This window comes from Thalassospira sp. GB04J01, assembly GCF_000751115.1.
In the GTDB taxonomy this organism is placed as follows: domain Bacteria; phylum Pseudomonadota; class Alphaproteobacteria; order Rhodospirillales; family Thalassospiraceae; genus Thalassospira; species Thalassospira lucentensis.
This window is the reverse complement of the sequence record NZ_CCDX020000012.1, coordinates 115,343-173,013: the sequence shown is the minus strand read 5'-3', so window position 1 is coordinate 173,013 and position 57,671 is coordinate 115,343. Positions and strand designations below refer to the sequence as shown.

Here is a 57,671-nt window from a genome sequence, read left to right as displayed (position 1 = left end):
CAGACATCGGATTGATCGGCTTTCACGGATGTTGGGCACATGGCATAGGACAGCACCCATGCCGTTGGAAGGCCAATGGCCATGATGGTTCCGATGGCGCTGACCACGGGAACAGAACTGCTGGCGAGCAGGCCAAAGGCCAAAATGCTGCTGATCAGCGATAAAAACACGGCAAACCGGGTTGCATCCTGCTGGCCGTGCTTTTGGCTTTCGGAAAAGAAGATCACGTAATCGGCCCCGATGGCAAACACCAGAAACAGTGCCATGATGGTAAAGAAATTGATTGTGATCCCGATTGCAGCCGCCCCGCCAAGTGCAACAAGCATCGCCCCCGCAGGCGTTCCCAAAACACATAGCCCGCGGATCATACCATAGCGTCCCATGGCAAGACCCCCGGCAATCAACAAGGCAATCGCCAATCCCGCCGTTGCCCAGTTGCGATAATGGGCGAACTGGTCGGTGATGGTGGCGCGCGGGTTGATCAAACGGGCGGCGTCGATGTTGGCAATTGCCGTGGCAACGGTATTGGCATCGGTCACGGCGTTTAACCGGACGATATCGGTCGTGCCATCACGCAGGTTTGCCAGTTCCGGGAACTGGGCAAAGGCGTCTTCGTCGGCGTGTAAATAGGGAGCGCCTGGATAGGGCGTTTGAATGTTGATCGGAATCAGGGGTGCCAGTTTTGGTGCGTAGATTTCAAAGAGCTGATCTTTGATCAGGGTACGGTTTTCGTCCTGCCGTTTGATCGACGGGATCATGTCCGACAAGCCAAAGGCAGACCCGACAGTGCCGTCTTTGATCAGGGGACGCAGCGCGTTTTGTACGGCCTCGCCCGTTTGAAGGCGGGATTGGCTGTCTGCGCCATCAATCCGGATAAAGACGGGGTTTCCGCCCATGCCCATGGTATCCCCGATCAGGCGCGCCTGCGTTGTCAGGGTGTCGTTGCCATGCCCGAGATGGCGGATGTCATCATCGGTTGGTATGAACAAAATACAGATCGCAAATCCACCAAGGATGGCAAGTGCAGCCATCCCCCGGACCAACCGGGGCAGACGCAGACGGCGCAAGGTATCATCAAGTTTCTGATACACACGCGGGATGAGCGACCGGTGTTTGACGCTCCGCGCGGGCAAAAGCGGGAGGACGAAAAGCACGGTGACATAGGCTGCGATAAGCCCGGCGATGGAATAAATCGCGATTTGGGCAAGAAGGATGGCCGGGCTGATGGCCAAAACCGCAAAGCCGCAGACCGAGGTCAAAAGGCCAAGGCTTAGGCCGGAACGAATGGTCGCAATCCGGGCGGTTGGTGATTTTTCATCAGCGGGTAGCACCAGATAATGCAGCGCATAATCGACCGATATCCCGATCAGACTGGCCCCGAAGACCAGCGCAATGGCATGAATGCCATCGAAAATCAGGGTGACGGTAGCAATCCCGGCGATCAAGCCGCTGCCGACCGTGATCAAGGTGCCGATCAGGGGGAGTGGGGAGAAAAACACACTGAGCACCATGGCAAAAATGCCAAGGGTCGCAATGATGGCGATGCGCTGGACATCGGCTTTTGCAGCAGTTGCCTCGGCCACAGCGAAGAAGACTTGCCCGGTTTTAGCGATGGTGAGTCCGTCAGATTGATTGGTATTGTTCTGGGCGTTGGTGATGACGTCATTGACCTTGCCCACCCATGCGCTGCCCTGCCCGTTACGCCGAAGGTCCGGGGTCAGAATTATAAGGATCGGGGTATAGAAATTGTTGTCTCTTTGCACGATCCCGGAAGGACCAAGTTTGTTGCCCAGTTCGGCCAGAAAGTTGGGGAGCAGGGAGAACGGATCGGCGCGAAGCGATGCTGCACTGACCATTGAAGCAGGTGCATACAGCGTTTTTACCGCGTTTTGATAAACCGGTTCCCCGTTGCCGTCGCGCAAAAGTGCCCGGTCCCTGTCCGACAGCAGGCTTTGCGCATGGGGCAGGTAAAAATCTGAAAGCCGCGCAAGGTTTCCCGAGTCATATCCCGGCATAGAAACCGACTTTGTGCCCGGAATGTTTGCGATGTCAGAAGCAAGGGCGCGGGTTGCCGTTTCAAGCATATCTTGCTGGTTGGCCGACACCATGATGATGGCCTGATTGGCATCATTTGCCAGTAAGTCGCGCACGGTTTCGATATCGGATTTTCGGGCGGTGTCGTCGGTTTTTTCCAACCCGATCAGGGACAGGACATCACCATCAATCCGGGCGCTGCCCGATGTGACCTGCCAGATTGCAGAGGTCACCATGATCAACAGAAAAATGCCCCATATGCCCCCGCGCACTGCCATCAATCAAAGTTTCCCGAAAGCAGTTTGGCAAGATCAGTCGGGAGTGGTAGGTCGTGGCGTTTTTGATCGTTTAGCGTGATTTCGTCGCGGTCGCCCGATGGTTTGTTCAATGTGACGTGGGTGACAAATTCATCGCCCTTAACAATGATCTGACTGACCAGGTTGGATAGTCCGTTGCTGTTTTTCGGGGCGAGTGTGACTTGCCAGTTCGGTGCTGTGGCGGTTTTGGCGGGTGTGATGGTGAATTGATCAGACAGTGGGTCCCAGTTTCCGGCAAGGACGGCGGAAATCAGCGCGATGAACTGATGAAACCGCGCACCTGATGCAATGGTTTCAAATGTGCCGTCATCATGTTTGCGGGTAATCCCGTGATCGTTCATCACGGTGGTATCGGGAAACGGTTTCAGGTTTTGCCAAATCAGACCTTTGCTGGGTGACAGGGTAAATTCACCGGTCGAGGTAAGTGGTGCGTCAAAGCCGTCAAGATGGCGGTCAAGGGCAAAGGTGCCGGTTAGATATTGCTGATCGCTGATCGGGGTAGGCATGGCGGCGGACGGCAAATCTGCCTTGGGCGCGGTTCCGTCGGCGCGTGTTGGAATTACCGACAGCATTGCGACTAGGAACAGGGTCAAGGCGGATACTGCCAATGGTACAGACCAGCGGTGGGTCATTGCGTCATGGCCTCCAGCCTCTCAATCAGGAAGTCGGGACTGCGAAACAGCATTTCGCCGGTGTCTTTTTCAACTGCGACCTGAATGGTAAAGCCCTTGGTCAGTTTGGTGCCGGTTTTTGCATCCGTGATCAGATAATCAATTTTCAGGCGATTTTCGAATTCGCGTAAGGTTGCTGTGATGGTGATTTTTTGCCCAAAGGTACACGGGCCAACATATTTGACCCGCATGTCAACAATCGGCCAAGCATAGCCCGATGCATCCATTTGCGGATAGTTGTAGTCAATCTTTTCCAAAAGCGCACAGCGCGCATTTTCAAAGAACTGCACGTAGTTGCCATGCCAGACGACATTCATCGGATCAAGATGATAAAACTGGATCGTTTCGGTGACAGATGCACTGATCATGATGCGATTTCTTCATCATAGAGCGCCCAGTGGCGGTTCTGAATGCGTGACACCAAAAGACGCAAGGTGCCTTCAAGCGGTTGGTCTTCGGCGATGAAAGGGATGTCTTCCTTTAAGCTGTCAACAAAGGCCGAAACCTTGGGGCCGAGTTGTTCCTTGGTTAATTCACCAGATTTTTCGCGCAACGCGATGGCCTGACCAACAGCCAAAAGGTTTGCCGCCACGACCTGTTCGGTCAGTTGCAGGACGCGCAGGCAATCGCGTGCGGCAATCGTGCCCATGCTGACCTTGTCCTGATTATGACATTCGGTAGAACGCGAAAAGACGCTGGCGGGCATGGTTTGTTTCAAAGCTTCCGCCGTCCAGGCAGACGCGCCGATTTGCACGGCCTTAAGCCCGTGATTAATCGATGCGCGGTCGGGATCTGCCCCCGACAGGTTCGATGCCAGACCATGGTTGAATTTGGTATCAACCAGAAGGGCCATCTGGCGATCCATCAAGTCGGCCAGATTGGCGACCAGTGTTTTCATACCGTCGGCGACAAAGGCGACATGTCCGCCATAGAAATGCCCGCCATGCAGGATGGTGTTTTCCGTGATATCCAAAAGCGGGTTGTCATTGGCACTGTTAAGTTCTGTTTCGAGGGTCCGCCGGAAGGTTGGCATCATATCGGCCAGCACCCCGATAACATGCGGGGCACAGCGCAGCGAATAGCGGTCCTGAAGACGGGCCGGTTCATAGGTGCTACCCAGCGATGACAAATCATCTTCGATCCATGCCGCAATTTGCGCCTGCCCAGGGTGGGGTTTGGCGGCAAAAAGACGCTTGTCGAAATGGGCGGGATTGCCAAGTAATCCCATGCTGGCAAGGGCGGTAATACGCGATGTCAGTTTGCACAGATAATTGGCGCGCACAAAGGCCTGACACATGAGGGCAGTCATCACGGCCGTGCCGTTCATGATGGCAAGGGCCTCTTTGGGGCGCAAGGTCAGCGGGGTTAATCCGGCGGTTGCCAAGGCGTCTTGGGCGGATGTTTTCTGACCGCGATAAAGAACGTCACGTTCGCCGATCAAAGCCGCGGCAACATAAGAAAGCGGGGTTAGATCGCCACTGGCACCGACCGATCCTTCTTCGGGGATCAGCGGGGTAATGTCATGGGCCAGCAAGCTCGTCAGTTGGTTGAGCAAATCAACACTGACACCGGAATAACCCGTGCAAAGGGATGCCAGACGTACGGTCAGAACCGCGCGTGCCTGTTCGGGGGCGAGAATATCGCCCAGCCCGCAGCCGTGAAAGCGACTAAGATGAAGCGGCAGTTCTGCAACCAGTTCTGGGGGCACACGGCGTGAAACAGAATCACCATAGCCGGTGGTCACACCATAAATATGACCCTTGTCGCGCAGTTGCTGATCAAGGAAATCAGCACCCTTTTGAATGCGGGCACGAAAATCGCGATCCCCCGACAGCACGGGTTGGGCACGTTGTTCGGACAGGGCAATGACATCTTCGACCGTAAGATCGTTTTCGCCAAAGATTACATTGATGCGGTTATTGGTCATCACCGTCCTTTTTCTTTGCCCAGAAATCATGGAAATTGAACCATTGCAGCGGCTCCATAACAACTATCTTTTCAAGCCATTGCGCATATTGGGTGGCGTAGCCTGTGATGGCCTCGGTCCGGTGCTTACGTGGCAAGGTCATTGTGTCGGCCAGTTTCTGCCACTCGATTTTAAATCGTTTTCCCGAGCGCCAGGCGGCTGCCATATAAACCGGGCATTGTAGCAGATACGCCAGAACAAATGGTCCTTGCGGGAAATTGGCATCTTGACCAAGGAAGGGAACCGCGACGGATTTATCGCGGGCACCAATCGCAACCCGGTCTGCGGCAATGACAATCCATTCCCCACGTTCAACCCGTTCGCGCAGCATGATGGCGGTATCAGGGCCGATGTCGGTGACTTCGATCAGGTCGACCTGACTTTCCGGGGCCAGTTTTTGCAGCACGCGGCCAAACCGGGCCGCATTTTTTTGATGCAGCAAGACATTAACGCGGAAATCGCGATCCCGGCTGGCGATGGCACGCACCAGTTCCATATTGCCAAAATGCGATACCAGCAAAACGGCGGCCTGATCACGCGGCATATAGGCAAACAGATTGTCGGCATCATCAGGCAATTCGAGATCATCTATTTTTAGCTCACCACACCACGCGGCGATTTTATCAAGTGCACTTTCGCCAAAGCGCAGAAAATGACGGAAACTGTTCCAGCGGGTGGGGGCAACGGGTGCACCATTTTGGTGTGCGCGGGTCAGAAAGTCATGCGATGCGCGCCGTGCAATGCCGCCGGTCAGATAAAAATAGACGATGACGGGCAGCATGATTGCAAGACAGGCGCGCCGTCCGGCAACGCGGTAAACCCAGCCAAGAAACCGCATGCCAAAATACATGCCGCGCTCGTCGATTTCCGCCCAGTGGGCGGACGCATCCTTGCTATCCTGTCCGCGATCAGCCGTTTGATCCTGGGCAAATTTTCCGCCGCGCCAAATGTAACCGGGCAGTCGGCCAAGCATGCCAAACACCAGCCTCGTATGCATCCAGCTAATCAAAAGGTTGTCCTTCCACATGCGGAAGTTTGAGGTGTTGTTTTCGGGGTATGTGACCTCGGTCGGGACATGGTGGACGGGGACACCGCGCCAGTAAAGGCGCACCATCAATTCGGTATCGAAATCCATTTTGTGGCCGCAGCCTTCTTCGCGCCAGACCGCGAGGCTTTCGGAAACCGGGTACACGCGAAAGCCGCACATGCTGTCGCGGATATGGGTCGATAATGTTTCGATCCAGACCCATACATGGGATACCCAGCGTCCAATGCGGCGTTTTTGCGGGATGCTGTCATCATAGACCGGAAGGCCGGTGATCAGCGCGGTTGGGTCTTCGTGCGCGATGCGGATCATTTCGGTAAGGCGGTCAAGATTGTGCTGCCCGTCGGCATCGACCTGGATCGCGTGGGTGAAACCGGCGCGTTCGGCCATGGCAAGGCCCGCCATCACCGCGACACCCTTGCCACCATTTTCGGCCAGATGCTGACAGGTGACGCCGTTTTCGGGGTCATGCAGGGCGGCGACAACATCGTGTGTCGGCGTGTTTGATCCGTCATCAATGATGATCACCGGCAGGTCATATTCACGCACACGCGCCACCACATCGCCAAGCACGTCATGATGGTTATAGGTCGGGATGACGGCACAGATTTTCATGTGGAAGCCTCGCGCCATTTCAGAATGCCGGAACTGTGGTCGCCTTCCGCGTCGGAATGGTAGCGGAATTTGACTTTCCTGTTGTCCCGATCGCAATCAAGTTCAAGCATCAGTGTTGATCCCGGTGCAATCGGTTTGCGGTATTTAAGTTGCGTCACTTCACTGATGGTAACCGGGACACCAAAAAGCGTTGCGGCCTGATGGATCGCCCAGTGCAGTTGCACGACACCGGGCAGGATCGGCATGCCAGGAAAGTGGCCACGGAAATAAAGCAGATCGGCCGGCAGGCGCAGCGACAGGTTGATCCGGTCATCATCGCGATTTTGTATAACGATTTCAGGTGTTAAAGGTTCCATATCGGTAAAAAGAGAACGCAATAAATGAAGCGGGCGTTTGCCTTGACTGTCAGACGGCAGTTGATCGACAAAGCGCCAGCGTTGCGGTAGGGCAGCGTCATCTTCGAATTTGGCGATTTCACGCCGGAGTTTCCGCCCCATGCGAAACCGTCCGATATCGGCCAGCATATCGCGGCCTGCGGGCGACAGGATAGCCACCACGCCAAGGCGGCGGTCACTTTCCTCGGGGATCAGCGCAATGGCGTCTTCGACCAGACTGCTTTGGCGCAAATGGCGTTCAACAGCGCCGAGCGAAATGCGTTTGCCTTCGATCTTGACCACCCGGTCGGCCCGGCCATGCAGGGTGAAGGTTGCGCCATCGATCTTTGCGATGTCTTCGGTCTGATACCAGTCATCGCCTGCGATGTGGGCGGCGCGCACGCGCAGGCATCCGGCGTCATTCAGCGCCACCTCAACCCCCGGTAGGGGATGCCAGACGCTTTGGGCGTCAAGTTGGCGGCGATGGGCGATGCCCCCGGTTTCGGTGCTGCCGAAAATTTCGGTCGGGCAGGTGCCGAGCATCGCGGTGGTTTCACTTGCAGCGGCAACATCAAGAGGACCACCCGATGAAAAGATCAGGGATGGGCGCGGAACGTTTGCCAGATCGGGATGCAGGTTTTTAAGATGGGCCGGGCTTGTGATCAAGATATCGCCGGTCACGATATCGCCCTGCATCATTTCCCAATAGGGGGCGGAATCGGCGGTAAAGATGCGCCCGGTCATCACCGGCCAGACGATGCGGAAAATCAGGCCATAGATATGCTGATGGGATACCAGTCCGACAATGCGCGCGCCCGCAGGAATTTGAGGCCGCCAAAGTTGTTCCTGCACGGTGATTTCTGCCTCGATTAGGGCGAGGGTCTTGGCGACCGGTTTAACATCCCCGGTCGAGCCGGAAGTAAAGAACACTGCGCGGCAATTGGATGCGGCGGGCAGCGTCATGTTGCTGGTGTTTGTGGTGGTGGCGGCCGCGGCGAGCCTTTCGCGGATTGCTGCGTCATCAAGATACAGATCGAATTGGTCGCTAATGCCGTCGAGATAGGCCGAGCGGTCGGTTGCCGGAAAAATTACGGTCGCACCCGCACGCCACGCGGCGGTGATTGCAATTAGGAACAGGCGGGCCGACTGGCAATGGATGGCGATGCGTGAAGACGCGGACAGGGCAGGGCAAAGACGGTCGATATCGGAACGCAGATCGCCCGTGCTAAACACCCGGTCACCTTCGATGCAAAGGGCGACGGTGGCGTTTTTCGGATTATGCAGATTTTCGATAAATCCGATCATGGGGTTTCCGTGCCGTTTCGGGTTTTGCGGTCATGACGGGCGCGCAGAATGCGACGGACCGGCCATTCGCCAACGAACAATAGGCCCATCACGATGTAGGAAATAAGGCCGTTATACAGCGTCCAGATTTCCATGCTGGCATATTGTGCCGTCCAGCCGGCGATGATTGCATTGGCGGCAAAGAACCCGATCCAGACCTTGGTCAGTTTGCGGGTATAGGCAATCGAATAATCGTCAAGATCGGGTATCTTGATCCGGGCGAGGCGTTCGACCATCGGTCTTTCGGTAAAAAGCGTGACGGTAAAGACCGATCCCATCGTCAGGCTGACGATTACCGGATAGAAACGAATGGCAAGAAGTTCGCTTGCAATCCCGCCGATGGCAACAATGACGGCAACTAGAACAGCAAGACCGGCGGCGGCATAGCGTTTTGCGAAAACAAATGTCACGGCGCGCAAAAGCACCACGATCAGAAGCCCGATCAGGATGACCTGCGGGGAAAATACCGACAGCCCGAAATAGACCAGAACCGGATAGGCAACACCCAGTGCGGCAAGCAGAAAGGTTGCGACCCGTTTAGGAACTGACCAGGACATGGATCTTCTCGACGACATCGTCGACGGTGCGGACAGACCTGAATTCCATCGCCGGGATTTTCTTGCCGGTGATTTCCTGGAATTTGACGATCAGGTCGACGGCATCGATGCTGTCGAGGTCAAGGTCTTCGAACAGGCGGGCATCGGGGGTGATATCCTCGGCGGGGACTTCGAAAAGTTCGACCAGATAATCGTGAAGCTGCTGATAAACGTCTTGGCGGCTGTGCATGATTATCCCTCCTTTCCCGAAGCCTGAATGAATTTCGCCAGATTATGCACCGATGCGAAATGGGTTTTCACATCTTCGTCTTTGGCATCAATCCGGACATCATATTTTTTCTGGATCGCGACGCCAAGTTCAAGTGCATCAATGGAATCAAGACCCAGACCGTCGACAAACAGGGCTTCTTCGCTGTCGATATCGTTTACATCGACATCCTCAAGATTGAGCGTGTCGATGATGAAAGCTTTAAGTTCGGTTTCCAGCGAAGTCATCTTTAAGTCTGTCCAGAATGTAATCTTTGATGAACCGGGTCAACGCACGTGCTTGTTTGGCGCGCGGCAAGTCCAGATCGTTAATATCGTCAAATAATAGCGGATGATCGACTTCCAGTCGGTAACGAATTTTCGACGGTGGAATGCGATACCACGGTATCCCCTTTTTCAAGGTATCGTGATTACAGTGCACAACCACAGGAATCAAGTCGGCTTGTGTATCTATCGCGATGTTTGCGACGCCGCGTTGCAGTTTTCCAAGTTTTTTCTGGCTGGGGGTGCGAGTGCCTTCGGGGAAGATCAGGATATTGGCCCCCGATTGCAGATGATGTCGGGCCTGCATGATCAGGTTTTCCGGGTTGTCGTCATTGCGAATAAATCCGGCGGCGCGCACAACCCCAAACAGGAACGGATTGCGAAACAGTTCGTGTTTGACCACACATTGGCAGCGATCAAGCTGCGACAGGATCATCACCACATCAAGCAAGGTCGGGTGATTGGCAATAATCAGCGAGCCTGTGGCATCGCGCAACCGTTCGAGGTGGTGTGTTTCCACCTCGGCAACGCCGGAATGATCAAGCATCCAGACAAACAGGCGAAAGCCACGGCAAATCACCAGTTGGGCATATTTACGCCGTTTGGCACGGTTGCGTAAAATCACCATCAGGGCCGGAAAAATCGTCAGCGCCATGAACAGGCCGCCAAGCCCGAAGATGGAAAACGCCAACCCGGTGCCAACAAGTCGCCAGTACCAGTTCAGGTTCCTGCGGGTGCTTTGTACTGTTTCGGCGCAGGCAGGTTTAGTCATGACGCGAAACGGTCCATGCGGTGGTGGTGCTGCCAAGGGTTAGTGGGGGGGCAGAGGGTGATTCAAAAAAGGCAGTCAGGTTTTTGACCTGATCATATGATGATGCGGCGATGGTCTGTGCCCGGTCTGATCCGCAGGATGAGAAAGCAAGGGCTTTACCTGTCGCCGGCATCTCAGGGGTGGTGTCGTCATCGGGCTCAAGGCGCATGGCAAAGGCAATCGCCGTCTGGGGTTCGGCGACAGTATCAGTATAGACATCTGGCAACGGTAAATCGACATAGCACAGGATGACGGGGCTTTGTGTTGCCATCATTTGACAGACGGCTTCGGTCAGTCCGGCGATCAGGCTGTCATTGCCCGCGGCAATGGCCGTGTGGCTCTGGGTGATCGACCAGTTGATCGAGGCAATACCGACAAAGGCATTATGGACCGACATGCTGAAATCCGCCGGGGAAAGGGCCTCGTTCGTCGCGACCTGATGGAGAAGCTTGACCGTGCGGTTAATGTTGCCGTGCCGGGAACAGAAAACAATATGCGGGTTGTCGACGGGTGTAAGCATCTGGGTAAGCGTTTCGGCGGCGGCGCGACCAAACAGGTCAAGCCGCCGCCGCCAACCGGGTTTAATGCTGCGCGCCAGATCGTTCTGGACCGATGGTTGGGATACCGCCGATGTGTTTTCGGGTGTGTGCAAGGTCAGGCTGGCCCGACCATTGGTATCTTCCCACAAAGCCCAACGTGACAGTCGGGCGCACAGCAAAGTCATCTGGTGTCCTAGTTGGCAAGTGCCGCACGGGCCGAAACCGCGCGCAGGATGTCCTGTCTCAGGTTGTTGACCCACCGGTTATAGTTACGGTGAATCGTTGTACCATTATATTGTAGGTTACTACTATCAACGTAAATGATTGAGTACTGTTTCTGATTAAACGAGATGGCAACTTTTGCGCTGTGCGAACGCGGGGCATAGGTTGCGGTCAATTGACCTTCGCCTTCGCGCTGAACAATCCATTCACGTGTCGAAGCGGTTTCAATGATGGTTTCTTCAATCTCGGCCATGCTGAGTTTGGCGACATCGGCGGGGAAGGGCTGATTGGAGAAGTTCTGAACAGTCGCCGAGCAGGCAGCAAGCACTGCGACAACGACAAAAACAGAAGCAAGTTTCAAACTACGCATTTTGATCTGCCTTGATTAATGGGTGGAAAACTGACTCAATCATGTCGGTTTGGGTCAAGTTGCCCCGTGACCGGTGCGGGGGCGTCCAAACTATCGCCCAAAAGCCGTTCTTGGAACGATTTTACCGACGATGCAGGGCGCGTGATTGTAATTCAGCAATAATGGATTGTGCAGGTGGCGGCAAGTACCACTCTTGGGAAGTCTAACTCATCGGACGCAAGGCGTTTTTTCCACTTTGATGGCAGGGTTGTTTCGGCCATCCACAAACTTGAAGATGCGACGTTGAAACGAAGTGCAGCGCGCCAAGCGTCGTCGTTGTTGGCGTGGGATATGCTGTGCGACCTTGTTGCCGATGTCGCAAAGGGGAACGATGCAACATGCCTTAAGGACGAGGACGATCGTCCTTGGGCGGAAATTGCCGGTCATCGCCACGGCGTAAGCATTAGCCATAGTCGTGGTTGGGTGGTGGTTGCGGTTGCGGTTGATCCGGGGCTTTTGATCGGAATTGATCTTGAATATCGCGATGAAGGCCGCTCTATTCCCCAAATGGCAGAACAGCTTGGTTTGCCAAGAGCGACGTCCGTCTCTGACTTTTACGATGCCTGGTGCCGGTATGAGGCGATCTTTAAGGCGACGGGGGAAAGTGACCCCGTTGTTCAGCTTGATTTATCCCCGGTCGTGCTGCCCGTGCCAGCGGATTTTTCCAGCAGTTTGGTCATGGTAGACGCTAGTTAGAAGCTAGGGAAAAGTCGCATCAAGACTCGATTAATAGGTTGGGTTAAACCCGCATCGTCTTGCAAATTCTCAGTGTCCCTGTGTGTCGCCGTGAGTGATCAGCGGAACTTGGGCGCTAGACAGCTGATTTCACAAAAAGTTTACATTACATTCGTCTGACTTTTGCCTGTCGGCGGTGGTTTTTGGCGCGTGCCAATTGATGTGATCTATCTGTCTGTAACTAAATAATAAAACAAAAAATCGGATTTTTTGGGCGTGCTGAATTCCCGGCCAACTGACCGACAATTCAGCTATGATGGGCGCGGTGCGGCAAGTTATTTTCGCCGTCTGACTTGCGGTGGCGCAAATTCGCAACATTTTCTGTTTAATCGAGATCAATTTCGGCGTAATGCTTTCATATATTATTGACCATCGGTCACTATTGTTGCGCGCATACGAAGCATGGTATTCATGTTGAGCGATAATTCAAACCATGCCGGGTGCGATGTGATGTCAGGTGATGATCAGGGTTCCATCAACGTAAAGACTGCGGTTGATACGGATGACAAGGAAGCCGGCTTGGTGGATCAGGAAGGCAAGAATACGTCTGGGAATACACAGTTGTCTGAAGTCGGATTGGATCAGAATATGGACGCCAACTATTGTTTTGCAGATATCTATGTACGTAACGCACCCGTTTATTTAAAGGGCTTTACCGGCGAGCCGGATGGTTCTGTGCAGGCGGAGTTGCGTGACAGCAACAAGGGTCTTCTTGCGTTCGAGCAGGGGGTGTGTGAAATCACCGCAAGCTCGTCTTTCCTGACGGTTGCCATGTCGGCGTCTGACAACGCCGGACTTGACCAGATCCGCGATTATTTTGAACAGACTTTGCGCAAGATGTCGGCTGAAAATGCCATTGAATTTGATTGGCGCAAAAAGTGACCAATAGTCATCTGATTAAGTGAGTTTTTGCTGTCGCCCTAACGTAGCAGCGACCGCTTGATAAAAGATGCGACACAAAAACAGGCGCAAGGAATGATGTCCTTGCGCCTGTTTTTGCATGCTGTCAGGCGACAATAAACCGATCACGCGCCGCACGCACAACACGGGTAAGATGTTCGGCAACGGCGGCAACACTTCTGGTGTCTTTGGTGTCGGGATGTTGCAGCATCCAGTAATTGCGGGTGAACCGGATTTCAGGCAGCAAACGGATCAGGTCAGGGATGCCCTGGGTGGCGTAATCATGCAGGATGCCGATGCCGTGACCGTTGCGCACGGCCTCCATCTGGGCGACCACACTGCCGCATTCAAAGCGACGGCGCATCAGTTTGCCAAGGCGCGCAGCGTAATCAAGTGCGCGGCTGTAAATCAAATCTTCGATATGTGTGACAAACAGGCGGTCGGTCAGGTCAGCCTCGGTTTTGACGGTGCCGAACTGATCGACATAGGCCTGTGTGGCATAGACGCTGAGGGTGTAATCGGTCAGTTTCTTGATCACCAGACGGCCCTGTTTGGGGCGGTCAAGGGTAATGGCGATGTCAGCTTCGCGTTGGGACAGGGAAAAGGTGCGCGGCAGCGGCACAAGCTGAATGACAAGGTCGGCATGCTGGGCGGCAAATGCCGCCATCTCGCTTGCGAGGAAATAGTTCCCCAACCCGTCAGGGACGCCAACACGGACCGTGCCGCTGATGGTTTCGGTCTGGTTCGACACTGCCGTGCCAGCACGTAAAAACGCAGATTCAGCTGTCTCCGCCGCGATCATCAGTTCCCGCCCGGCCGTGGTCAGCTCCGACCCGGTGGTGCGCCGCTCAATCAGCTTCGTGCCAAGGTCATGTTCAAGCGCGGTCAACTGCCGCCCGACGGTGGCATGGTTGAGGCCAAGCTGACGGGCAGCGGCAAGGATTTGTCCCTGCCGGGCAACGGCCAGAAAAATGCGAAAGCGATCCCAATCCACGATCAAATCCTTATGAGAACTGATGACTTTAAAAATTGCACATCGAATTTGCATAAATGATAATTGATGTGCATCGGTGTGCATACCCATAATGTCGCCACTTTGCCGGTCATACGATCAGGCAATCGAAAAATCAGGTTTATCGGGAGGAACCCCCATGTCCAACCAGCTTACCCATTACATTGGCGGCAAACGCGTTGCCGGAACATCTGGCCGTACGGCGGCTGTTTTCAATCCGGCCACCGGTGCGCAAAGCGGCACCGTCGATCTTGCGTCAAAATCCGAAGTCCGGGCGGCGGTTGAGTCGGCGACGGCTGTGCGTGCGGAGTGGGCGAATACAACCCCGCTGCGTCGGGCGCGTATTCTCAATAAATTCCTTGGCATTCTCGAAGACCGGTCCGAAGAACTGGCCGCAGCCATCACCGCCGAACACGGCAAGGTTTTGTCCGATGCGCTGGGCGAAGTCACCCGCGGGATCGAGGTTGTTGAGTTCGCTACCGGCGCACCGCAGCTTTTAAAAGGTGAATTTACCGAAAACGTCGGTACCAAGGTCGACAGCCATTCTGTGCGTCAGCCGTTGGGTATCGTTGCCGGTATCACCCCGTTCAACTTCCCGGCGATGGTGCCGATGTGGATGTTCCCGGTGGCCCTTGCGTGCGGTAACTGCTTTATCCTCAAACCCTCTGAACGTGATCCGTCTGCGTCGCTTTTGATGGCAGAATGGCTGACCGAGGCCGGTTTGCCGGACGGCGTGTTCAACGTTGTTCAGGGCGACAAGGAAGCGGTTGATGCGTTGCTGTTTGATGCAGACGTCACCGCGATCAGCTTTGTCGGGTCGACCCCGATTGCGAAATACATCTATGAAACCGCAACTGCGCAGGGCAAACGCTGTCAGGCGCTGGGTGGTGCGAAAAACCACATGATCATTATGCCGGACGCCGATATGGATCAGGCGGTTGATGCCCTGATGGGCGCGGCTTATGGGTCGGCTGGCGAACGTTGCATGGCGATTTCGGTCGCAGTACCGGTCGGTAAGGAAACCGCCGATACCCTGATTGAGAAGCTCGTACCGCGCATCAATGAACTGCATGTCGCACCGGGTACGGATCCGAAAGCCGAGATGGGGCCGCTGGTCACCGCGATGCATCGGGACAAGGTTGTCGGCTATATCGACAAGGGTGTCAAAGAAGGTGCCAAACTGGTTGTTGATGGCCGTGGTATCAATCTTCAGGGCTACGAAGACGGCTATTTCGTCGGTGGTACCCTGTTTGATGATGTGACCCCGGATATGAGCATCTACAAGGAAGAAATCTTTGGCCCGGTTCTGTCAGTTGTCCGTGCCGATGATTTCGAAACGGCTGCGGATCTTGTGGATAGCCACGAATACGGCAACGGGACTGCGATCTTTACCCGGGACGGCGATACCGCCCGCGAATTTGCCGCACGTACCCAGACCGGCATGGTCGGTATTAACGTACCGATCCCGGTTCCGATGGCGTTCCATTCGTTTGGCGGCTGGAAGGCATCGCTGTTTGGCGATCATCACATGCATGGCCCGGAAGGTGTTCGGTTCTATACCAAGCTTAAAACCATCACGTCACGCTGGCCGACCGGCATTCGCAAGGGTGCTGAGTTTGTGATGCCGACGATGAAATAAGCAATCGGCTGATTGCAGAAAGAAAGCCGCGTAAGGAAACTTACGCGGCTTTTAGTTTGCGTGGATGACAGGGAGCCATAAGTCCACGGCAAGAAAGGCTAGTGGGTGATCGGCTGGGTCAGGGTGACGATATTAAAACCCTGTCGCGCAAAGATTTTCGATTGCTGGGCAATACTTTCGCGTTTGCGTTCGGGGTGTTCGTCAAGCGTGATGCAGCCAATCGGGATGACGGTGGCGTCGCGACGCGCAAGGGTCAGGATGTCATCGGCAATGTGATCTTCGTGAAAGACGATGTCGGCGGTTTCAATCGCACGCGCAATGCCATGCGGCAGGTCAAACGCGTTATCAACATGAACATCCGCCATAAGTGTTTGGCCGCCGGGGACAGTTGCCGAACTGCCATCGGGCACGAACTGACGAAGGGCAAGATCGACGTCTTCTGGGCAAATGGACCGTGCAGAGTGGGTTTGTAATCCACGCTGGAAAAAATGCGTCCAGAACCGTTGGCGCGATACATTGTCATGCAAATGATCGGCAACCTTTTGCCGGGCATCGCGTGCAACTCGGGCAAGCTGCGACATGGTGGCGGGCAGAACCGTCTCAAGACGCTGACGAATGATGCGGGCCAGTGCCGGGGCACAGGCCCCGGTCGAGATCGTGATCATCACCGGCGAACGGTCAAGGATGGCAGGCACAATGAAATCACACTGTGCGGTTTTATCGACAACATTCAACAGGATGTTGCGCCGTTTGGTTGCGGCCTTTACGCGTGCGGTAAGATATGGATCGTCGGTGGCGTCAAACACCATCGCGGCGCCATTGACCATGGTGTCAACGAAGGGCGTGCTTTCCCAAACAATGCGCCCTTCGTCCACCATCACGGCGATATCGTCACAGATTTCGGGTGCGACGACCGTGATATCGGCCTGACTTTTACTTAAAATGCGAAGTTTGCCGGTGGCGACTTCACCGCCGCCAAGAACAAGAACCTTCTTGCCGGTGACATGAATGAAAGCCGGGAAATAGGTAAAGTTTTCGGTCCGGTCAGGGTTGGTGGTCCCCATGCTCGGATCACGGATGCGATCATTCAGCGGCGCGCGGTAGTGCGTCATCGAGAATCTCCTTTATTTCCGGCAAACAGGAACCACATCCCGTTCCAGCCTGAAGCAAGCGGCCGATATCGGTTGGGGAAACGGCGTTTTGGTCGACAATGGCCTTGCTGATGGCGGCCAATCCGACCGAGAAGCACGAACAGATCAGACGGTCATTGATTGCACCGGCATCGGGCATGCGCCCGGCGAGCAAGGCGTTGCGTTCCGGCGTTGCAAGTGCATCTGCCGCCAGCAGGTTTGATATCCAGTCGCGCCCAAGGGCTGGGCGGTCCGGCCCGATGAACAGCGCACCGGTGATGCGGTCACCGCTCAGTCTGGCGTAACGGTGAATGCCTTTTTTGCTGTCGCTATATTCAATGATCTGTTCATCGTTGGTGTTGGCCGCCATGGGTAGAAGTGATTTGAACATGAATGATTGTTCGCCGGCGATTTCATAGATCATGCTGCCTTGTCCGGTTGCTCCGACCCAATAGGGCAGGTTGCCAAGATCAACTGGTGTGTTGGAAAACAGCAAACCTTGCCATTTCGCGACAAAGGGTTCGACGGATACCGGGGTATATTTGGTTTCGGGTTGGCCCGAATGGGGGTCGACATTGGGGGGCGTGAGCCGACCAATCCCACCCGCGGCCGAGTAGACATCGTTCCAGTGCATCGGAACGAAAACCTGTCCGGGGGCCTGCGCGTCCGTGATTGCAACACGCATCAATGATGTGCCGTGTTTGCTGTTGATCCGGGCGAGGCCGCCATCTTTGACCCGGTAACGAGCGGCATCCTCAGCGCAGATTTCAAGCAGCGGTTCGGGGCGGTGGGCCGACAGGCGTGCTGCCGTTCCAGTGCGTGTCATGGTGTGCCATTGATCGCGGTAGCGACCACTGTTGGCGACCAATGGGAAATCGGCACTTGTTTGTGATTGCGGGATGATATGTTCAACCCCGATCATTTTTGCACGGCCACTTGATGTGGTGAAAATGCCATTGCCATAAAGGCGTTCAGCGCCGGTACTAGGCTGGTTCTTGCGCGATGCGGGCCATTGGAAGGGCTCCATTGCGTCATAGGCGGATTTTTTTGCCTTGTGCCAGACGCCAATGTCAAAGGCGCGCAGCCCATCATTTTCAAATTCTGACAGGGCGGCATGTTCGGCGAAAATATCACTTGGACCGCTATATTTGAACGATTTGCCGTATCCCATGGATTTGGCAACTTCGGACATGATCCACCAATCGGGTTTGGCATTGCCCTGAGCATCGCGGAAGGGGCGTTGGCGTGAAATACGGCGTTCGGAATTGGTCACCGTGCCCGATTTTTCCGCCCAGCCGGATGCGGGCAACTTGATATGGGCGTGGCGCAATGTATCGGTATCGCTGACCACGTCCGATACAATCACCAACGGGCAGCGCGACAGAGCCAGACGAACCCGATCAGCGTCGGGCAGGCTGACGGCCGGATTGGTGGCCATGATCCAGACGGCCTTGATCTCGCCGGTTTCAATCGCGCGAAACATATCGACGGCCTTAAGGCCTTCGCCCGGTTCCAGAACGTCTGATTTCCAGAACCGTTTGACGCGATCGACATCAACCGGATCATTGGGGTTCATGTGGGCGGCAAGCTGATTGGCAAGGCCGCCAACCTCGCGCCCGCCCATGGCGTTGGGCTGGCCAGTGACCGAAAACGGGCTGGAGCCCGGTTTGCCGACACGACCGGTTGCCAAATGGCAATTAAGGATCGAATTGACCTTGTCCGACCCGCTTGAGGATTGGTTGACCCCTTGTGAAAACACCGTCACGGTGCGATCAAATGCAGAAAACCAGCTAAAGAACGTTTCCAGTTTCCCCAGACCTGAGCCGAATGCATCAGCGCTGTCGTGGGTGTCGAGCCCGCATTTTTTTGCGGTTGTCTCGAGATCGGGGCAGTCGGCGCGGGCCTCTGCCACGGCCTGTTCATAGCCGCTAACATGGCGTGCGACGTATTTAAGGTCGGTATTGCCAGTCTGATCAAGCCATGCCAGCAAACCGTTAAACAGGGCAACGTCGCTGCCCGGTTTGATCGGCAGGTGCAAGTCGGCAATATCGCAACTTGCCGTGCGGCGTGGATCAATCACGATAATCTTCGTGCCGTGCTTTTCCTTGGCTGCGCGCAGGCGCTGATTAAGCACCGGATGACACCATGCCAAATTCGATCCGGTCAGAATGACCAGATCGGCAATTTCCAAATCTTCGTAGCAGCCCGGCACCACGTCCGCACCAAACGCACGTTTGTGCCCGACCACCGTTGATGCCATGCACAGGCGCGAATTGGTGTCGATATGGGGCGATCCGATGAAGCCCTTAATCAGTTTGTTGGCGACATAGTAATCCTCGGTCAGAAGTTGACCGGAAACATAAAGTGCCACTGACTTTGGCCCGTGCTGCGCGATGGTGTCGCGCAGGCGGTCGGCGGTTGCGGATATGGCGGTGGACCAATCGGTTCTTTCACCATCGACCTCCGGTTCGAGTAACCGGAAATCACGTTTGGTTTCCGCCGTGATCGTATCAATCAGCGCGGCCCCTTTGGAGCATATTCGCCCAAAGTTGGCCGGGTGCTCGGGATCACCCCCGACAGCAAATCCATCACGGGTTGGCGAAATGATCAGGCCACAGCCAACACCGCAATAGGGGCAGGTTGTTTTGACCTCATCCCGCATGGCGCAGTCCGGCTTGCAGTTCGGTTAGCCCGACACGCACGGTCCCATCAACGATTTGGCATTCGACCTTGGCCGCACAGCCATCATCTGGGCCCTGTGCCTCACCGGTTTCAAGCGAGAAAACCATATTGTGCAGCGGGCAGGTCACGAAATGACCATGAACAATGCCCTGCGCCAGCGGTCCCTGTTTGTGCGGGCAGCGGTCAAGAAGCGCGTAGACCTGATCATCAAGGGTGCGGAAAATTGCAATCCGGTCGGTTTCGGTTTGCAGGGTGCGGGCGCCTTGGCGCGGGATGTTGGCGATAGGCCCGACATCAATCCAGCTTAGAATGTCTGTCATTTTCCTACTCCGCTGCGACCATGGGAAGGGGGGTGAATTCATGGGCATCAACGCCTTGGCTCGCGCGTTCGGCCCATGGATCTATTTGTGCTTTTTGCTGACTGACCTCGAAGCGATCAAACAGCGCCTTGCGATTGGCAGCATCATCGACCATCTGGTCCTGAACATGTTTCAGGCCAACCCGCTCGATCCACGGTGCGGTTCGTTCAAGATAACGGGCTTCTTCGCGGTATAGCTGGATGAAGGCACCGCAATATTCCATGACCTCCTCGTCGGTGGTAACTTTGCACAGAAGCTCGGTCGCCTTGACGTGAATGCCGCCATTGCCGCCAACATGAAGGTCCCAGCCGCCGTCGGTCGCAACCACACCAAAATCCTTGATCGTGGCTTCGGCACAGTTACGCGGGCAGCCCGATACGGCCATCTTGAATTTATGGGGCATCCATGATCCCCAGGTCATTTTTTCAAGTTCAACCGCCATGCTGAGCGACATCTGGGTGCCAAAGCGGCACCATTCCTGCCCGACGCAGCTTTTGACGGTACGCAGTGATTTGCCATAGGCATGACCCGATACCATACCCGCCGCATTCAGATCGGTCCAGACGCCCGGAAGGTCTTCTTTTTTCACACCCAGAAGGTCAATGCGTTGCCCGCCGGTGACCTTGACGGTCGGGATTTCAAACTTGTCGGCAACATCGGCAATGGCGCGCAATTCGCGCGGGTTGGTCAAGCCACCCCACATGCGCGGAATAACCGAATAGGTGCCGTCTTTTTGGATGTTGGCGTGAACACGTTCGTTGATAAAGCGCGATGCACCGTGATCAACATATTCGTTCGGCCAGGCCGCCAGAAGATAGTAATTTAACGCCGGACGGCAGACATGGCACCCATCCGACGAAGCCCATTCGAGTTCCTGCATGACGGCGGGCATGGATTTCAGTTTCTTGGCAACGATCAGACGGCGCACGCTGTCATGATCATGTTCGGTGCAGGTGCAAATCGGTTTGACGGTTGCGACCTGATAATCGCCGCCCAAGGTCGCTGCCAGCAGGTTTTCAACCAGACCGGAGCATGACCCACAGGACGCAGATGCCTTGGTATGGCCCTTGACCTCATCAAGGGTGGTGAGCCCCTTTTCAGTGATGGCCGAAACGATGGATCCTTTGCAAATGCCGTTGCAGCCGCAAATTTCTGCATCATCTGGCAGGGCTGCAACGGCATCAAGCGGGTTTCCGGCAGCACCCCCGGCGAATGCCTGACCAAAGGCAAGCGTGTCACGCAATTCGGTGACGTCCTGCCCGTCTTTCATTAGCTGGAAGTACCAGCCACCATCTGATGTGTCGCCATAAAGGACCGCACCCTTGATCTTGCCGTCTTCAAGAACGATACGCTTGTAAACACCGCGACCAGCATCGCGGAACACGATTTCTTCGGTGTCACCGCCGCCCGAAAAATCCCCGGCAGAGAAAACATCAACGCCGGTCACCTTCAGCTTGGTCGAGGTGACCGAACCGGCATAGCCAAGAGTTTCGATTTCAACCAAATGATCGGCACAGGATTTGGCCATCTCAAACAATGGGGCCACAAGGCCATAGCATTGACCACGATGCTGTACGCATTCACCAACCGCGAAAACGGCCGGATCACTGGTGGTCATCACATCATCAACGACAATGCCGCGTTCAACGGTAAGCCCGGCATCCGTGGCAAGGCGTCCATTGGGGCGAATACCAACAGCCATAACCACCAGATCCGCCGGGATCATGGTTCCGTCCTTAAGGCGAACGCCGGTAACGTTTTCGGTGCCAACGATTTCGCCTGTATCGGCAGCGGTAATGACCTTGATGCCGCGGCGCTCGAGCTCCTGCGCAAGAAGGTAACCCGCCGACGGATCAAGTTGGCGTTCCATGACATGGCCCGCAAGATGCAGGACCGTTACGTTCATGCCGCGTGCCTGCAAACCAACCGCGGCCTCAAGGCCAAGAAGCCCGCCACCGATCACGACCGCAGGGCCACCTTTGGCGGCAGCACCCAGCATGGTATCGACATCATCGACATCACGGAAAGTGACAACGCCATTCAGTTTGTGGCCGGGGACCGGAATAATGATCGGATCGGAACCGGTGGCCAGCAACAGCCGGTCATATTCGGTTTCCGTTCCGCTTTTGGAAATAACAACCTTACGGTTGCGGTCAATCGAAACGACGGGATCACCGGAATAAAGGTGAATGTTGTTTTCTCTGTACCATTCCGGCGTGTTGATGACGATTTCATCGAAACCCTTTTCACCTGACAACAACGGCGACAGCATGATGCGGTTGTAGTTAACCCGGGGCTCTGCGCCGAAAACGGTGATGTCGTATTTGTCCGGATTGCGGGACAGGATTTCTTCTACGGTGCGCATGCCGGCCATGCCGTTGCCGATGACAACCAGGCGGGCTTTTGCGGTCTTTATTGCTGCAGGGACGTGGTTCATTTGTCTCTGGCTCCTCGTCGCGGGATGCGAAGTTGGCACAAAAAAACGCCCGATGCGGTCTGCCTTCGAAAAAGGCATGTCGCAACGGACGTCATTATCCGGGGAACCCGTCATTGGATTCTTTATATATAGGATCGGCATCTTGGCCGGAGCTGCAGGCGACACTGCCCGCGCTCATGTGTTTCTGTATTCAAGTGCCGTGCCAGAATGTGAATTTCGGTAAATTATCTCGTAAGCAACTGAGATATATGAAGGATCATGGAAAGTAGCGATTGCCTGATATTCGAGCAAAGCAGTAAATCGCACAAAAAATAAACAGCACAAAATATGAGTGATTTATTTTTGTGCATATTCGCCTGATTTTCAGGCGTTCCATTTTTTACGTTGCAGTCGCGATCAGTTAAAATTGTTATATTTCAATATGTTGAAAGTTTTATCCCGCATCGCGGAAAAATTGGCGCGGTGTTTGCACATCCTATTTCCGTGTGAGCAGCTTTGACGAAAGCAGGCCCAATGACGGGTGGCTCACAGTTCTTCGTCCAACGGCGGACGATCAGACGTTTGGAACTGCCGCGCGATGACCGCGCAGCGCGTTCGATCCGAATGACGGGCCGCCTGCGGAATCCATCTGATGAAGCATGAAGGCCCATAGCAAAAACCGTCGGTTGTTCACGGCACTCAAGATGCTCTGTTCGACCAAAACGAAGGGCTTCACCGTTATGGAAATCAAGAACAAGGCTACACGCATAAACCTGTTCAGTCTCAAGACTGTCCAGATGCGCACTTTTCACCTGACCTGGCTTTCATTTTTCCTGTGCTTTTTCGGCTGGTTCGGGATCGCACCGCTGATGCCGCTGGTCCGCGATGATCTAGGCTTAAGCAAAAGTGAAATCGGCAGTACGATCATTGCATCGGTTGCCATCACGGTTCTTGTGCGACTTCTGATCGGCCCACTGTGTGACAAGATCGGTCCGCGCAAAACCTATACCGGCTTGCTGGTGCTTGGGTCGCTGCCGGTGATGCTGATTGGGCTTGCCGATAGCTATGAAACCTTCCTGCTTGCGCGTCTGGCGATTGGTTCAATCGGCGCATCCTTTGTGATCACGCAGTATCATACCTCCACCATGTTTGCGCCCAATGTTGTCGGTACGGCCAATGCCACGACAGCAGGCTGGGGGAACCTTGGCGGTGGTGTGACGCAGATGGTCATGCCACTGATCCTTGCCATGATCCTCGGGTTTGGGCTTTCCGAAACCATGGGCTGGCGTTTGGCGATGGTCTTCCCGGGCGCGATCATGCTTGTGGTTGCGGTACTTTACTGGGTCTTCACCACCGATTGCCCGGAAGGCAACTATGCCGAAATGCGCAAAAGCGGTGCGCTGTCAGCCGAGGATGATCATGCCGGGGCGACCAAAGGCATGATGGCCGCGATGTCTGATTATCGCGTTTGGGCCTTGTTCCTTGTTTATGGGGCGTGCTTTGGCGTTGAGCTGACCATCAATAATATTGCCGCGATCTACTTCTTTGACCGTTTTGATCTGAGCCTTGCCACGGCGGGTGTGATTGCCGGTCTGTTTGGCCTGATGAACATCTTTGCCCGGACGCTGGGTGGCGTGTTTTCCGATAAGTTCGCCGCCAAAGGCGGCCTTTCAGGTCGGGTCAAATTCCTGTTTTTTGCATTGTTTGTCGAAGGTATCGCACTTGTTGCCTTCTCGATGATGGATGCGCTGGTCATTGCCGTTGCCGTGATGATTGTCTTCTCGCTGTTTGTTCAGATGTCAGAAGGTGCGACTTTCGGTATTGTGCCGTTCGTTAACCGCAAGGCACTTGGCTCGGTTGCGGGTATTGTCGGTGCGGGTGGGAATGCCGGTGCGGTTGCCGCAGGCTTTTTGTTCAAGTCCGAGGCGCTCACCTATCAGGAAGGGCTTTTTTATCTCGGTTGTGCCGTGATTGTGTGCTCTTTTGCGGCCTTGGCTGTTCGTTTCTCGGCAGCAACCCAGGCCGAAGAACAGCAACGGTTTGATCGTGCGCATGCAGAACGCATGGGCACATCTGGATCGGGTCAGCCGGTACCTGCGGAATGAACGCACAACAATGATTTTTCGGGATGCGGCCTGTGTCGCATCCCGGTCCTTCAACCGGTCGAAAAAAATGCCGGAGAAGATAACACAGACAGAGAGGCCTCGGCCGTCAGGGAGTTTGGGATAACTTGGTAAGGACAGAAGACTTCAACATTCTGGTGATTGACGAAGACCCTGACCGTGCGGCGATTGTCGAGCGCGGACTGGTTGAAAGTGGCTATACCCGTGTGGCCCGGATCGGGACGTCTCACAATCTGGTCGAACGTATTCAGGCACTGGCACCCGATATCATCATTATTGATCTGGAAAACCCGGATCGCGATACGCTTGAACAGATGTTTCAGGTATCGCGTGCCATTGCGCGCCCGATTGCCATGTTCGTTGATAAAAGTGATTCAAGCATGATCCACGAAGCGGTTGCCGCCGGGGTCAGTGCCTATGTGGTGGACGGGTTGCGCGAAGACCGCATTCGTCCAATTGTTGAAATGGCAATTTCGCGGTTTAATGTTTTTGATCAGTTGCGCCGTGAACGCGACGAAGCAAAAGCCAAACTCAATGAGCGCAAACTGATTGAGCGGGCCAAAGGTATTTTGATGAAGGAAAAGGGTCTGACAGAAGAAGATTCCTATAACCTTCTTCGAAAGAACGCCATGAAACAGAACCGCAAGATCTATGAGATCGCGCAAAGCGTCATCACCGCGTTTCAGTTGGAGTTTTAGGGAATGGGGAACAAAGTTCGTCTTGGCTTCGTGCCACTTGTTGATTGCGCCATCCCGGTTGTTGCGCGCGCCATGGGATTTGCCGATCAGGAAAATATCGAACTTGAATTGGTACGCGAAATGTCGTGGGCGGCCATTCGTGACAAGCTGTCATATGGCGTTTATGAGGCCGCCCACCTTTTGGCCGGTATCCCGATTGCAGCCCGTCTTGGATTGGGTGGGGTTCCAGTGCAGCACCTTGTCGTGCCGATGGCGCTTGGCCGGGGAGGCAATGCGATCACGGTGTCCACGCGGCTATATCAACGGATGCTTGAAGCCGATCCGGTGTCGATGCACGGGCCGCGCGGCTTATCGGCGCGCGCGTTGAAAAAAGTCATCGACGAAGACCGGGCATCGGGCCGCCCGGTCATGTCATTTGCAACTGTTTTCCCGTTCTCAAGCCATAATTACGAACTGCGCTACTGGATGGCAGCTGCCGGGATTGACCCGGACAAGGATGTCAATATCGGGGTGATTGCGCCACAACGCATGTTCGACAGTCTGCGCAATGGCTGGGTGGATGGCTATTGCGTCGGGGAGCCATGGAACCAGCGGGCGGTTTTCCATGGTGATGGGGTCATTGTCGCGTTGAAAGACGACATCTGGTCGCGCAGTCCGGAAAAGGTCCTTGGTGTGCGGCAGGACTGGGTGGATTCGAATCCTGATATGGTTTCGGCCCTTGTGCGGGCCCTTGTCCGGGCGGCGGAGTGGGCCGATGAGCCGGGCAATCGCGCGGAACTTGCCCAGATGTTGTCAGAAGAATCCAATGTCGGTGCACCCTATGATGTGCTTAAGGCGTCACTTGACGGGCGTCCGGTACTTCGCCCCGGCGAAGCCCCGATTGAGGTGCCGGATCGGCATGTTTTTTATCGCTATACCGCGACCTTCCCGTGGTTGTCACAGGCAAGCTGGGTCGGCGCACAGATGAAACGATGGGGGCAGGTGCCCGCCAGCACCGACCTTAATCAGGTGATCCGGCAGGTCTATCGCCCGGATCTGTATCGTACGGCAGTTAAGGGGCTTGATGTTGCAGTCCCGGCACATGATTGGCGGGTAGAAGGCACAAATGGTGCTGACGACCGCGCGTTTGTCGGACCGGACAGTTTCCTTGATAACTCGGTATTCGATCCTGACCTTACGTGAGTAAACGGGTGATGCTCGGCATCAAAAACAAAACGGGCGCAAAATCTTGCGCCCGTTTTGTTTGATAGAACCATTGCGGATTACTGGGAACCCAGCACCGGCGTTTCCAGAAGTTTACCGATTTCGACATCGCCAATGCCGCGATCGGTTTGGTGGGGGCCCGCATTGCACGCAAGGGTCGCGCCAAACAGCGCCTTGAACACCAGATACGGCGGGTTCCAATCAACGATGGCATCGGTGGCCGCCCGGATGTGGGAGAATTGTTCGGCGACTTGATCCATCGGGGCGTCGGACACCAGCCCACACAGCGGCAGCGGCAAGATCGCATCGAGTTTACCGTTTGACGCAACCGCCATTCCACCACCGACCTTGATCACCGCATTGGCGGCAATTGCCATGTCTTTGGGGTTGCCGCCAAAAACAGTCAGGTTGTGGCTGTCGTGTGAAACAGTGGTGCAAACCGCACCGCGCCATGTGCCCCAGTTTTCCAACAGGCCCACACGTGGTGTGCCATCAACCTTGCCATGGCGATGCGCGACCGCGATCAAAGTCGTGCCATCGGGTGGGATGACAAAACCGTCTTTGACGTCTGCCTCAACCTCGCCCCAGCGGGTGAAGCGCGGGCGATCAATGGTTGCGATACGGACTTTGTCACCGGTTGCAGCAATGCGGAAATCATCGACTGTCAGTGTGCCGATCTTCATGGTGTCGGTCAGCGGGGCCGGGTCAAGGGCCGTGGGCTGTGTTTGAAGTTCACCAGATTTTGCGACCATTTTGCCATTGGCAATAACGGTGTGGGCGACAAAGTCGTCAAGGTCATCAAAAATGACAATATCGGCCCGTCGTCCGGCGGCAATGAGCCCCAAGTCATTGCGTCCCAAACGCGTGGCGGCATTCAGCGTTGCGGCGCGCAAGGCCCATTGGGGTTTTATGCCATAACGCACCAAACGCCGCACAACATCATCAAGCCCGCCTGCGTTGGCCAGATCATCGGGGAAAACATCATCTGTGCAAAGTGTGACGGTTTGCGGCAGGAAACCAAGCTCATTGAGAGTTTGCACAAACCCCGGCAGCAAATGGTCATGCGATCCACGCATCTCAATCGTCAGCCCGGCGCGCAGTTTTGCCATCAGATCGTCGTTTGACACCAACTCATGGTCCGATCCTATGCCCGCAGCGACAAAGGCGGTAAGGTCGCTGTTTTCCAGTCCCCGTGCATGGCCGCACACCAGTTTTTGCGATGTCAGGCCCGCTTGAACAATGCTGCTCATGCGCGGATCACGGTCGATGACGCCGCGCATGTTCATGACCTCGGCAACGCCATGGATGTCTGGCCATGACAGCATTTCGGTCATAGCATCGCCATTAAAATCAGCCCCTGATACTTCATACCCCGGTGCGGCGGGAACGCAGGACGGCGCAAGGGTTAGGACACGCAACGGCAAATCACGCACCGCATCGGTTGCCCAGCGCACTCCGTCAAGCCCCAGCACATTGCCAAATTCATGCGGGTCCCAGACCGTGGTGGTGACACCGCGTGGCACGACGGTTGCGGCATAGGTCGCAGGCGTGGTCATCGAGCTTTCAACATGCATGTGCGTGTCAATCAGGCCCGGACTGATAAACCTGCCCCGTGCACTGATCAGGGTGCGGGTGTCGCTTCGGGTGGCGGGTTCGTGGACACTGGCGATCATTTTTCCAACAATGCCGATATCGGCAAGGCGGATTTCGTCGGTGACCATATCAACGATTTTCCCACCGACGATCAGCACGTCAAACGGGGCATCGCCACGGGCAGCAGCAACCGCGCGCGCGCGTAAGGCATCGTCATGCAGGTCAAGGGGTTCTGAATTTCTGTCTGTCATTTTGCAGCTTCTGCCTTTAACGCGTCAAAGATCATGGTGCGTGCATGATCGGCATCAACTGTCACACCATATTGCGCATTGAATTTGGCGGTTGCGGTGGGGTCAATATGGGTTTGCCCCCGCGCGACACCATGGCTGGTATCAACCGCGACATGGGTGTTGGCAAATTGCACAACGTCAGGGTCAAGGAGTGTAATTGCGGCAACCGGATCAAAAATCGCCATGCCACTGCGTCCGCGTGAAATCCCGATATTGATGTAGCCGTCGGTCAGATCAGCCAAAAGGCTGGCATTCTGGCCGCCAGCAATGCGGATGGCATGGACATCGTCCGGGGTCGCAATAACCTTGCGGCACAGATCAAGTTCAACCATGCGAACAGGCAATTCATGGGCCAGTACAATTGCCAGAGCTTCGGGATCGGCAAAGGCATTATATTCGGCAAGGGCAGTATGATTGCCGCGCCCCGCCGCACCGCCCATCCAAGTAATCTGGTCGATCTTGCAGGCCAAATCTGGACGGGCCAAGGCCAAAGCGGCAAGGTTGCCAAGTGGACCAAGGGCCAGAATATGTTTCCTGTCATCCTCAGGGGCAGGCTGTTCAAGCCACTCGCACAGGGCGCCAAAGGCACAGCGTTCAGTCACAGGGCGACATTCAGGCAAATGTGCGCCTGCACTTTGCATGCCGCGTGGGCCAAGGATGGCCTGTGCGGTTTCAAGCCCCCCCAGAACAGCCTTTTCACGCCCAGTAAAGATCGGAAAATCCCAGCCAAACAGTTTGGCCGCACTGGCCGCATTGCTGCGCACGGTTTCAAGCGGACTGTTGCCCGCAATCAAAGACATGCCGTCAATCTGGCGTCCGGCATGGGCTAGAACCAGCACAGAAGCCAGATCGTCAAACCCCATATCGGTGTCGATCCAAAGTCCCATTACAAGCTCCCGGTGCGGGCAAGCTGGGCGGCTTTGGCGACCGGAAGGTCAAATTTAAGCACTGCGCCAAAATCATGCGCCGGAAGGGCAGCATCACATTCGGCCTTGATCTGTCCAAGCGGGGTATCAAGCAGGTATTCGCGCGTGCCCCCGGCAAAGGATGTGCCGCGCACGGTTCCCTCATACGGGCCTTCGCCCAACGTGACCATGGACGGACGCCAGGCAAGCCCCTTGGTCGCATCATCAATGTCGCCCGAAATGGCAACGTCGCCATTTGCGGTTTTGATGGTGTCGCCGACCCGTTCAAAGACGTTTTCAAAACCAACAAAGTCGGCCACGAAATCGGACGCCGGGTTGTTATAGATGTCTTCAGGGGTTCCGATTTGTTCGATATGACCATCCAGCATCACAATGATGCGGTCGGCCATGGCAAGGGCTTCGACCTGATCATGGGTAACAAAAATCATCGTCACGCCGCTTTCTTTTTGCACACGCTGTAGCTCGGTGCGCATTTCAAGTCGCAGGCGCGCATCAAGGTTCGAAAGCGGCTCATCAAGCAGCAATACCTTGGGTTCCATCACCATGGACCGGGCAAGGGACACGCGCTGTTGCTGCCCACCGGAAAGTTCGGCGGGTTTGCGGGTGGCATATTGCGACAGGCCGACGGTTTTAAGGCCATCGTTTACACGGGTTTCAAGGTCCTTACCCTTAACACCCATCAGTTTCAGGCCAAAGGCGACGTTTTCATAAACGTTGAGATGCGGGAAAAGCGCATAGGATTGAAACACCAGCCCGACCGGGCGCTTGTTGGCTGGAACGCGGGTGATGTTTGTACCGTCCAGAACAATGGCGCCCGATGCCGGTTCCATCAGCCCGGCAATGGCGCGCATGGTTGTGGTTTTGCCACAGCCCGACGGGCCAAGCAGGGCGACAAGTTCGCCCTTGGCGATATCAAGGTCCATTTCCGGCACGGCAACGTTTTTGCCATAGGACAGGGTCAGTTTTTCAAGAGACAGAAAACGGGAATCAGACATAGCGGGAAAATCCTAGGAAACGTTCGGCCAGAAAGACAATGCCCAGCGACATGAAAGCAAGCAGCGCAGACAGGGCTGCGACCGATGGGTCATAGGTGATCTCCATATAGGAGAGCATGTCGATTGGCAGGGTGCGCACACCCGGACCAGACAGAAACAGCGACACGGGCACCTGATTAAAGCTGGTGACAAACCCCAGAATGAAGGCGGCCAGAATACCACCGCGAATATTGGGCATCACCACCCGGAAAAAGGCACCAACGCGCGAACAGCCCAAAAGCACAGCGGCTTCTTCGATGTCGGAGCGCAGGTTGGTCAGGCTGGCCGATACCACCCGCACGGCATAGGGCAGGATCAACGCGGTATGGGCCAGAAACAGCGCAAACAGAATGCCGAAATTAAACGGAACAACGAAATAACGCAGCAAAGCCAAACCAACGATGATACCCGGCACAATGATTGGCGATGACACGATGGTGCGGATGGTTTCGGCACCCGGTACCTTGTAACGCGACAATGCATAGCTTGCCGGAATGCCAAGGATCAGGGCGGCAATCGTACCGCCAATTGCCAGAAACATCGAAATGCCAAAACTGGCCCGGAAACTTTCGACCTCAAACACCTTGATCACCCAGCGCAACGACAATCCCTGTGGCGGGAAGGACAGCGTTTCACCGGCTGACAGCGACGCGGCAATGATGATGATGAATGGGCCGATCAAAAAGGCCAGAACCAGCAACAGGATGATCGGGGCATAAAGCTTGTTACTCATCGCTTGTTCCTTGCAGTTGCCAGTCGTTTGAGCAGAAGGTTGGCGGCAAACGCCATCACAATCAGGATCAGGGCAATCACCGAGGCCGAGACAAAATCATTGGCCATCGTCACACGCTGATACAGCAAGGTTTCAAGCATCAGAACTTTTGACCCACCCAGAATGGCCGGGGTGATATAGGCGGTCATGGATCCGGTGAACACAAGCGTTCCGCCAATAACCAGACCTTCCTTGGTCAGTGGCAGGATGACCTTGGTGAACACCTGAAGCCAGTTCGCACCCAGAACCCGTGCGGCGGGGACCGCATCGCGCGGCATGTTCTCAAGCGCGCTGATCAGCGAAATGATCATCAACGGCAAGAACAGTTGCAATAGCCCGATAAACACCGCGGTTTCGGTAAACAGAAAGCGGATCGGTTCATCACTTAAACCCACAGCAACCAGTGCCTCATTGACAATGCCGGTACGGCCCAGAATGACGATCCATGCATATGTCCGGGCAACCGGCGAAATCATCAACGGCAGGACCACAAGCCCGGTAATGCGGCCTTTGCCCTTGGGCGGCAAATTGACAATTGCGAAGGCTGCGGCATAACCGATGACTGCGGAGGCGACTGTGACCATGGCGGCAAGTTTCAGGGTACGCAGAAATACCGCCTGATTAAGCGGCTGCGCAAAAAAGTCGATATAGGCTTGTATTGTCCAGCTATCACCGGATCGGAATCCCTCGGAAAGAAGGATCACCACGGGCACCAAAAAGATGGCACCGGCAAAGATCGCGGCAGGCAGGACCAGCGCAAAGGCCTCGGCCCGGTTCTGAAACATCTCAGCAACCTTGTCGTCGATAAGTTAAGTAAATGGTGGCGCGACGGGGAGGTGGGGCGTCGCGTTTAGCGTCTTGGATCGATCATCGGGGCAGGTGCGGTCACCAGCCCCGAATTCAGATCCGGTGTCTTATTGACCGACCTTGTTGTTCCATTGCGATAACCAGTTTTCGCGGTTATCCAGGGCAACTTCAGACGGGATGAGATGGAGGTTCTTAACCGTTTCCGCGCCATAGGTCAGATTGTCGGCAACCTCATCAGATACCACGACATCCTTGTTGGCCGGGCTGTCGACAAGGTTCTCGGCCAGGGCGGTCTGAATGTCGGTCGACAACCAGAAATCCATGAACTCAAGTGCGAGATCGCGGTTCTTGCTGCCTTTGGTCAGGACCATGACGTTCATGCCGCCAGACTGGCCTTCCTTGGGGGTGGCCCATTTGATCGGCATGTCCATTTTCGAGAAACCGGCCCATGCGAAACGGCCAATCGGTGCGGCCCAGATTTCTTCTTGCTGCATCAACTGAACCAGTTGGGACGACCGGACATAGAAGGTGACGATGTCGTCTTTTTTCTCGCCAACCTTGGTAATCGGAGTTTTAAGCGACGGGTCTTCATCGCCCAGGGCCTTACCCAGCATATAAAGGGTCAGCGGGCCTTGCGTCGTGGTGACGTTTGGCAATGCCACGCGCCCGGCAAGATCGTCAGACAAAAGATCGGCCCAGCTATCAATGGTGACCTTGTCGGAACGATAGGCGATCGAACTTGCATAGAAGGTGTAGCCGATGCTCATGCCATCGCCATTGGGGTCTTTGGCAATGTCATAAAGCTTGTCAAAATTGGCAAGCTTGCTGTTGTCGATTTTGTCGGTCAGGCCGTTGCGTGCCGCAGAAAGCGCATCGCGCATGGAAATCACCGCCAGATCAATGACCGGGTTTTCCTTGTTGGCTTCGATTTTGGCCAGACGTTCGACGGAGTTTCCAGTTTCAACAACCAGTTCACAGCCACATTTTTCTTCGAACGGCTCATACAGGTGTTCCTTGAAGGCATCCTGTGCAAAACCATAAACGGAAATGGTCAGGGTTTTTTCTTCGGCCTTGGCAGCGGTGACGCTTAGGATCAGCGCGGCAGATGCCATCATCAGCTTTTTAATCGCCATTATAGAATTTCTCCATTCGGGCTTGGTGTGGCGGGTGAAACTGCCGGGCCGCTTGAGGCGCGCACCATCAGTTCCATGGAAACCTTGGACGTATCGGCTTTGACAGTGTGTGAAACCGCCGCACCGTTCTTGTGTTCAATATTGTGTTCAATTGTTCTGGGGGTTTCGATTTCTGTGATCAGGGCGGCAATCGCGATTTGTGCGATCTGCGTCATGTTCATATGCACCGTGGTAAGCGACGGGGTAACCACCGGGGCAAACACCAGATCATCAAAACCGGTAACGCTGACCTGTTGCGGAACCTTGATGCCCGCTGTTTGCAGTTCGGTCAGAACGCGCAAGGCATGCAAATCCGAAACCGCGGCAATCGCCGTAACACCGGATTTTACATGATCCATCAGGCCCAGCGACGTGCGGTCTGGCTGCGCGTTGAGCAGCGTTTCAATCCAGATCGTCTGATGGCGTGTATCGGAACCAAGGGCGGCTTTCATGCCGCCAATGCGGTCATTTTGCACGTTTGACGCCTGATCATGGCCGACAAACAGGAAATTGCGATGGCCAAGGTCCTGAAGGTGGCGGGTGATTTCTGCTCCGCCTTCCCAATGGTCGGCTGAAACGGTGTTGCCCGGTGTTGACGGGGTATCGACCATGGCAACCGGGCAGCTTACCGACCCGATGCGCGTCCCGCGGCGTGGAATAACCACCAGCCCATCAACGCCGCGTTCAATCAGCCGTGCGATGGCCTGTGTCTGGGTGGTGACGTCACCGCGTGAATCGGCAATCAAAACCCCGTATCCGGCATTGGATGCGGCGACTTCCATCGCCTGTGCGATTTGCGGGAAAAGCGGATTGGAAATATCCGGCAGGACCAGCCCCAAAACATTGGATCGCCCCGTGCGAAGCGCGCGTCCGGCATTGCTGGGGACATAGCCAAGTTCGGCTGCTGTTGCGCGGATTTTTTCTACCAGATCGGCCGATACACGACCCTTGCCAGAAAGCGCGTTGGACACAGTCGCCGACGACACGCCAACTGCTTTGGCGATCTGGGTCATGTTCGGTCCGATACGCGATGCAGCCAAGGGGGCCTCCGCAGAAACGTGAAACTGTTTCAAGTCAAGTGACGTGATTAAACGATTAACCAAGTGCGTCAGTGTTAATCGAACCGATCCTGTGAGTCGAGTTAAAATTTATCCATTATCCCTGACGGGATAAGGTTCCTATGGTGGAAGCACGGGTGAAATTTGCGATAGAATATTGAAAAGCTGATATAAATATCTGCTGGGGGCCGAGTGGGCAAAAGTGTCCGCGAAAAAGCATGCGCCTGTGGTCAGGATGCGGTGGGACACAGCAGAATGACGGACGCATTGACAGGTGATCGTCCCGATTCATGATTGGGATCTGAAGGGTCGTTATGTGCTTGGGGCAAACACATGACCGGGGATAAAGACACGGAATGTCGCGCCTTTACCCGGTGGGCTTTCGGCCCATATTTTGCCCTGACAATGTTCAACAACATGTTTGGCAATCGCCAGGCCCAATCCCGATCCCGATGGTTTGGGCTTATCATCGGCATATTTCCCCCCGCGTGAGAATTTATCAAAAATGATCTCAAGCTCGTTGGGGGCAATGCCGCGGCCATTATCGGTGATCGATACCAGATACCCACCGTCCATGGCCTCGCCCCGGACAGAAACGCTGGGATATTCCGGATCCGAAAACTTTGCCGCATTTGACAACAGGTTGATGAACACTTGTGTCAGGCGGTCCCGATCAACATGCAGCATCACGGTCTGTGCCGCGAGATCGGTGGTAAGTGCAACCCCCTTGCGATCCAGCAACCCTTTGACCGCATCGACACTTTCATCAAGCACGGTACGCGGATCAACATCAATCGCCCGCCAATCGGAATGACCGGCTTCAAGTCGGGCCAGATCAAGGTGATCGTCAATAAGGCGGGTCAGGCGTTCGCTTTCACGCACAATGATGCTGAGGAAATGTTCGGCCCGCTCATGGTCAAGGGTGGGGGTGTCGACCAGAATTTCGGAAAATGACCGGATAGAGGTCAAAGGTGTTCGGAATTCGTGACTGACCATGGTCAGGAATTCATCCTTAAGCCGGTCGAGTTCTTTGAGCCGATCATTGGCCGCGCGCAGCTCGGCAGCAGCCTTTTCAAGCTCCGCCGATTTTTGTTCAAGGCGCTGGGAATATTCAATAACGTGCGATGTTTCCTCAAGGATTTCGAGCACTTCCTCAAGGCTGACCATTTCGCCCTTGGCCACCGATGATACCATCACACGCGCCGATGCTGCCCCGATCGACCCGGCCAAAAGCCGTTCGGTAAAGGCAATCATATCGGCGTTTGCCTCCCCCTTGCCGCGCCATGGGGTGTCTTTTTCCCAGCCAAAGTCACGGAACGAATGAAACGCGCGTTCGCGGCCCAGAAACCGTTCGACAAGCTCATAAAGATCATCGACCGATGCCGATGACCGCCAGATAACGGTATCCTGTCCTTTGCGTGAAAAGGCATCGACAAACAGGGTTGCCTGAATGCGTTCCAGTGCACTTGGCGATGTGAACAGGCTGATCAGAACGTAAAATGCGGTATTAAGCGACATTGACCAGATCAGCGCATGGGTCAGCGGTTCGAAATCTGACAGACCAAACAGGCTTTCGGGGCGCAACCACGGATGGCCAAACGCACCGTTCAGGATCAGGGCCGGGTTCATCCAGCCGCTATCGGCAAGCGACGGCAGCAAAAGCGTATAGGTCCAAATCAGAAAACCAACCACAAGCCCGACCTGTGCGCCGGTTTTTGTGCCACCTTTCCAATACAGCCCACCAATCATGATCGGTATGAACTGTGCCGTGGCCGCAAAGGAAATCAGCCCGATTTCAGCCAGGGCGTCACTGGCCCCCGCTGACCGGTAATAGGCAAAGCCCAAAAATACGACGACGACGATGGATGCGCGCCGGATGAAAATCAAAAGCCCGGTCAAATCATCGCGTTCGGTCATGCGAAACGGACGAATGCGCAGCAAGGCCGGAACGATAAGGTCATTACACACCATGGTCGAAAGCGCGATGGTGGCGACAATTACCATGCTGGTACTGGCCGAAAGCCCGCCGACATAAGCCAGAAGAGCCAGAAGCGACTGGCCTTCAAACAGCGGCACGGATATGACAAAAAAGTCCGGGTCCGACCATGCCGGAAGGGCGCCAAGCCCCGCCAAGGCAATCGGCAGGACAAACAGGTTCATGCCCAGCAAATAAAGCGGGAAGGCCCAGCTTGCGGTCGGCAAATGGCGTTCATCGACATTTTCAACAATGATGACCTGAAACTGGCGCGGCAAGCACAGGATGGCCGCCATCGACAGCATCATCAATGTCATCCAGCGCGCACTACCATCTTCAGGCAGCTGCAAAAGCTTGGCGGTGTCAGGCGTGTCGAGTGCCTGTGAAAACAGGTGATCAATCCCGTCATACATCACAAAGCAAACAAAGATGCCGACCGCCAGAAGGGCAAACATCTTAACCAGACTTTCAAAGGCAATGGCCGCAACCATGCCTTCGTGATGTTCATCGGCATCAATGAACCGCGTGCCAAACAGAATACCAAACAGGGCCAATCCAACTGCGGCCCAGAAGCCACTGTCTGAAAACACGCTTATGGTTTCGGCAACCGGTTGGGTCATGCCGTAATCCCAGACGGTCAGAACCGTATAGCTGGTGGCAATCGCTTTGAGCTGAAGGGCAATATAGGGCGTTGTGCCAATCACCGCGATCAAGGTGACCAATACAGAAAGCTGCGTACTTTTGCCGTACCGTGACGAGATGAAATCGGCAATTGAGGTAATGCGGTGCGCCTTGGAAATGCGCAGCATCTTGCGCAGCAAAAACCACCAGCCAAGGAAGATCACGGTCGGGCCAAGGTAAATGGTCAGATATTCAAGCCCGTTACGCGCGGCCGTGCCGACCGCCCCGTAAAAGGTCCAGGATGTGCAATATACTGCAATCGAAAGCGTATAGACGGTTGGATTGCGGACCCATGATCGCCCGTCGCGCGCACGTTTGTCGCCCCACCATGCAATGGCGTACAACAAGCCGACATACCCAATCGATACCAAGATGACCAGTTCAGAGGACAGCATATAGTCTATGGCCTCTCTGACTGGGCGACTTTACGTAACGACCGGGTGAGAATGGCGCAAAGTGCAATCAGGACGGCCCATCCAGCAAAGAAATACACAAACAGGATCGGCAGGCCAAAGATTTGCCCATCAAGCGAAAAGACCCCAACCAACGGCGGTATCCATGCAAAAAACGCGGCAAGGACCAAAACAAATGCCCGTTCCGTCAATCTGCGTGGTGGTGTCATGATGGGGCTCCTGCCAATTGGGTGAAGGCTGCGTTAGCATTCCGTTCGTTCAAGCAGGGCCTTTACCCGCGAGACAACATCGCGGGTTGAAAAGGGTTTGGTCACGAAATCATCAACGCCAAGTTCCAATCCCTTGCGCCGGTCGACTTCGCGTGTTTTGGCCGTCAGCATCATGATCGGGATCGGTTTGGTTTTCGGATCGGCGCGCACGGCGCGTACGACTTCAAACCCGTCACAGCCGGGCATCATGACATCAAGGAGCACCATGTCGGGAATGTCGCGGGCGATCATTTTAATCGCGGTTTGGCCATCTGTGGCCACGCTGACATCATAGCCTTCTTTTTCCATCAAAAAGCTAAGTGACTCAACAATGGTTTCCTCATCTTCGGCGATCAGGACCTTGGGTCTCTTGTTCAAAGGACGTTCTCCCCGATTTTTCGGATTTTATGCGGCCAATCCTAACCGTTAATTGATCGAATTATAATGCTACTTTGGGGTGGTATGGTTCATGCGATCAGTCAGGGTGCCAATGTGCGTTAAAATTGCAAGGGTCCTGCAAGACACGTGTGACTATGCGCCGGGCGATACAAGTGCCGTATCCGACATTTCATACGCCCGTTGCCGACAATCTTCGCGCGGGCATTGTCGGCACGATATCCCGACGGGAATGGCTGAATCGGGCCGCTCAAGCGGTAACCCATCGGCATAGACCACATCATGGGCAAAGGCCGTATCACAGCCAATCATCACCGAATAAACCGATTGCGGAACCCCGTATCCACCCGCCCCTGTGCGAAGTGCACGCGCGACAAACAAATATTCACTTGTGTCAGGCAGGCGGACAAATTGCGGAATGACCCGTTCAGGGGCGAGATATGCTTCATGCACCGCCCAGCGCGGGCAGGCCCCGCCATAGCGCGGCAGTTGCAAGCCCGATGCTGAAAACCGTTTGGAAATATTACCGGCAATATCGGTTCGCAAAAGGTGGAAGGGAATGCCTTCCGATCCGGTGCGCCGCAAGGTTGTCAGGCGGTGACAGATTTGTTCCCAGCTTGCCGCATAGCGTTGCTGCAGCAATTCAATGTCGTGGCGGAACGTGCGCGCATCGGCAAGAAACTGTTCATAAGGAAACAAGAGGGCCGCCGCACAATAGGACACCAACGCCTCGGTTGCACGGTGTCGTCCGGCATCGCTGCTAATCGATGCCTTATCAAGAACGCCGTTGATGGCATCAATCGCCTCGATGCTGCAGATGGTGCGCGCTGCCTGAAACCGTGCGGACGTGATTGGCAATGCGCGCGAAAACCGCACTGTTTTGGTTTTCTGGTCCCACTCAAAAGCGCCGGTGGGGAATTCTTCAGAAGGTAAACGTTCAACCCTGATCTTGTGATGGCTTTCAAGGTAGTTGATCAGGTCGGTCAGGAACAATCCACCGTCCGGGTCAATCGCCGGGCGCATGTTGGCTGCTTGATCCTCAAGCGACGGGAAGTAGTTGGCATTGTCATTAAGCAGATCATCGACTTCTTCGGCCGGGCTTGTCGCCGGGCGCCCGGCATCACCGCGTTCAAGAAAGTTGAAAATCTCGGTCGCGGATTCGGCCAGTCTCTGTGATTCACGCACCAGTGTGGCGTTAAAGCGCGCGCGCTGTTCATTGGGCAGGTCGTCATAATCGTTGAAAATCTCGGCAACAGAGCGGATCGAGGTGATCCGCGTCAGGATCGAGTGGCTGGCTTCGGTCAAAAATGGATCGTGGCTGAGGCGCTCGGACAGGGCATCGACATTGTCCAGCCCGCTACGATAGGCACGATACAGTGACAGAAAAGCCGCAATCATGCCCGGTGCGGCGGCGATCATGGACGGAAACTCGCTGCGTTCAATCGGGGTCGTGCGAAACACCGGATCAGACGCGGCTTCGCTGAGGTCTGATAAGAGGCGACTTTCTTCCGAACCTGACAATGTATGGGGTTGAATGTCCAGCGCCTCGGCAATGCGCATCAGCAGCCCACCCCCAATCGAACGTCGGTTATGTTCAATTAGGTTGAGATATGACGGCGAAATCCCGGCGGTCTTGGCCAGCGCATTCTGGGTCATGCCGATGTCTTTACGACGACCGCGAATACGATGTCCGATGGGGGCCTGACGGGTCATACTAAAGTCTCATTTTTGACAAAATTTACAAATTTTCACAACGTCCATCTATATATTTACAAAAAAACTCTTCTATATCAACTAGGTGTTGATTCATTTTCAACGCACCCCCATTGTTTTGACAGGTCGTGAAAAAAACAAACCAGAAAATAGGCCTCAGATTTTTCTGAAACAAATCCCAAGACATTGGGGAGGAAAACCATGTCGGAGACCAAGAATATTCTGAATGTATCACGTCGTACGGTCCTTAAAGGATCCGCGGCAACCACAGGTGCGGCCCTTATCGGCGGCACTTTCCCGATGCATTTCATCAAGAACGCCCACGCCCAGACTTTCCGGGGCGATCCGGGCAATGCCAGCAGCATCAAACTCGGCTTTAACGTACCGCAGTCCGGTCCGTACGCCGATGAGGGTGCTGACGAATTACGTGCCTATCAGCTTGCGGTCAAACACCTCAATGGTGAAGGCGACGGCGGCATGATGAATACCATCAAGCCACTTGAGCTCAAAGGCAACGGTATCCTCGGCAAGAAAGTCGAGTTTGTTACCGGTGATACCCAGACCAAATCCGACGCGGCACGTGCATCGGCAAAGCGCATGATCGAAAAAGACAACGTTGCCATGATTACCGGTGGTTCGTCCTCGGGCGTTGCTGTTGCGGTTCAGGGTCTCTGCCAGGAAATGGGCGTGATCTTTATGGCGGGTTTGACCCACTCGAACGATACAACGGGTAAAGACAAAAAGCGTTATGGCTTCCGCCATTTCTTCAACGCTTATATGTCTGGTCAGGCAATTGCGCCGGTTCTTTTGGATGAATACGGTGCAGAACGTCGCGCCTATCACCTGACGGCTGATTACACTTGGGGTTGGACTCAGGAAGAATCGATCAAAGCCGCAACCGAGAATATCGGTTGGGAAACTGTGAACACTGTCCGTACCCCGGTTGGTGCAGGCGACTTCTCGCAGTATATCACGCCGGTTCTGAACTCTGGCGCCGATGTCCTGATCCTGAACCACTATGGTAAGGATATGGTCAACTCGCTGACTCAGGCTGTTCAGTTTGGTCTGCGTGACAAACAGGTAAATGGCAAGAACTTCGAAATCGTTGTTCCGCTGTACTCCCGTCTGATGGCACAGGGTGCTGGCGATGCTGCAAAAGGCATCCTGGGTACCACCAACTGGCATTGGTCGCTGCAGGATGAAGGCTCACAGGCCTTTGTGAAATCCTTTGGTCAGGAATACGGCTTCCCGCCGTCCCAGGCTGCGCACACTTGCTATGTTCAGACGCTGCTTTATGCAAATGCGTGTGAAATGGCCGGTACGTTTGCACCTTGGGAAGTCATCAAACAGCTCGAAGGTTTCGAGTTCGATGGCGCTGGCAACGGCCCGACCCTGTACCGTGCAGAAGACCATCAGTGCTTCAAAGATGTTCTGGTTGTACGTGGTAAACAAGAACCACAGTCCAACTTTGACCTTCTTGAAGTCGTCAAGGAAGTGCCGCGTGCACAGGTTGAGTATCCGGCCGACATGTTCGGTGGGGAACTGGGCCCGTATCAGGTTTGATACAGTCCAAATAATGCAAGCAGGGCCGACCATTTCCGAATGGTCGGCCCATTTGCCAGCACGCAGGTCTCTTTGGTCTTTTCATTAAGTCCTTTACGAATACGCGGCGGATAACTGATGGACGCTATATTTCTTCAAATTCTCAATGGTTTGGACAAGGGCGGTGCTTATGCACTGATCGCACTTGGCTTGACTTTGGTGTTCGGCACGCTTGGCGTGGTGAACTTTGCCCATGGTGCCATCTTTATGATGGGCGCCTTTTGTGCGGTAACGCTCGAAAAAATTCTGACCCTTTCGGTCCGAGTCAAAGACGAATCCGTGACCTTCTTTGATGCCTACAAGGAAACGCCTTACCTTGAAGTCTGGTTTGGCGATACCGGTAGTGCGATTATCAATTGGTCGGTGCCGTTATCGATCATTCTTGCAATACCCGTGATGTTGTTGATCGGCATCGTGATGGAACGCAGTTTGATCCGGTACTTCTATAAACGTCCACACGCCGACCAGATCCTTGTGACCTTTGGCCTGGCCATTGTGATGCAGGAACTGATCAAGGCGTTCTTTGGCGCCAACCCGATCCCGCAGGGGGCACCGGATATTGTTGCCGGTTCTGCTGCAATCGGGGCTGTGTTCGGCCTTGGCGAAGCTGTTGTTTACCCTTGGTGGCGTCTGATTTATCTGGCGTTCTCTCTTGTGACCATCGGGCTTGTTTTCTCGTTCCTGCATTTCACCACCTATGGGATGGTTGTGCGCGCCGGGATGGCGGACCGCGAAACGGTCGAGCTTCTTGGGATTAACATCGAACGGCGCTTTACGATTGTGTTTGGCATGGCTGCGGTGGTCGCAGGCCTTGCAGGCGTGATGTACACGCCAGTTCTGCCCCCGGATTACCATTTGGGGATGGATTTCCTTGTGCTGTCATTTGTCGTGGTGGTTGTCGGGGGTATGGGCTCTTTGCCCGGTGCGGTGCTCGCAGGGTTCCTGCTGGGTATCTTGCAGTCCTTCTCATCCATGACCGAGGTAAAAGATATCTTCCCGGGCATTGACCAAGTCATCATTTACCTTGTTGCCGTCGTTATTCTGCTGACCCGCCCGCGTGGTCTGATGGGTCGTCGCGGTGTGATGGAGAGCTAAAATGACAAACACAAAAATCGTCTCGCCAAAGCAGGATATCCTTTACATGGTCATTCTGTCGGCAGTGGTCCTGACCATGCCGATCTGGCTGCAGCCCTTTGGGGCGGCCTATCCTGACCTGATGCAGAAATTCATGATCTTTGGCATCTTTGCCATTGGCTACAACATTCTGTTTGGTCTTACGGGGTATCTTTCCTTTGGCCATGCGGCCTTTCTCGGGGTGGGCTCTTACACCGCTGTCTGGTCGTTTAAACTGCTGTCGATGAACGTTATTCCGGCGTTGATTTTCGGAACTGTGCTGTCAGGGTTGTTTGCGCTGGCCATCGGGTTTGTCTCGTTGCGCCGCTCGGGGATTTACTTCTCGATCCTGACACTCGCATTTGCGCAGATGTCCTATAACCTGGCCTATTCTGTTCTGACCCCGATCACCAATGGTGAAACCGGTCTGCAGTTGACCCAGGGGGATGCGCGTATTCTGGATCGTGCGGCTGGTATTCAGGCTGATGCGTCGCTTCCGACCCCGAACCTGTTTGGGATTGAAGGCATCGGCTATTCCGGGTTCTATATTTGTGCGGCCTTGATGTTGATTTCGTTCTTCATCTATCTGCGCATCTTCCGGTCCCCATTTGGCCTGAAACTGCGTGCGATCAAATCAAACCAGAGCCGTATGGGATACACCGGGTATAATACCCGTCCCTATTTGATGACGGCCTTTGTCATCTCGGGCATGTATGCCGGGCTTGCTGGATCGCTTCTGGCGGTCACCGATCCGTTGGCAGGTGCTGAACGCATGCAATGGACCGCATCGGGCGAGATTGTCCTGATCACCATTCTTGGCGGTGTTGGAACGCTGATCGGGCCGCTGCTTGGTGCTGGCGTCATCAAGTATTTCGAGAATATCCTGTCGGCCTTTAACGATTCAGTTCTTTTGAATGCGTTTTCGTTCCTGCCGGACTGGATGGCAAATGCATTCGCATCGGTTCTGAGCCTGTTTGTTGGCGATGGCTGGCATCTGACACTTGGTCTGGTGTTTATGCTGATCGTGATCTTCTTGCCCGGTGGCATCATGGAAGGGATCAGTCGCCTGTGGCGTCTTGTCAGCAGCCGTTTGTCATCTCCATCGGCGCCCAAAGACACAGAAAAAGAACAACCTTCGACGAAGGAGGCCTGATTGATGTCTGAATACATTCTTGATGTAACCGATGTGGACAAGAATTTCGGCGGTTTGCGCGCGTTGTCTGACATCAATCTTCGGGTCAAGGAAGGCACAGTTCATGCCATCATTGGTCCGAACGGTGCGGGGAAATCGACGCTTCTGAACGTGATCGTCGGGCGTCTTGCCCCCAACCGGGGGCGGGTTTTGCTTGGTGACGAGGTTCTGACGGGTAAACAACCCCACGAGATTAACCAGCTTGGGGTTGCGCGTGTCTTCCAGACACCGGAAATCTTCCCGGATTTGTCATTGTTGCAAAACGTGATGATCCCGGCATTTGCCAAGCGCGATGGCGAATTCAAAATGGGGTTCCTCAAAAGCCTGTTTGCGGAAAATGAAATCCGCGAACAGGCCGAGCATCTTCTTGAGGATGTCGGGTTGATTGATCATCAGGATCAGATTGCAAGTTCGATGTCGCGCGGCGATAAACGCCGGCTTGAACTGGCAATGTGTTTGGGCCAGCGTCCCAAGCTGTTCCTGCTTGATGAACCGACTGCGGGTATGTCGCGTCATGACACCAACCGCACGATTGAACTGCTGCAAAGGATCAAGGAACGCGGCATGACGAAGGTGATTATTGAACATGACATGCATGTTGTGTTCAGTCTGGCCGACCGCATCAGTGTTCTGGCACAGGGCGCAATTATTGCCGAAGGCACCCCTGAAGAAGTGCGCAATGATCCCAGAGTAAAAGAAGCCTACCTCGGAGGGGAAGCGGTATGAACGCAGTGCCAAAAACGGAACCTGTTCGCAATCAGGGCGGTGACCCGGCGTTTTTCTCGGTCCATAACCTGCATGCCTATTACGGCGAAAGCTATATCGTGCAAGGTGTGTCCTTCGACATCCGCGAAGGTGAGATCCTGGCCCTTTTGGGGCGTAACGGGGCGGGTAAAACATCGACCTTGCGGGCCCTGGCCCGCATGGCGAACCCGGAACTCAAGCATGGTGAAATCTGGCTCGACCATCAGCCGCTTCACACCATGAAGGCATGGCAGGCGGCCCAGCTTGGGCTTCAGCTTGTGCCAGAAGATCGTCGGATCATTCCGGGCATGACGGTTGAACAGAACCTGGAACTGGCCCAGATTGCCGAGCCGATCGGCTGGTCGATTGAGCGCATCTATGAACTGTTCCCGCGTCTTGGCGAAAGGGCGGAACAGGAAGCCATCACGCTTTCGGGTGGTGAACAGCAGATGTTGGCAATTGGCCGGGCACTTGCCCGCGATATCAAGCTTCTGTTGCTTGATGAACCATACGAAGGCTTGGCGCCGGTGATTGTTCAGGAAATTGAAAAGACGCTGCAAAACGTAAAAAAACTGGGCATCACCACGATCATTGTTGAGCAAAATGCCATCGCGGCACTCAAGCTTGCGGATCGCGCGATCATTATGGACAGCGGTGAAATCGTCTTTGATGGCACCGCGCAAGAGGTTCTCGATAACGAAGAACTGCGTGACCAGTATCTCGCGATCTGACGATTTGATTTGGGGGGAGTTCGAAGCTCAGGGATAGGGGGAGTTTCGAAACAGAAAAGACCGTACCTTCGGGTGCGGTCTTTTTTCGTGTGGGCGTGCGGGTCAAATTTCAGGTTTGCGCACCAATAGCCACTCCCTCAAAATCCTTGAGCACGTTTAGGACAATTGATGTTTTGACATGCTGGACCGAGTCATGGGGCAAAAGCACCTCATTGACGAAATGCGACAATGCGGCAAGATCGCGTGTTGCGACCTTAAGGTGATAATCCATCTCCCCGGTCAGGGAAAAGGCCTCAAGGACCTCAGGCAAATCGGCCAGAAGCCGGGCAAACCGTTTGGCATTGTCGCGGTTATGGGTGGCAAGCGTGACGGATATCACCACCAGCAACCCCAACCCCATTTTCTGACGGTCGATATCGGCCCGATATCCGCGGATGACCTTGTCATCTTCAAGCCGCGCACGACGGCGCGAGCATTGCGATGCCGAAAGTCCGATCCGCTCAGACAGGTCATTGTTGGTCAGGCGGCCGTCCTTTTGCAGTTCGGCCAGCAATTTAAGGTCTAATTTATCAAGTTGCATGATATCCGCACTATATTGATGAACTATGCATGATGTGTGCATTAATGGGTCAGAATCAACCATAAATGCATGCACTTTGCGCGTGGTTTGGCGCACGATTGGATTAATCAGAGATTGAATAATTCCAGTCAGAGGAGACTTCATATGGGCCCGTTCCCCCATGATGCGCCGCGCGCCACCATCACCGACAAAAATCCCGCCGGTACGGACGGGTTCGAGTTTGTCGAATTTGCCCATGAAGACGCCGCAACACTTGAAGCCCTGTTTACCCGCATGGGCTATGTGCCGGTCGCCAAGCACAAAACCAAAAACATCACCGTCTGGCGTCAGGGCGATATCAACTACATCCTCAATGCCGAACCGGGCAGTCACGCGATGACGTTTGTGCAAAAGCATGGCCCGTGTGCGCCCTCGATGGCGTGGCGTGTGGTCGATGCCAAACACGCCTTTGATCATGCAGTGGCCAAGGGGGCAGAGCCCTATGTTGCCGATGACAAGACGCTCGATGTGCCCGCCATTGTCGGGATCGGCGGCTCCATCATTTATTTCATCGACACATATGATGAAACTGGATCGGCCTATGACGCGGAATTTGACTGGCTGGGCGACCGCGACCCGAAGCCTGAAGGGGTCGGCTTCTATTATCTCGACCATCTGACCCATAACGTCTATCGCGGAAATATGGACAAATGGTGGGATTTCTATCGTGATCTGTTTGGTTTTACCCAGATCCATTTCTTTGACATTGCCGGGAAAATCACCGGTTTGGTCAGCCGTGCGATCACCTCACCTTGCGGTAAAATCCGCATTCCGCTGAATGAATCGACCGATGATAAAAGCCAGATCGAAGAGTATCTGAAAAAATACAAAGGCGAAGGCATTCAGCATATCGCGGTCGGCACGGACGGCATTTACGATGCCACCGATAAGCTTGCGGCCAATGAACTTAAATTCATGCCCGGTCCGCCGGAAACCTATTACGAAAAATCCCACGAGCGCGTGCACGGTCATGATGAACCGATTGAACGGATGAAACAGCACGGCATCCTGATTGACGGCGAAGGGGTGATTGATGGCGGCATGACCAAAATCCTGCTGCAAATCTTCTCAAAAACCGTCATCGGCCCGATCTTTTTCGAGTTTATCCAGCGCAAAGGCGACGAAGGCTTTGGCGAGGGTAACTTCCGCGCCCTGTTTGAAAGCATCGAAGAAGACCAAATTCGCCGCGGTGTTTTGAAAGTTGATGCTGCGGAATAGGGTTCCAGACCCCATATCCCAGTCAGGACCGTGTTTCGCGCGGTCCTGACGGTTTGTTGTTATCGTAGACGGGATTGCGCCATGCTTGATAAGCCGACCCACGATGGGGCCAAAGACGCCGTTGATCAGCAAGACCTGACCTATATGACAGGTTTCGGAAACGATTTTGAAACCGAAAGCCTGCCCGGTGCCCTGCCGGAAGGGCAAAACAGCCCGCAAAAATGCGCCTATGGGCTTTATGCCGAACAGCTTTCAGGCTCCCCTTTCACTGCCCCGCGGGGCACCAATGAACGGTCCTGGCTGTATCGTATCCGGCCCAGTGTGCGCCATAATGGGCGGTTCAGTACTCTTGATCTATCCGATTGGAAAACCGCACCGTGTCTGAATGATCACAGCTTGGCCCTTGGTCAATTGCGCTGGGACCCGGTGCCCATGCCAGATGTGCCAACCGATTTTATTGCAGGCATGCGCACGATGACCACGGCGGGCGATGCTCTGACCCAGACAGGCATGGCAAGCCATGTCTATGTCTGTAACGCCGACATGGTCGATGATTATTTCTTCAATGCCGATGGGGAACTTCTGATCGTGCCCGAAGCCGGGACCCTTCGGCTTTTCACCGAACTTGGCATGATGGACGTCGCCCCGATGGAGGTTGGCCTGATCCCGCGGGGCATGATGTTTAAGGTCAGCATTCTTGAAACGAGTCATGACGGCGGTGCACGCGGCTATGTGTGTGAAAACTATGGCGCGAAATTTACCCTGCCCGATCGGGGCCCGATTGGGGCCAACTGCCTTGCCAATCCTCGTGATTTTAAAACACCAGTTGCGGCCTATGAGGATAAGGAAACAGCGTGCCGGGTGCTGGTGAAATGGTGTGGCCAGTTCCACGAAACCGGCATTGACCATTCGCCGCTGGATGTGGTGGCATGGCATGGCAATTACACACCGTTCAAATATGATTTACGGACGTTTTCACCGGTTGGTGCGATTGCATTTGATCATCCCGATCCATCAATCTTTACCGTGCTGACCGCCCCCTCGGACGAGGCCGGGACAGCCAATGTCGATTTTGTAATTTTCCCGCCGCGCTGGATGGTGGCCGAACATACCTTCCGCCCGCCGTGGTATCACCGTAACATCATGTCTGAATTCATGGGGCTGATTTGTGGGCAATATGACGCCAAGGAAAAGGGGTTCGTTCCCGGTGGTATGAGTTTGCACAATATGATGCTGGCCCATGGCCCTGATGCGTTCGGGTTTGAAAAGGCCTCCAATGCCGAGCTTGGCCCGCAGAAGCTTGAGGGCACCATGGCCTTTATGTTCGAAACCCGGTTTCCGCAGCAATTGACCAAATTCGCCGCCGAACTCGATACCCTTCAGGATGATTATCTCGATTGCTGGTCGGCGCTTGAACGCAAGTTCGACGGAACCCCCGAAGGCCGTAAATAGAGGCAAACCAACAATATGAAACTCGCAACCCTTAAAAACGGTACCCGTGACGGCAAACTTGTTCTGGTGACCCGTGATCTTGAATTCTATGTTGATGCCAGCGCCATCGCGCCAACGTTGCAAGCCGCCTTTGATAATTGGGCTACCGTTGCTCCGCGGTTACAAGAATTGTCTGACGAGGTTGGCGCTGGTTCAACCATTGCCAAGCGGACAAAACTTGATACCACCCAACTCCATTCCCCCTTGCCGCGCGCGTTTCAGTGGGCGGATGGGTCGGCCTATGTCAACCATGTCGAACTGGTGCGCAAAGCCCGCAGTGCGGAAATGCCCGAAACATTCTGGACCGATCCCCTGATGTATCAGGGCGGATCGGACCGTTTTCTGGGGCCATGTGATGATATTGCAATGGCCGATACCGCGTGGGGCATTGATATGGAAGGCGAGATCGCGGTCATCACCGACGATGTCCCGATGGGTGCCAGCCTTGATCAGGCACGCGATGCCATCCGCCTGATCATGCTGGTCAATGATGTGTCGCTGCGCGGCCTAATTCCCGGCGAACTGGCCAAGGGATTTGGCTTTTTCCAGTCCAAACCGTCGTCGGCCTTCTCACCCGTTGCCGTGACGCCAGACGAATTGGGCGATGCATGGGATGGGGGCAAGGTGCATTTGCCTTTGAACGTTGACTTGAATGGCAAACCGTTTGGCCGGGCCAATGCAGGTGTTGATATGACCTTTGATTTTGCCCAACTGGTGGCGCATGCCGCACGCACACGCCCCCTTGGCGCGGGCAGTGTGGTCGGGTCGGGCACGGTGTCAAACAAACTGGACGGGGGCCCGGGTAAGCCGGTTGCAGAAGGCGGGGCGGGATATTCCTGCATTGCCGAAATTCGCATGATTGAAACCATTGAAACCGGTGCGGCCAAAACCCCATTCTTGCAGTTCGGTGATCGGGTCAAGATCGAGATGCTCGGCAAAGACGGCACATCGATCTTTGGCGCGATCGATCAGACCGTAACGCAATATAAGGGCTAAGGTGGCGGATCATGGCTGAGGTCGTTTTATATGATTACTGGCGATCCTCAGCTAGCTATCGGCTGCGGATTGCCTTGGGGCTTTTGGGCATTGCGTACCGCACGGTGCCAGTAGATTTGCTCACCGGGGGGCATAAGTCCCCCGCGTACCTGCAGCATAACCCACAAGGATTGGTTCCCGCGCTTGAGATTGACGGGATCATGATGACCCAGTCGGTGGCGATCCTTGAATATCTTGATGAAACCCGACCCGGTCAGGGATTGTTGCCCACTGATACCTTGGCCCGCCAACGGGTTCGCGCACTTTCACACGTGATCGCGATGGATATTCATCCCGTTTGTAACCTTGGCGTGGTGCGCCATGTCATGGATATGGCAACCACCCATGGCGAGGACCCCGATGCGGCGCGATCAGAATGGATGGCAAAATATATCGGATCGGGTTTGGCCGGATTTGAAGCTATGCTGGCCCAAGGTCCTGAAGCTTCCCAAGGCGATTTCTGTCATGGGGATCGGCCCGGCATGGCCGATATTTGCCTGATCCCGCAGCTTTATAATGCCCATCGCTGGGGCGTTGATACCAGCCGGTTTAACCGGATCAACGCGATTGCCGAGCGCTGTTCTGCCATCAAGGCGTTTGAAAACGCCCATCCTGATCATTGCCCGCGATAGCCCGTTTCAAACCCCAATCGCCATGCCGTCGCTGCGCGGGTCATGCGCCCCATCAACAACACCGTCGTCATCAATGCGGATGATCCCGGCCTGACCGGCAAGCGCACTTTGGGCTTCGATTTCACGTAAGATATGCCCGCGTTTGGCAAGGGCATCAAACACGTCATCCCCGGCATCGGCTTCAAGCTTCAGGCTGTCATTGGCATCTGAAAATGTCTTGCCCAGCAAGAAGCGTGGCTTTGCCAGGGCCTCAGCAGGCGACAGGCCAAAATCAAGTAAACGGCTAAGGAGCATCGCCAATGTTTGCGGCTGTCCATCCGCACCCTGCGTCCCATACAGCAAATGCGGTTTGCCGTGTTTCAGTGCCAAGCCGGGGTTGAGGGTATAAAACGGGCGTTTGCCGGGTTTAAGTTCATTGGGATGACCCGGCTGGGTGCTAAAGGCAGCACCGCGGTTTTGCCAGACAATGCCGGTATCGCCCGCAACAACTCCGCTGCCCCAATCAAAATAGGTACTTTGAAGCACACTGGCGCAATTGCCCTGTGCGTCGGTTGCCGCCAAAAACACTGTATCGCCATGGCGGAACGGATGGGGCCAATCCATTGCGTGGGCGGTTGAAATATCGTCGGCGGCGGATGTCAAAACCTCGTCGGTCAACATATTGCTCAGATCATCAAGATTGAAATCCGGGTCGGCAATGCGGTCGCGCGCCAGAAACGCGCGTTTAATCGCCTCAACCACCAGATGGTAATGATCGGCCGTGCCTTCGGCCCAGTTCTTTGCCCCCAGTTCGCGCAAGATGCCCATGGTCATCAGGGTCGCCAATCCTTGTGTCGGGGCGGGCGGGGCATAAAGCGTGACATCGCCATAGGCAAGCGACACCGCATCCACTGTGCGGGTGCGTGTTTGGGCAAGGTCATTTACCGTGATCGGGGATCCTGCGTTTGCAAGGCCCGCAACAATGCGCTGTGCCAGATCGCCTTCGTAAAAGTCACGCGCCCCCTTGGCTGCGATCTGTTTGAGGCTGCGGGCAAGGTCGGGCTGTTTAAAGGTTTCGCCGGGTTTTGGCATCCGGCCATCGGGGGCGAAGATGGCGGCAAACCCCGGCCAGTTTGCAAATTCGTCTTTACGGAAGTTCAGCCAGAAACATTGCGATGCACTGATCGGGAAACCGTTTTCAGCCAGCTCAATCGACGGGGCGATCAAACCCGACAAGCTGCGTTTCCCGCCCCAATGGCGGGCCGAATGATCCAGCGCGTGTTGCCATGAATCAACTGTGCAGGCGGTGGTTAATGTTGATGCTGGGCCACGCAGGGGAATGGGCGTTCCCGGTGTTATGGTCTCAGGCGCTTTTTCACCCGCCTGCCCAATGCCAAGAAACGATTGAACCTTGCCCGATTTGTCCGACACCATCCAGACCGCATCCCCGCCAATACCGCAGAAATGCGGGCATGTTACCGCTAACATCGCGGCTGTGGCGACGACCGCCTCAATCGCAGTGCCGCCATCGCGCAGCACGTTTGCCCCGGCGTGGCTGGCGGCGGTACTGGGGCTTGTGACCATGGCGCGGAAGGTGGAGGGGGCCGTTATGTCGGTCATGGCAGCGGTTTCTTTCCGTAAATTCAGATTGGGGTATCTGTGGTGGCTAAATTGTATGCAATCAACTATACAAACGAGACGGGTAAAATTGTATGGCGCATCAAACGTGACGGATCGGCATGAAGGCATCTGATAAGGTAAAGCATCGCACCGACATGATCAGTTCGGCGTTGCGTTCGGCCATTCTTGAACGGGTGTTGATGCCCGGTATGAAATTGCCCGAAGATTCGCTTGGCGAACGGTTTGGCGTCAGCCGCACGCTTATCCGCCAATCGCTTGAACGGCTTGCCGCCGAAGGCCTGATTGAGCTTCGCCGTAACAAGGGGGCGATGGTTGCCAAGCCCAGCCTTGAAGAAGCCCGTGATCTGTTTGAATTGCGCACCCAGATCGAAGACCTTGTGATCAGCCGGGTGATCAAGAATATGACGCCTGACATCATTGCCGAACTTGAAGGTCACCTTGCCAAGGAAGTCGAGGCCGAACACGCGGCCGAGCCAAAATCGATCCGGCTGGCGACCGAGTTTCATATCTTGTTGGCAAAACTTGCCGGAAGCCCGGTCTTGCTGCGCTACGTCGAAGAAATCGGCTATCGCTGTGGCTTGACGCTGTCGCTGTATGCCCGGCCCCATTCGACCGATTGCGGCATTGCCGAACACCGGCAGATCATCGAGGCCCTGGCGACGGGCGATGAGGACACCGCGCGCAAATTGATGCGCCATCATCTTAATGCCGTTGCCGACCGGGCCCTTTTCACCACTGACGAGGGCGGGCCGCTTGTGTATCTTGATGCGCTTGAACCCTATGCCAAAAAGGTGCGTGACGGCGGCGCGTGATATACGCAAACCGCTGTACGCATAACCACCCGTCCGCAAGAGCAGGCGGTTATCAGGGATATCGGGGTGTCTTTGCATCCGTGTCACCAGCTAGCTGTGATTAGGCCCGAATGCCCTTGCGCACCAGAATGCGTTCGGCACTTTCATTCCAGACATCCATTTTGACGATCTTGCCGTTTTTGATCACAAAGCGATCAACATACCGGTTGCCATCAAACGCGGTGCCATCCGGCCATTCGCCGTATAGCCAGCCGGTGCTGTAAACCACTGTCTCACTGTCGTTTTTGGCGACGTCAAACTGACCGAACTTCTTTTTCACCCATTTATAACGTGCCGCATTAAACGCGGTTGTGCCTGTCGGATGGTCGTATTTCTGACCATCGGTAAAGGTGATGACCACATCATCAGACATGAATGTCGCGGCCAGATCCGGGTCAGGCTTCATCGACGCATCAAGAAAATCGCGCACGGTTTTGGCTTCTGGTGGCAGGGTATCAAGCACGTTTTGTGCGGGTGTCTCAGTCATTTGGAAATCCTCATTCACGGCATTTGATCTGCGATGAGCATAATACGTGGGCAGAAAATTTGCATGCACTAATTTTATGCAATAATTGCATGCAATTTGCGTATACATAAGGCAATGCACAAATTTCACGCGATTAAAAATCGCGTAACTGTCTGATTATATTGATTTCCTGTTTTTGGCACGCCCCTTGCTGCAGTGCGAAGGTCATTTGGCGCGCACCGTGAAACTGCGACGACCAACTGTAAAAGTCATATAATCAGGGAGTCTCACATGCCTATTTCTTCGCCTATCCCGAAACTCACGCGCCGTGCCGCCCTTCTGGGTGCTGCGGCGGTACTGATGTTTTCCGCCGTCTTGCCCGCCCATAACGCCCGTGCCGAAGATACCGTCAAGCTCGGCCTTGTTGCTGCGCTAAGTGGTCAGTCGGCCAAATCGGGTGAGGCGATTACGCGTGGTATTATGCTTGCGATTGACAAGATCAATGCCGACGGTGGCGTTCTTGGCAAACCGCTTGAACTTGTATCGCGTGATGATGAAGGCAACCCGGGCAAAGGTCTGGTTGCGGCACGTGAACTGGCACAGCGTGAAGGTGTTGCTGCGATCATTGGGGGGCTTGATACGCCGGTTTCCTTTGCCATTGTACCGTTCGTCAATCAGCAGAAAATTCCGTTCATCGGCCCATGGGCAGCAGGCACCGGGATCACCAAAAACGGTGCGGATGAAAACTATGTCTTCCGTGTTTCGGCCGTGGATGAATATGTCGACGAAGCGATCACTGAATATCTGATTGCCAATTACGGTGCGAAAAAACCGGGCATGATCCTGATCAACAACCCGTGGGGTGAGTCCAATGAAAAGGGTTTGCTCAAGGCACTTGATAAACGCGGTATGGAACATGCCGGGATTGAAAAGTTTGAATCAAACGACGTTGACGTCGTCCCGCAGCTGACCCGCTTAAAAGAAAACGGTGCAGATTCCCTGTTTGTCGTGGCCAACGTTGCCCCGACCGCACAGGTGATCAAATCGCTTGATCGTATGGGTTGGGATGTGCCGATTTCATCGCATTGGGGCCCGGCCGGTGGTCGTTTCACCGAACTTGCCGGTAAATCTGGCGAAAAGGTCCATTTCATTCAGACCTATCTGTTTACCGACGCGGCCGATCCGATGTTCGTCAAACTTCAGGAAAAGTTCCCTGAGATCAAAACGCTGGCCGATGTTACCCCGGCAACCGGCATTGCCAATGCCTATGACGCGACCCTTTTGACGGCTGCTGCGATTGAAAAGGCTGGCTCGACCGATGGTGCGGCCATTCGCCAAGCGATGTACGAGATTTCCGGCATCAAAGGCATGATCAAAACCTATGACACGCCGTTCACCCCGGACGATCAGGACGCGCTTGGTCCCGAAGATTACACCTTCGCGCATTTCGTCGAAGGTCAGATCATTCCGATCAAATAATCGATCTTTTTCACCCCTTGCGGTGCTCTGTGCCGCAAGGGTTTTTATCCCTTTGAACGCTGCACCTATGTGCAATCGACAAGCAGGTAACCGGCAATGACACTCTTAATCGCAGCCCTGATTACCGGCATCGGTCTTGGCAGTATGTACGGACTGGTCGCACTCGGATTTCAGATCACCTATTCGGTGTCCTCAAAAGTCAATTTCGCGCAAGGCAGCATGGTAATGCTGGGTGCCGTATTGGGGTTTGTGTTTTGTGAACAATATGGCTTTCCGGTCATTGTGGGCTATCCGCTGGCGATCCTGTGCTGTGGTGTGGCCGGTATTCTGGTGGAGTTTTTCCTTGTCCGCCCGTTTGCCATTCGCAATTCCGAAGCCTGGCTGATGGCAACGGTTGCGGGCGGTATTCTGCTTGATAACGTGGTGCTGTTCACCTTTGGCAATGAGCCGCGCACGTTGCCGTCAAACCTTGTCGGTGAAAGCTGGAATGTGTTTGGCACCGGGGTGTATCCGCAACAAATCCTGATCCCGATTGCCGCCATTGGTGTTGCGCTGGCCTTGCACGCGCTGTTTCGCCATACCCGTCAGGGGCGCGCACTTTTGGCCGTGGTGCAAAACCTTCAGGCCGCCAAGCTGATGGGCATTAACACTACCGTGATGGTGACCGGATCATTTGCCATTTCATCGATGCTGGCGGGCTGTGCCGGGCTTTTGATCGCGCCACTGTTTTCCGTACATTCCGACATGGGCACATTGTTTGGTCTTAAGGCCTTTGCAGTCGCCATTCTGGGCGGCATGACATCGGCCTATGCGGTGATGCTGGCCGGATTTATCTATGGGCTGGTTGAGGCCGGTGTGACCACCTATCTCGGCTCGTCCTATACCTTCATTGTCGTGTTTGCCTTGGTGATCGCGGTTCTGACCATCAAACCAAGTGGCCTGTTTGGCCGTGCTGCGATCAAAAAGGTCTGATGATGAAAAGCCTTCCCAAATTCAAAAATCCCATCCCGAAGTTGAACAAGCCTGTTGCACTCGATTGCACGATTATTCTCGCCGTCATCGGTGGTCTGATCGGCGTTTCGATCACTGGCGGATATACCCAGTTCATCATCGGCCTTGTCGCCATCACCACAGTTTTATGTGTGGGTCTGAACGTTTTGTATGGGTTGACCGGCCTTGTATCGCTGGGGCAGGTCGGTTTTTTCGCCATTGGTGCCTACGCCAGTGCGATCCTGACATTGGCCGGGCTGAATTTCTGGTTTTCACTTTTGGCCGCGACCATAATTGCCGCGATTGCGGGCTGTGTGCTGGCCATATCGGCTGTGCGGATGGCCGGGCCGTTTTTGGCGATGGTAACCATTGCCTTTGCCTTCATTGTCGAACATGGCGCAATTGAATGGCGGTCTTTGACCGGCGGGCAAAATGGCCTGATGGGCTTTCCGATGCCCCAAATCGGGTCTTACGTTTTTGCCGAACGCGATCTGGTGATGCTGTGTGTGATTGTTGGCGGTTTGGGATTGCTGGCATTCCGGCGTCTGGCCGTCAGTGGCTGGGGCATGGCGATGACCAGCATGCGCGATGCCGAAATCGCCGCAAGTTCCCTTGGCTATAACGCCTTTGCGGTCAAGGCATCTGGCTTTGCCATTGCGGCTGCCATGGCCGGTCTGGCGGGTGCGTTGTACGCACCTTTGATGATGTTTATCGCACCTTCGAACTTCCCGATCAGCCAGTCGATCCTCTATCTTTTCGCCGTCATTCTGGGCGGTGCGGGCACGGTGCTGGGGCCATTGGTCGGGGCGTCTGTTTCGGTGCTGTTGCCAGAACTCCTGTCTGATTTTGCCGAATACCGCCTGCTGATTTTCGGTGCCCTTTTGATTGTGGTGCTTCTGATTGCACCGCGCGGGTTGGTTGGCGTGGTGGAGCGCTTCATCCCGATTGCCAAACGCGGTGTCACGGCCATTCCCCCCGCCGAGATTGAGGCGGGTCTCAAAGCATACCCAAAATCCGATGGGTTAACCGTCGATGATGTGTCGATTGCCTTTGGCGGGGTCAAGGCGGTCAACAGCGTTTCCTTTGCCGCCAAACCGGGGCAGGTAACATCGATCATCGGCCCGAACGGGGCGGGTAAAACCACGCTTTTGAACATCATCAGCGGTTTTTACAAACCAACCGAAGGGGCGGTGCGAATCGGCGCGCAGGATATCGCCGGACGTCCAACCGACTTTGCCGCACGCAGTGGCATTGCGCGCACCTATCAGGCAACCCGTCTGTTTGAAAACATGTCCGTGATCGATAATGTGATCGCCGGCCTTCCGGTCGGGCGGTTTGGCGCACCGTTTTCGGTGATTGCATCGGACAAAAACCGCAGCCACGCGGCTGGGCTGTTGGCATTTTGCGGCTACGTTGGTGATATTGATGCCCGGGCCGGTGATTTGCCGCATGTGGATCGCCGGTTGGTCGAAATTGCCCGGTCACTTGCCACCAAACCCGGCGTGTTGTTGCTTGATGAACCGGCAGCCGGTTTGATGCATGCCGATAAGGTGTCGCTTGCCAAACTGTTGCGGCAATTGGCCGATGCCGGAATGACGGTTGTGTTGGTCGAACATGACATGGAAATGGTCATGGGCATTTCCGACCATATTCTGGCGGTTGATGCCGGAACCCCGATCATTTTCGGATCACCGCAGGCAGTGCAAAACGATCCACAGGTGATCGCGGCCTATCTTGGCGATGGTGAAATGAAGGCCCGCCCGCGTCCCATTCCGTTCGAACCCGGTGCTTCCCCGGTGATTGAAACCCTGCGTCTGACGGCGGGATATGGTGCCGCACCGGTCTTGCAATCGGTTGATTTAAAAGTCCAACAGGGCGAAATGGTCGCCCTTCTGGGGGCAAACGGGGCGGGTAAATCAACCTTCCTGACCGCCCTTGCCGGGCTGTTGCGCCCGGTCAAAGGCAGCATCGTTTTAAACAACGAATATATCCATACGCTGGCCCCCCATCAGATCGTCGAACAGGGCCTGATCCTTGTCCCCGAAGGACGGCAGGTCTTCCCCGAACTGACCGTGCGCGAAAACATCGAACTGGGTGCCTATAAACAACCAAAACCGGTCAGTAAGGACGAACTCGAAGGCATCCTGAAACGCTTCCCGCGCCTTCGTGATCGCATCAACAGTCTGGCCGGGCATTTGTCGGGCGGTGAACAGCAAATGATGGCGATTGCGCGTGGATTGGTGGCAAAGCCAAAGGCACTTTTGCTTGATGAGCCATCCCTTGGTCTGGCCCCGGCCATGACCGAGGAACTTTATGCCATTCTGGGCGAACTTCGCGATGACGGGGTGACGATCCTTCTGGTTGATCAGATGGCAACCATGGCGCTTTCCGTGGCCGATTACGCCTATGTCCTTGAACAGGGGCAGGTGGTCGCCCAAGGCAAGGCGTCCGAGCTTCGCCGTGATGAACGCCTGATTG

General features: G+C 54.9%; 51 protein-coding genes (3 of these 51 only partly in view). 19 read left to right on the top strand and 32 right to left on the bottom strand.

Annotated features, from left to right (window positions below):
* Nucleotides 1-7: the 5' end (the start) of an NAD(P)/FAD-dependent oxidoreductase gene (locus AMM48_RS12180; protein WP_102784256.1), read on the bottom strand. 1,253 nt of this gene lie to the left of the window's left edge; the window shows 7 of its 1,260 coding nt (coding positions 1-7); the start codon lies at nucleotides 5-7; its stop codon lies off the left edge, out of view.
* Nucleotides 1-2,312: the 5' portion of a hypothetical protein gene (locus AMM48_RS12175; protein ID WP_102784255.1), read on the bottom strand. 1 nt of this gene lie to the left of the window's left edge; only the first 2,312 of its 2,313 coding nucleotides appear in the window; its start codon is at nucleotides 2,310-2,312; its stop codon straddles the left edge of the window (only 2 of its three bases are visible, at nucleotides 1-2). The genes AMM48_RS12180 and AMM48_RS12175 overlap by 8 nt, the downstream gene beginning before the upstream one ends.
* A complete protein-coding gene (locus tag AMM48_RS12170; protein WP_102784254.1) occupies nucleotides 2,312-2,983 on the bottom strand; it encodes an outer membrane lipoprotein carrier protein LolA in 672 nt (223 codons plus the stop codon). The genes AMM48_RS12175 and AMM48_RS12170 overlap by 1 nt, the downstream gene beginning before the upstream one ends.
* The gene (locus tag AMM48_RS12165) at nucleotides 2,980-3,390 is read right to left on the bottom strand and encodes a thioesterase family protein (protein ID WP_102784253.1); all 411 of its coding nucleotides are present in this window, start codon (nucleotides 3,388-3,390) and stop codon (nucleotides 2,980-2,982) included. Before AMM48_RS12165 ends, AMM48_RS12170 begins: the two co-directional genes overlap by 4 nt.
* Nucleotides 3,387-4,949, bottom strand: a complete 1,563-nt coding sequence (locus AMM48_RS12160; RefSeq protein WP_102784252.1) for an aromatic amino acid ammonia-lyase — start codon at nucleotides 4,947-4,949, stop codon at nucleotides 3,387-3,389. The genes AMM48_RS12165 and AMM48_RS12160 overlap by 4 nt, the downstream gene beginning before the upstream one ends.
* Nucleotides 4,939-6,648 carry a glycosyltransferase family 2 protein gene (locus tag AMM48_RS12155; RefSeq protein WP_158246465.1) on the bottom strand — a complete coding sequence of 570 codons (1,710 nt, stop codon included), beginning with the start codon at nucleotides 6,646-6,648 and terminating at the stop codon, nucleotides 4,939-4,941. Before AMM48_RS12155 ends, AMM48_RS12160 begins: the two co-directional genes overlap by 11 nt.
* Complete coding sequence (locus tag AMM48_RS12150; RefSeq protein ID WP_102784250.1) at nucleotides 6,645-8,327, bottom strand: AMP-binding protein; 1,683 nt, start codon at nucleotides 8,325-8,327, stop codon at nucleotides 6,645-6,647. Before AMM48_RS12150 ends, AMM48_RS12155 begins: the two co-directional genes overlap by 4 nt.
* Nucleotides 8,324-8,923, bottom strand: a complete 600-nt coding sequence (locus AMM48_RS12145) for a hypothetical protein (protein WP_102784249.1) — start codon at nucleotides 8,921-8,923, stop codon at nucleotides 8,324-8,326. Before AMM48_RS12145 ends, AMM48_RS12150 begins: the two co-directional genes overlap by 4 nt.
* Complete coding sequence (locus AMM48_RS12140; protein WP_022731464.1) at nucleotides 8,904-9,152, bottom strand: acyl carrier protein; 249 nt, start codon at nucleotides 9,150-9,152, stop codon at nucleotides 8,904-8,906. The genes AMM48_RS12145 and AMM48_RS12140 overlap by 20 nt, the downstream gene beginning before the upstream one ends.
* 2 nt (nucleotides 9,153-9,154) lie before the next feature.
* Entirely contained in the window at nucleotides 9,155-9,418 is a 264-nt protein-coding gene (locus tag AMM48_RS12135) for a phosphopantetheine-binding protein (protein ID WP_022731463.1), read from the bottom strand.
* Entirely contained in the window at nucleotides 9,393-10,226 is an 834-nt protein-coding gene (locus tag AMM48_RS12130) for a 1-acyl-sn-glycerol-3-phosphate acyltransferase (RefSeq protein WP_102784248.1), read from the bottom strand. The genes AMM48_RS12135 and AMM48_RS12130 overlap by 26 nt, the downstream gene beginning before the upstream one ends.
* Entirely contained in the window at nucleotides 10,219-10,989 is a 771-nt protein-coding gene (locus AMM48_RS12125) for a beta-ketoacyl synthase chain length factor (RefSeq protein WP_102784247.1), read from the bottom strand. Before AMM48_RS12125 ends, AMM48_RS12130 begins: the two co-directional genes overlap by 8 nt.
* Before the next feature lie 8 nt (nucleotides 10,990-10,997).
* Nucleotides 10,998-11,396, bottom strand: a complete 399-nt coding sequence (locus AMM48_RS12120) for a hypothetical protein (protein ID WP_102784246.1) — start codon at nucleotides 11,394-11,396, stop codon at nucleotides 10,998-11,000.
* A gap of 282 nt (nucleotides 11,397-11,678) precedes the next feature.
* Here AMM48_RS12120 and AMM48_RS12115 point away from each other — a divergent pair, with 282 nt between their 5' ends.
* Both AMM48_RS12115 and AMM48_RS12110 read left to right on the top strand, forming a co-directional pair.
* Nucleotides 11,679-12,131 carry a hypothetical protein gene (locus AMM48_RS12115; protein ID WP_146030407.1) on the top strand — a complete coding sequence of 151 codons (453 nt, stop codon included), beginning with the start codon at nucleotides 11,679-11,681 and terminating at the stop codon, nucleotides 12,129-12,131.
* A gap of 450 nt (nucleotides 12,132-12,581) precedes the next feature.
* On the top strand, nucleotides 12,582-13,052 hold the full coding sequence (locus tag AMM48_RS12110) for a DUF2218 domain-containing protein (RefSeq protein ID WP_102784244.1): 471 nt from the start codon (nucleotides 12,582-12,584) through the stop codon (nucleotides 13,050-13,052).
* Nucleotides 13,053-13,176: 124 nt separating this feature from the next.
* On the opposite strand, the gene AMM48_RS12105 is transcribed toward AMM48_RS12110, so the two are convergent.
* Nucleotides 13,177-14,064 (bottom strand): LysR family transcriptional regulator, encoded by an 888-nt coding sequence (locus AMM48_RS12105; protein WP_102784503.1) that lies wholly within the window; start codon nucleotides 14,062-14,064, stop codon nucleotides 13,177-13,179.
* Between the two features lie 157 nt (nucleotides 14,065-14,221).
* On the opposite strand from AMM48_RS12105, the gene AMM48_RS12100 reads away from it, so the two are divergent.
* Nucleotides 14,222-15,721 (top strand): CoA-acylating methylmalonate-semialdehyde dehydrogenase, encoded by a 1,500-nt coding sequence (locus AMM48_RS12100; protein ID WP_102784243.1) that lies wholly within the window; start codon nucleotides 14,222-14,224, stop codon nucleotides 15,719-15,721.
* A gap of 98 nt (nucleotides 15,722-15,819) precedes the next feature.
* On the opposite strand, the gene AMM48_RS12095 is transcribed toward AMM48_RS12100, so the two are convergent.
* Genes AMM48_RS12095 through nirB form a run of 4 tightly spaced genes read right to left on the bottom strand, consistent with a single transcriptional unit; the run spans nucleotide 15,820 to nucleotide 22,329 of the window.
* Complete coding sequence (locus tag AMM48_RS12095; protein WP_102784242.1) at nucleotides 15,820-16,833, bottom strand: NAD(P)-dependent oxidoreductase; 1,014 nt, start codon at nucleotides 16,831-16,833, stop codon at nucleotides 15,820-15,822.
* The gene (locus tag AMM48_RS12090; RefSeq protein WP_102784241.1) at nucleotides 16,805-19,513 is read right to left on the bottom strand and encodes a nitrate reductase; all 2,709 of its coding nucleotides are present in this window, start codon (nucleotides 19,511-19,513) and stop codon (nucleotides 16,805-16,807) included. Before AMM48_RS12090 ends, AMM48_RS12095 begins: the two co-directional genes overlap by 29 nt.
* On the bottom strand, nucleotides 19,503-19,853 hold the full coding sequence (gene nirD, locus AMM48_RS12085; RefSeq protein ID WP_102784240.1) for a nitrite reductase small subunit NirD: 351 nt from the start codon (nucleotides 19,851-19,853) through the stop codon (nucleotides 19,503-19,505). Before nirD ends, AMM48_RS12090 begins: the two co-directional genes overlap by 11 nt.
* Nucleotides 19,854-19,857: 4 nt before the next feature.
* Nucleotides 19,858-22,329, bottom strand: a complete 2,472-nt coding sequence (gene nirB, locus AMM48_RS12080; RefSeq protein WP_102784239.1) for a nitrite reductase large subunit NirB — start codon at nucleotides 22,327-22,329, stop codon at nucleotides 19,858-19,860.
* A 776-nt stretch (nucleotides 22,330-23,105) separates the two neighbouring features.
* Here nirB and AMM48_RS12075 point away from each other — a divergent pair.
* From AMM48_RS12075 to AMM48_RS12065, 3 genes are all read left to right on the top strand, one after another.
* Nucleotides 23,106-24,413 (top strand): NarK family nitrate/nitrite MFS transporter, encoded by a 1,308-nt coding sequence (locus AMM48_RS12075; protein WP_240626433.1) that lies wholly within the window; start codon nucleotides 23,106-23,108, stop codon nucleotides 24,411-24,413.
* Between the two features lie 125 nt (nucleotides 24,414-24,538).
* Nucleotides 24,539-25,129: an ANTAR domain-containing protein gene (locus AMM48_RS12070; protein ID WP_022731449.1), complete on the top strand. Its 591-nt coding sequence runs from the start codon at nucleotides 24,539-24,541 to the stop codon at nucleotides 25,127-25,129.
* 3 nt (nucleotides 25,130-25,132) lie between these two features.
* Nucleotides 25,133-26,311, top strand: coding sequence for a CmpA/NrtA family ABC transporter substrate-binding protein (locus AMM48_RS12065; protein ID WP_102784238.1), 1,179 nt, complete (start codon nucleotides 25,133-25,135; stop codon nucleotides 26,309-26,311).
* An 80-nt stretch (nucleotides 26,312-26,391) separates the two neighbouring features.
* Here the strand turns inward: AMM48_RS12065 and AMM48_RS12060 are convergent, their stop codons facing one another.
* From AMM48_RS12060 to AMM48_RS12010, 11 genes are all read right to left on the bottom strand, one after another.
* Nucleotides 26,392-28,176 carry an adenine deaminase C-terminal domain-containing protein gene (locus tag AMM48_RS12060; protein ID WP_102784237.1) on the bottom strand — a complete coding sequence of 595 codons (1,785 nt, stop codon included), beginning with the start codon at nucleotides 28,174-28,176 and terminating at the stop codon, nucleotides 26,392-26,394.
* Nucleotides 28,173-29,102, bottom strand: coding sequence for a nucleoside hydrolase (locus AMM48_RS12055; protein ID WP_102784236.1), 930 nt, complete (start codon nucleotides 29,100-29,102; stop codon nucleotides 28,173-28,175). The genes AMM48_RS12060 and AMM48_RS12055 overlap by 4 nt, the downstream gene beginning before the upstream one ends.
* Entirely contained in the window at nucleotides 29,102-30,136 is a 1,035-nt protein-coding gene (locus tag AMM48_RS12050; RefSeq protein ID WP_102784235.1) for an ABC transporter ATP-binding protein, read from the bottom strand. The genes AMM48_RS12055 and AMM48_RS12050 overlap by 1 nt, the downstream gene beginning before the upstream one ends.
* A complete protein-coding gene (locus AMM48_RS12045; RefSeq protein ID WP_101302772.1) occupies nucleotides 30,129-30,908 on the bottom strand; it encodes an ABC transporter permease in 780 nt (259 codons plus the stop codon). The genes AMM48_RS12050 and AMM48_RS12045 overlap by 8 nt, the downstream gene beginning before the upstream one ends.
* Nucleotides 30,905-31,732, bottom strand: coding sequence for an ABC transporter permease (locus AMM48_RS12040; RefSeq protein ID WP_102784234.1), 828 nt, complete (start codon nucleotides 31,730-31,732; stop codon nucleotides 30,905-30,907). The genes AMM48_RS12045 and AMM48_RS12040 overlap by 4 nt, the downstream gene beginning before the upstream one ends.
* Nucleotides 31,733-31,861: 129 nt before the next feature.
* Nucleotides 31,862-32,887 (bottom strand): ABC transporter substrate-binding protein, encoded by a 1,026-nt coding sequence (locus AMM48_RS12035; protein ID WP_244271215.1) that lies wholly within the window; start codon nucleotides 32,885-32,887, stop codon nucleotides 31,862-31,864.
* On the bottom strand, nucleotides 32,887-33,966 hold the full coding sequence (locus tag AMM48_RS12030; RefSeq protein ID WP_244271214.1) for a LacI family DNA-binding transcriptional regulator: 1,080 nt from the start codon (nucleotides 33,964-33,966) through the stop codon (nucleotides 32,887-32,889). The genes AMM48_RS12035 and AMM48_RS12030 overlap by 1 nt, the downstream gene beginning before the upstream one ends.
* Nucleotides 33,967-34,296: 330 nt before the next feature.
* Nucleotides 34,297-37,035 (bottom strand): sensor histidine kinase, encoded by a 2,739-nt coding sequence (locus AMM48_RS12025; protein ID WP_102784233.1) that lies wholly within the window; start codon nucleotides 37,033-37,035, stop codon nucleotides 34,297-34,299.
* A gap of 5 nt (nucleotides 37,036-37,040) precedes the next feature.
* The gene (locus AMM48_RS12020) at nucleotides 37,041-37,262 is read right to left on the bottom strand and encodes a hypothetical protein (protein WP_022731446.1); all 222 of its coding nucleotides are present in this window, start codon (nucleotides 37,260-37,262) and stop codon (nucleotides 37,041-37,043) included.
* Nucleotides 37,263-37,295: 33 nt separating this feature from the next.
* Nucleotides 37,296-37,679, bottom strand: a complete 384-nt coding sequence (locus AMM48_RS12015) for a response regulator (protein WP_022731445.1) — start codon at nucleotides 37,677-37,679, stop codon at nucleotides 37,296-37,298.
* A gap of 153 nt (nucleotides 37,680-37,832) precedes the next feature.
* A complete protein-coding gene (locus AMM48_RS12010; protein ID WP_102784232.1) occupies nucleotides 37,833-39,410 on the bottom strand; it encodes a helix-turn-helix domain-containing protein in 1,578 nt (525 codons plus the stop codon).
* 201 nt (nucleotides 39,411-39,611) lie between these two features.
* Here AMM48_RS12010 and AMM48_RS12005 point away from each other — a divergent pair, with 201 nt between their 5' ends.
* The 5 genes from AMM48_RS12005 (at nucleotide 39,612) to AMM48_RS11985 (ending at nucleotide 44,792) form a co-directional block, all read left to right on the top strand.
* A complete protein-coding gene (locus AMM48_RS12005; RefSeq protein WP_102784231.1) occupies nucleotides 39,612-40,973 on the top strand; it encodes an ABC transporter substrate-binding protein in 1,362 nt (453 codons plus the stop codon).
* A gap of 117 nt (nucleotides 40,974-41,090) precedes the next feature.
* Nucleotides 41,091-42,107: a branched-chain amino acid ABC transporter permease gene (locus tag AMM48_RS12000; protein WP_102784230.1), complete on the top strand. Its 1,017-nt coding sequence runs from the start codon at nucleotides 41,091-41,093 to the stop codon at nucleotides 42,105-42,107.
* A 1-nt stretch (nucleotide 42,108) separates the two neighbouring features.
* Nucleotides 42,109-43,278, top strand: a complete 1,170-nt coding sequence (locus AMM48_RS11995) for a branched-chain amino acid ABC transporter permease (RefSeq protein WP_244271213.1) — start codon at nucleotides 42,109-42,111, stop codon at nucleotides 43,276-43,278.
* 3 nt (nucleotides 43,279-43,281) lie between these two features.
* Complete coding sequence (locus AMM48_RS11990; protein WP_022731440.1) at nucleotides 43,282-44,043, top strand: ABC transporter ATP-binding protein; 762 nt, start codon at nucleotides 43,282-43,284, stop codon at nucleotides 44,041-44,043.
* Nucleotides 44,040-44,792 carry an ABC transporter ATP-binding protein gene (locus AMM48_RS11985; protein WP_022731439.1) on the top strand — a complete coding sequence of 251 codons (753 nt, stop codon included), beginning with the start codon at nucleotides 44,040-44,042 and terminating at the stop codon, nucleotides 44,790-44,792. The genes AMM48_RS11990 and AMM48_RS11985 overlap by 4 nt, the downstream gene beginning before the upstream one ends.
* 109 nt (nucleotides 44,793-44,901) lie before the next feature.
* On the opposite strand, the gene AMM48_RS11980 is transcribed toward AMM48_RS11985, so the two are convergent.
* Nucleotides 44,902-45,372, bottom strand: a complete 471-nt coding sequence (locus AMM48_RS11980; protein WP_198413530.1) for an Lrp/AsnC family transcriptional regulator — start codon at nucleotides 45,370-45,372, stop codon at nucleotides 44,902-44,904.
* A gap of 144 nt (nucleotides 45,373-45,516) precedes the next feature.
* On the opposite strand from AMM48_RS11980, the gene hppD reads away from it, so the two are divergent.
* The 4 genes from hppD to maiA all read left to right on the top strand — a co-directional run bounded on the left by hppD (nucleotide 45,517) and on the right by maiA (nucleotide 49,787).
* Nucleotides 45,517-46,629: a 4-hydroxyphenylpyruvate dioxygenase gene (hppD, locus tag AMM48_RS11975; protein ID WP_102784229.1), complete on the top strand. Its 1,113-nt coding sequence runs from the start codon at nucleotides 45,517-45,519 to the stop codon at nucleotides 46,627-46,629.
* An 81-nt stretch (nucleotides 46,630-46,710) separates the two neighbouring features.
* Complete coding sequence (gene hmgA / locus AMM48_RS11970; RefSeq protein WP_102784228.1) at nucleotides 46,711-48,081, top strand: homogentisate 1,2-dioxygenase; 1,371 nt, start codon at nucleotides 46,711-46,713, stop codon at nucleotides 48,079-48,081.
* 15 nt (nucleotides 48,082-48,096) lie between these two features.
* Entirely contained in the window at nucleotides 48,097-49,116 is a 1,020-nt protein-coding gene (locus AMM48_RS11965; protein ID WP_102784227.1) for a fumarylacetoacetate hydrolase family protein, read from the top strand.
* Between the two features lie 11 nt (nucleotides 49,117-49,127).
* Nucleotides 49,128-49,787, top strand: a complete 660-nt coding sequence (maiA, locus tag AMM48_RS11960; protein WP_102784226.1) for a maleylacetoacetate isomerase — start codon at nucleotides 49,128-49,130, stop codon at nucleotides 49,785-49,787.
* A gap of 6 nt (nucleotides 49,788-49,793) precedes the next feature.
* On the opposite strand, the gene AMM48_RS11955 is transcribed toward maiA, so the two are convergent.
* On the bottom strand, nucleotides 49,794-51,386 hold the full coding sequence (locus AMM48_RS11955; RefSeq protein ID WP_198413529.1) for a gamma-glutamyltransferase: 1,593 nt from the start codon (nucleotides 51,384-51,386) through the stop codon (nucleotides 49,794-49,796).
* Nucleotides 51,387-51,505: 119 nt separating this feature from the next.
* Here AMM48_RS11955 and AMM48_RS11950 point away from each other — a divergent pair, with 119 nt between their 5' ends.
* Nucleotides 51,506-52,219 carry a GntR family transcriptional regulator gene (locus AMM48_RS11950; protein ID WP_022731427.1) on the top strand — a complete coding sequence of 238 codons (714 nt, stop codon included), beginning with the start codon at nucleotides 51,506-51,508 and terminating at the stop codon, nucleotides 52,217-52,219.
* 100 nt (nucleotides 52,220-52,319) lie between these two features.
* Here AMM48_RS11950 and AMM48_RS11945 read toward each other — a convergent pair whose 3' ends face one another.
* A complete protein-coding gene (locus AMM48_RS11945) occupies nucleotides 52,320-52,745 on the bottom strand; it encodes a nuclear transport factor 2 family protein (RefSeq protein WP_102784225.1) in 426 nt (141 codons plus the stop codon).
* 270 nt (nucleotides 52,746-53,015) lie between these two features.
* Here AMM48_RS11945 and AMM48_RS11940 point away from each other — a divergent pair, with 270 nt between their 5' ends.
* The 3 genes from AMM48_RS11940 to AMM48_RS11930 all read left to right on the top strand — a co-directional run.
* Nucleotides 53,016-54,203 (top strand): ABC transporter substrate-binding protein, encoded by a 1,188-nt coding sequence (locus AMM48_RS11940; protein WP_181951569.1) that lies wholly within the window; start codon nucleotides 53,016-53,018, stop codon nucleotides 54,201-54,203.
* Nucleotides 54,204-54,299: 96 nt separating this feature from the next.
* Nucleotides 54,300-55,175, top strand: a complete 876-nt coding sequence (locus tag AMM48_RS11935; protein WP_102784224.1) for a branched-chain amino acid ABC transporter permease — start codon at nucleotides 54,300-54,302, stop codon at nucleotides 55,173-55,175.
* Nucleotides 55,175-57,671, top strand: partial view of a branched-chain amino acid ABC transporter ATP-binding protein/permease gene (locus AMM48_RS11930; RefSeq protein ID WP_102784223.1) — the 5' portion only. Its footprint extends 59 nt past the window's final position; 2,497 of the gene's 2,556 nt are visible here — the first part of the coding sequence; the start codon lies at nucleotides 55,175-55,177; its stop codon lies beyond the right edge, outside the window. The genes AMM48_RS11935 and AMM48_RS11930 overlap by 1 nt, the downstream gene beginning before the upstream one ends.

Excerpts from the sequence above, each read along its gene's own strand:
- AMM48_RS11980 (WP_198413530.1), bottom strand. The coding sequence starts at position 45,372 with ATGCAACTTGATAAATTAGACCTTAAATTGCTGGCCGAACTGCAAAAG.
- AMM48_RS12000 (WP_102784230.1), top strand. The coding sequence starts at position 41,091 with ATGGACGCTATATTTCTTCAAATTCTCAATGGTTTGGACAAGGGCGGT.
- AMM48_RS12160 (WP_102784252.1), bottom strand. The coding sequence starts at position 4,949 with ATGACCAATAACCGCATCAATGTAATCTTTGGCGAAAACGATCTTACG.
- AMM48_RS12065 (WP_102784238.1), top strand. The coding sequence starts at position 25,133 with ATGGGGAACAAAGTTCGTCTTGGCTTCGTGCCACTTGTTGATTGCGCC.
- AMM48_RS12165 (WP_102784253.1), bottom strand. The coding sequence starts at position 3,390 with ATGATCAGTGCATCTGTCACCGAAACGATCCAGTTTTATCATCTTGAT.
- AMM48_RS12150 (WP_102784250.1), bottom strand. The coding sequence starts at position 8,327 with ATGATCGGATTTATCGAAAATCTGCATAATCCGAAAAACGCCACCGTC.
- AMM48_RS12130 (WP_102784248.1), bottom strand. The coding sequence starts at position 10,226 with ATGACTAAACCTGCCTGCGCCGAAACAGTACAAAGCACCCGCAGGAAC.
- AMM48_RS12090 (WP_102784241.1), bottom strand. The coding sequence starts at position 19,513 with ATGCGGGATGAGGTCAAAACAACCTGCCCCTATTGCGGTGTTGGCTGT.
- AMM48_RS12170 (WP_102784254.1), bottom strand. The coding sequence starts at position 2,983 with ATGACCCACCGCTGGTCTGTACCATTGGCAGTATCCGCCTTGACCCTG.
- AMM48_RS12025 (WP_102784233.1), bottom strand. The coding sequence starts at position 37,035 with ATGCTGTCCTCTGAACTGGTCATCTTGGTATCGATTGGGTATGTCGGC.
- AMM48_RS11995 (WP_244271213.1), top strand. The coding sequence starts at position 42,109 with ATGACAAACACAAAAATCGTCTCGCCAAAGCAGGATATCCTTTACATG.
- AMM48_RS12095 (WP_102784242.1), bottom strand. The coding sequence starts at position 16,833 with ATGACGCACTACCGCGCGCCGCTGAATGATCGCATCCGTGATCCGAGC.
- AMM48_RS12045 (WP_101302772.1), bottom strand. The coding sequence starts at position 30,908 with ATGAGTAACAAGCTTTATGCCCCGATCATCCTGTTGCTGGTTCTGGCC.
- AMM48_RS12135 (WP_022731463.1), bottom strand. The coding sequence starts at position 9,418 with ATGACTTCGCTGGAAACCGAACTTAAAGCTTTCATCATCGACACGCTC.
- AMM48_RS12010 (WP_102784232.1), bottom strand. The coding sequence starts at position 39,410 with ATGACCCGTCAGGCCCCCATCGGACATCGTATTCGCGGTCGTCGTAAA.
- nirB (WP_102784239.1), bottom strand. The coding sequence starts at position 22,329 with ATGAACCACGTCCCTGCAGCAATAAAGACCGCAAAAGCCCGCCTGGTT.
- AMM48_RS12125 (WP_102784247.1), bottom strand. The coding sequence starts at position 10,989 with ATGACTTTGCTGTGCGCCCGACTGTCACGTTGGGCTTTGTGGGAAGAT.
- AMM48_RS12140 (WP_022731464.1), bottom strand. The coding sequence starts at position 9,152 with ATGCACAGCCGCCAAGACGTTTATCAGCAGCTTCACGATTATCTGGTC.
- AMM48_RS12155 (WP_158246465.1), bottom strand. The coding sequence starts at position 6,648 with ATGAAAATCTGTGCCGTCATCCCGACCTATAACCATCATGACGTGCTT.
- AMM48_RS11945 (WP_102784225.1), bottom strand. The coding sequence starts at position 52,745 with ATGACTGAGACACCCGCACAAAACGTGCTTGATACCCTGCCACCAGAA.
- AMM48_RS11950 (WP_022731427.1), top strand. The coding sequence starts at position 51,506 with ATGAAGGCATCTGATAAGGTAAAGCATCGCACCGACATGATCAGTTCG.
- AMM48_RS12145 (WP_102784249.1), bottom strand. The coding sequence starts at position 8,923 with ATGTCCTGGTCAGTTCCTAAACGGGTCGCAACCTTTCTGCTTGCCGCA.
- hppD (WP_102784229.1), top strand. The coding sequence starts at position 45,517 with ATGGGCCCGTTCCCCCATGATGCGCCGCGCGCCACCATCACCGACAAA.
- AMM48_RS12100 (WP_102784243.1), top strand. The coding sequence starts at position 14,222 with ATGTCCAACCAGCTTACCCATTACATTGGCGGCAAACGCGTTGCCGGA.
- AMM48_RS12055 (WP_102784236.1), bottom strand. The coding sequence starts at position 29,102 with ATGGGACTTTGGATCGACACCGATATGGGGTTTGACGATCTGGCTTCT.
- AMM48_RS12050 (WP_102784235.1), bottom strand. The coding sequence starts at position 30,136 with ATGTCTGATTCCCGTTTTCTGTCTCTTGAAAAACTGACCCTGTCCTAT.
- AMM48_RS12005 (WP_102784231.1), top strand. The coding sequence starts at position 39,612 with ATGTCGGAGACCAAGAATATTCTGAATGTATCACGTCGTACGGTCCTT.
- hmgA (WP_102784228.1), top strand. The coding sequence starts at position 46,711 with ATGCTTGATAAGCCGACCCACGATGGGGCCAAAGACGCCGTTGATCAG.
- AMM48_RS11985 (WP_022731439.1), top strand. The coding sequence starts at position 44,040 with ATGAACGCAGTGCCAAAAACGGAACCTGTTCGCAATCAGGGCGGTGAC.
- AMM48_RS12020 (WP_022731446.1), bottom strand. The coding sequence starts at position 37,262 with ATGACACCACCACGCAGATTGACGGAACGGGCATTTGTTTTGGTCCTT.
- AMM48_RS11940 (WP_181951569.1), top strand. The coding sequence starts at position 53,016 with ATGCCTATTTCTTCGCCTATCCCGAAACTCACGCGCCGTGCCGCCCTT.
- AMM48_RS12060 (WP_102784237.1), bottom strand. The coding sequence starts at position 28,176 with ATGACAGACAGAAATTCAGAACCCCTTGACCTGCATGACGATGCCTTA.
- AMM48_RS12040 (WP_102784234.1), bottom strand. The coding sequence starts at position 31,732 with ATGTTTCAGAACCGGGCCGAGGCCTTTGCGCTGGTCCTGCCTGCCGCG.
- nirD (WP_102784240.1), bottom strand. The coding sequence starts at position 19,853 with ATGACAGACATTCTAAGCTGGATTGATGTCGGGCCTATCGCCAACATC.
- AMM48_RS12110 (WP_102784244.1), top strand. The coding sequence starts at position 12,582 with ATGTTGAGCGATAATTCAAACCATGCCGGGTGCGATGTGATGTCAGGT.
- AMM48_RS11990 (WP_022731440.1), top strand. The coding sequence starts at position 43,282 with ATGTCTGAATACATTCTTGATGTAACCGATGTGGACAAGAATTTCGGC.
- AMM48_RS12035 (WP_244271215.1), bottom strand. The coding sequence starts at position 32,887 with ATGGCGATTAAAAAGCTGATGATGGCATCTGCCGCGCTGATCCTAAGC.
- AMM48_RS11955 (WP_198413529.1), bottom strand. The coding sequence starts at position 51,386 with ATGACCGACATAACGGCCCCCTCCACCTTCCGCGCCATGGTCACAAGC.
- AMM48_RS12120 (WP_102784246.1), bottom strand. The coding sequence starts at position 11,396 with ATGCGTAGTTTGAAACTTGCTTCTGTTTTTGTCGTTGTCGCAGTGCTT.
- AMM48_RS11935 (WP_102784224.1), top strand. The coding sequence starts at position 54,300 with ATGACACTCTTAATCGCAGCCCTGATTACCGGCATCGGTCTTGGCAGT.
- AMM48_RS12075 (WP_240626433.1), top strand. The coding sequence starts at position 23,106 with ATGCGCACTTTTCACCTGACCTGGCTTTCATTTTTCCTGTGCTTTTTC.
- AMM48_RS11965 (WP_102784227.1), top strand. The coding sequence starts at position 48,097 with ATGAAACTCGCAACCCTTAAAAACGGTACCCGTGACGGCAAACTTGTT.
- maiA (WP_102784226.1), top strand. The coding sequence starts at position 49,128 with ATGGCTGAGGTCGTTTTATATGATTACTGGCGATCCTCAGCTAGCTAT.